The 56,069-nt window shown below is 55.4% G+C and carries 59 protein-coding genes and 2 tRNA genes (2 of these 61 cut by a window edge); 38 read left to right on the forward strand and 23 right to left on the reverse strand.

Annotation, left to right across the window (positions count from 1 at the left end):
- Positions 1–1,695: the start of a glutamate synthase large subunit gene (gltB, locus tag HCK03_RS02425; protein ID WP_071844990.1), read on the reverse strand. Its footprint begins 2,766 nt before the window's first position; the window shows 1,695 of its 4,461 coding nt (coding positions 1–1,695); the start codon lies at positions 1,693–1,695; the stop codon falls past the left edge of the window.
- Between the two features lie 672 nt (positions 1,696–2,367).
- On the opposite strand from gltB, the gene HCK03_RS02430 reads away from it, so the two are divergent.
- The 4 genes from HCK03_RS02430 (at position 2,368) to mtgA (ending at position 7,398) form a co-directional block, all read left to right on the forward strand.
- Positions 2,368–3,297, forward strand: coding sequence for a tRNA modification radical SAM protein MnmL/YtqA (locus HCK03_RS02430; protein ID WP_167691088.1), 930 nt, complete (start codon positions 2,368–2,370; stop codon positions 3,295–3,297).
- 151 nt (positions 3,298–3,448) lie between these two features.
- Entirely contained in the window at positions 3,449–5,788 is a 2,340-nt protein-coding gene (gene arcB / locus HCK03_RS02435) for an aerobic respiration two-component sensor histidine kinase ArcB (protein ID WP_041147426.1), read from the forward strand.
- A 234-nt stretch (positions 5,789–6,022) separates the two neighbouring features.
- The gene (gene elbB / locus HCK03_RS02440) at positions 6,023–6,676 is read left to right on the forward strand and encodes an isoprenoid biosynthesis glyoxalase ElbB (protein ID WP_167691089.1); all 654 of its coding nucleotides are present in this window, start codon (positions 6,023–6,025) and stop codon (positions 6,674–6,676) included.
- Complete coding sequence (gene mtgA / locus HCK03_RS02445; RefSeq protein ID WP_167691090.1) at positions 6,673–7,398, forward strand: monofunctional biosynthetic peptidoglycan transglycosylase; 726 nt, start codon at positions 6,673–6,675, stop codon at positions 7,396–7,398. The genes elbB and mtgA overlap by 4 nt, the downstream gene beginning before the upstream one ends.
- A gap of 60 nt (positions 7,399–7,458) precedes the next feature.
- Here mtgA and npr read toward each other — a convergent pair whose 3' ends face one another.
- The 11 genes from npr to HCK03_RS02500 all read right to left on the reverse strand — a co-directional run bounded on the left by npr (position 7,459) and on the right by HCK03_RS02500 (position 15,358).
- A complete protein-coding gene (gene npr / locus HCK03_RS02450) occupies positions 7,459–7,731 on the reverse strand; it encodes a PTS phosphocarrier protein NPr (RefSeq protein ID WP_041147423.1) in 273 nt (90 codons plus the stop codon).
- Positions 7,728–8,582 carry an RNase adapter RapZ gene (gene rapZ / locus HCK03_RS02455; protein WP_041147422.1) on the reverse strand — a complete coding sequence of 285 codons (855 nt, stop codon included), beginning with the start codon at positions 8,580–8,582 and terminating at the stop codon, positions 7,728–7,730. The genes npr and rapZ overlap by 4 nt, the downstream gene beginning before the upstream one ends.
- A gap of 45 nt (positions 8,583–8,627) precedes the next feature.
- Positions 8,628–9,116 (reverse strand): PTS IIA-like nitrogen regulatory protein PtsN, encoded by a 489-nt coding sequence (ptsN, locus tag HCK03_RS02460; protein WP_041147421.1) that lies wholly within the window; start codon positions 9,114–9,116, stop codon positions 8,628–8,630.
- 73 nt (positions 9,117–9,189) lie between these two features.
- The gene (hpf, locus tag HCK03_RS02465) at positions 9,190–9,477 is read right to left on the reverse strand and encodes a ribosome hibernation promoting factor (protein WP_004868168.1); all 288 of its coding nucleotides are present in this window, start codon (positions 9,475–9,477) and stop codon (positions 9,190–9,192) included.
- 22 nt (positions 9,478–9,499) lie between these two features.
- Complete coding sequence (gene rpoN / locus HCK03_RS02470; protein ID WP_041147420.1) at positions 9,500–10,933, reverse strand: RNA polymerase factor sigma-54; 1,434 nt, start codon at positions 10,931–10,933, stop codon at positions 9,500–9,502.
- 47 nt (positions 10,934–10,980) lie between these two features.
- Complete coding sequence (gene lptB / locus HCK03_RS02475; RefSeq protein WP_004206203.1) at positions 10,981–11,706, reverse strand: LPS export ABC transporter ATP-binding protein; 726 nt, start codon at positions 11,704–11,706, stop codon at positions 10,981–10,983.
- 6 nt (positions 11,707–11,712) lie between these two features.
- Positions 11,713–12,258 carry a lipopolysaccharide ABC transporter substrate-binding protein LptA gene (gene lptA / locus HCK03_RS02480; RefSeq protein ID WP_134527893.1) on the reverse strand — a complete coding sequence of 182 codons (546 nt, stop codon included), beginning with the start codon at positions 12,256–12,258 and terminating at the stop codon, positions 11,713–11,715.
- Positions 12,227–12,802 carry an LPS export ABC transporter periplasmic protein LptC gene (lptC, locus tag HCK03_RS02485; RefSeq protein ID WP_041147418.1) on the reverse strand — a complete coding sequence of 192 codons (576 nt, stop codon included), beginning with the start codon at positions 12,800–12,802 and terminating at the stop codon, positions 12,227–12,229. The genes lptA and lptC overlap by 32 nt, the downstream gene beginning before the upstream one ends.
- Positions 12,799–13,365, reverse strand: a complete 567-nt coding sequence (gene kdsC, locus HCK03_RS02490) for a 3-deoxy-manno-octulosonate-8-phosphatase KdsC (protein WP_041147417.1) — start codon at positions 13,363–13,365, stop codon at positions 12,799–12,801. The genes lptC and kdsC overlap by 4 nt, the downstream gene beginning before the upstream one ends.
- Positions 13,366–13,379: 14 nt before the next feature.
- Complete coding sequence (kdsD, locus tag HCK03_RS02495) at positions 13,380–14,384, reverse strand: arabinose-5-phosphate isomerase KdsD (RefSeq protein WP_166793758.1); 1,005 nt, start codon at positions 14,382–14,384, stop codon at positions 13,380–13,382.
- Positions 14,381–15,358 carry a calcium/sodium antiporter gene (locus HCK03_RS02500; protein WP_041147416.1) on the reverse strand — a complete coding sequence of 326 codons (978 nt, stop codon included), beginning with the start codon at positions 15,356–15,358 and terminating at the stop codon, positions 14,381–14,383. Before HCK03_RS02500 ends, kdsD begins: the two co-directional genes overlap by 4 nt.
- 209 nt (positions 15,359–15,567) lie before the next feature.
- Here HCK03_RS02500 and mlaF point away from each other — a divergent pair, with 209 nt between their 5' ends.
- The 7 genes from mlaF to murA all read left to right on the forward strand — a co-directional run bounded on the left by mlaF (position 15,568) and on the right by murA (position 20,374).
- Complete coding sequence (gene mlaF, locus HCK03_RS02505; protein WP_041147415.1) at positions 15,568–16,380, forward strand: phospholipid ABC transporter ATP-binding protein MlaF; 813 nt, start codon at positions 15,568–15,570, stop codon at positions 16,378–16,380.
- 7 nt (positions 16,381–16,387) lie between these two features.
- Positions 16,388–17,170, forward strand: coding sequence for a lipid asymmetry maintenance ABC transporter permease subunit MlaE (mlaE, locus tag HCK03_RS02510; protein WP_041147414.1), 783 nt, complete (start codon positions 16,388–16,390; stop codon positions 17,168–17,170).
- A 4-nt stretch (positions 17,171–17,174) separates the two neighbouring features.
- The gene (gene mlaD / locus HCK03_RS02515; protein ID WP_041147758.1) at positions 17,175–17,726 is read left to right on the forward strand and encodes an outer membrane lipid asymmetry maintenance protein MlaD; all 552 of its coding nucleotides are present in this window, start codon (positions 17,175–17,177) and stop codon (positions 17,724–17,726) included.
- A gap of 17 nt (positions 17,727–17,743) precedes the next feature.
- On the forward strand, positions 17,744–18,379 hold the full coding sequence (gene mlaC / locus HCK03_RS02520; RefSeq protein ID WP_041147413.1) for a phospholipid-binding protein MlaC: 636 nt from the start codon (positions 17,744–17,746) through the stop codon (positions 18,377–18,379).
- Positions 18,379–18,669: a lipid asymmetry maintenance protein MlaB gene (gene mlaB, locus HCK03_RS02525; RefSeq protein ID WP_041147412.1), complete on the forward strand. Its 291-nt coding sequence runs from the start codon at positions 18,379–18,381 to the stop codon at positions 18,667–18,669. The genes mlaC and mlaB overlap by 1 nt, the downstream gene beginning before the upstream one ends.
- 136 nt (positions 18,670–18,805) lie before the next feature.
- A complete protein-coding gene (gene ibaG / locus HCK03_RS02530) occupies positions 18,806–19,060 on the forward strand; it encodes a BolA family iron metabolism protein IbaG (RefSeq protein WP_041147411.1) in 255 nt (84 codons plus the stop codon).
- Positions 19,061–19,114: 54 nt separating this feature from the next.
- Positions 19,115–20,374, forward strand: a complete 1,260-nt coding sequence (gene murA, locus HCK03_RS02535; RefSeq protein WP_041147410.1) for a UDP-N-acetylglucosamine 1-carboxyvinyltransferase — start codon at positions 19,115–19,117, stop codon at positions 20,372–20,374.
- A gap of 58 nt (positions 20,375–20,432) precedes the next feature.
- On the opposite strand, the gene sfsB is transcribed toward murA, so the two are convergent.
- Together sfsB and ispB are read right to left on the reverse strand one after the other, a co-directional pair.
- On the reverse strand, positions 20,433–20,705 hold the full coding sequence (gene sfsB, locus HCK03_RS02540; protein WP_041147409.1) for a DNA-binding transcriptional regulator SfsB: 273 nt from the start codon (positions 20,703–20,705) through the stop codon (positions 20,433–20,435).
- A 198-nt stretch (positions 20,706–20,903) separates the two neighbouring features.
- Entirely contained in the window at positions 20,904–21,875 is a 972-nt protein-coding gene (ispB, locus tag HCK03_RS02545; RefSeq protein ID WP_041147408.1) for an octaprenyl diphosphate synthase, read from the reverse strand.
- Positions 21,876–22,135: 260 nt separating this feature from the next.
- On the opposite strand from ispB, the gene rplU reads away from it, so the two are divergent.
- The 4 genes from rplU (at position 22,136) to cgtA (ending at position 24,979) form a co-directional block, all read left to right on the forward strand.
- On the forward strand, positions 22,136–22,447 hold the full coding sequence (gene rplU / locus HCK03_RS02550) for a 50S ribosomal protein L21 (protein WP_041147407.1): 312 nt from the start codon (positions 22,136–22,138) through the stop codon (positions 22,445–22,447).
- 19 nt (positions 22,448–22,466) lie between these two features.
- Complete coding sequence (rpmA, locus tag HCK03_RS02555) at positions 22,467–22,724, forward strand: 50S ribosomal protein L27 (protein ID WP_041147406.1); 258 nt, start codon at positions 22,467–22,469, stop codon at positions 22,722–22,724.
- A gap of 95 nt (positions 22,725–22,819) precedes the next feature.
- A complete protein-coding gene (locus HCK03_RS02560; protein ID WP_041147405.1) occupies positions 22,820–23,785 on the forward strand; it encodes a DMT family transporter in 966 nt (321 codons plus the stop codon).
- Between the two features lie 15 nt (positions 23,786–23,800).
- Complete coding sequence (cgtA, locus tag HCK03_RS02565; RefSeq protein ID WP_041147404.1) at positions 23,801–24,979, forward strand: Obg family GTPase CgtA; 1,179 nt, start codon at positions 23,801–23,803, stop codon at positions 24,977–24,979.
- Between the two features lie 94 nt (positions 24,980–25,073).
- Here the strand turns inward: cgtA and dacB are convergent, their stop codons facing one another.
- A complete protein-coding gene (gene dacB / locus HCK03_RS02570; protein ID WP_041147403.1) occupies positions 25,074–26,507 on the reverse strand; it encodes a serine-type D-Ala-D-Ala carboxypeptidase in 1,434 nt (477 codons plus the stop codon).
- A gap of 234 nt (positions 26,508–26,741) precedes the next feature.
- Here dacB and greA point away from each other — a divergent pair, with 234 nt between their 5' ends.
- Positions 26,742–27,218, forward strand: a complete 477-nt coding sequence (greA, locus tag HCK03_RS02575) for a transcription elongation factor GreA (RefSeq protein WP_041147402.1) — start codon at positions 26,742–26,744, stop codon at positions 27,216–27,218.
- A gap of 152 nt (positions 27,219–27,370) precedes the next feature.
- Here the strand turns inward: greA and yhbY are convergent, their stop codons facing one another.
- On the reverse strand, positions 27,371–27,664 hold the full coding sequence (yhbY, locus tag HCK03_RS02580) for a ribosome assembly RNA-binding protein YhbY (RefSeq protein WP_041147757.1): 294 nt from the start codon (positions 27,662–27,664) through the stop codon (positions 27,371–27,373).
- Positions 27,665–27,788: 124 nt separating this feature from the next.
- Here yhbY and rlmE point away from each other — a divergent pair, with 124 nt between their 5' ends.
- From rlmE to HCK03_RS02615, 7 genes are all read left to right on the forward strand, one after another.
- Complete coding sequence (gene rlmE, locus HCK03_RS02585) at positions 27,789–28,418, forward strand: 23S rRNA (uridine(2552)-2'-O)-methyltransferase RlmE (RefSeq protein ID WP_041147401.1); 630 nt, start codon at positions 27,789–27,791, stop codon at positions 28,416–28,418.
- A gap of 99 nt (positions 28,419–28,517) precedes the next feature.
- The gene (gene ftsH / locus HCK03_RS02590; protein ID WP_041147400.1) at positions 28,518–30,449 is read left to right on the forward strand and encodes an ATP-dependent zinc metalloprotease FtsH; all 1,932 of its coding nucleotides are present in this window, start codon (positions 28,518–28,520) and stop codon (positions 30,447–30,449) included.
- A 98-nt stretch (positions 30,450–30,547) separates the two neighbouring features.
- Positions 30,548–31,396, forward strand: coding sequence for a dihydropteroate synthase (gene folP / locus HCK03_RS02595; protein ID WP_076946556.1), 849 nt, complete (start codon positions 30,548–30,550; stop codon positions 31,394–31,396).
- Complete coding sequence (glmM, locus tag HCK03_RS02600; protein WP_041147398.1) at positions 31,389–32,726, forward strand: phosphoglucosamine mutase; 1,338 nt, start codon at positions 31,389–31,391, stop codon at positions 32,724–32,726. The genes folP and glmM overlap by 8 nt, the downstream gene beginning before the upstream one ends.
- A 229-nt stretch (positions 32,727–32,955) precedes the next feature.
- Complete coding sequence (gene secG / locus HCK03_RS02605; RefSeq protein ID WP_041147397.1) at positions 32,956–33,285, forward strand: preprotein translocase subunit SecG; 330 nt, start codon at positions 32,956–32,958, stop codon at positions 33,283–33,285.
- 14 nt (positions 33,286–33,299) lie between these two features.
- Positions 33,300–33,386: transfer RNA gene (locus tag HCK03_RS02610), tRNA-Leu, on the forward strand.
- A gap of 144 nt (positions 33,387–33,530) precedes the next feature.
- Entirely contained in the window at positions 33,531–33,932 is a 402-nt protein-coding gene (locus HCK03_RS02615) for a hypothetical protein (protein WP_041147396.1), read from the forward strand.
- Between the two features lie 38 nt (positions 33,933–33,970).
- Here HCK03_RS02615 and HCK03_RS02620 read toward each other — a convergent pair whose 3' ends face one another.
- The 3 genes from HCK03_RS02620 to argG form a co-directional block, all read right to left on the reverse strand.
- Positions 33,971–34,522 carry a YfaZ family outer membrane protein gene (locus HCK03_RS02620; protein ID WP_041147395.1) on the reverse strand — a complete coding sequence of 184 codons (552 nt, stop codon included), beginning with the start codon at positions 34,520–34,522 and terminating at the stop codon, positions 33,971–33,973.
- 451 nt (positions 34,523–34,973) lie between these two features.
- A complete protein-coding gene (locus HCK03_RS02625) occupies positions 34,974–35,603 on the reverse strand; it encodes a winged helix-turn-helix transcriptional regulator (protein ID WP_041147394.1) in 630 nt (209 codons plus the stop codon).
- 166 nt (positions 35,604–35,769) lie between these two features.
- Complete coding sequence (argG, locus tag HCK03_RS02630; RefSeq protein ID WP_041147393.1) at positions 35,770–37,113, reverse strand: argininosuccinate synthase; 1,344 nt, start codon at positions 37,111–37,113, stop codon at positions 35,770–35,772.
- A gap of 451 nt (positions 37,114–37,564) precedes the next feature.
- Here argG and HCK03_RS02635 point away from each other — a divergent pair.
- The 12 genes from HCK03_RS02635 to mtr all read left to right on the forward strand — a co-directional run bounded on the left by HCK03_RS02635 (position 37,565) and on the right by mtr (position 51,400).
- Positions 37,565–37,641, forward strand: a tRNA-Met gene (locus HCK03_RS02635).
- Between the two features lie 205 nt (positions 37,642–37,846).
- Positions 37,847–38,299 (forward strand): ribosome maturation factor RimP, encoded by a 453-nt coding sequence (gene rimP, locus HCK03_RS02640; RefSeq protein WP_071844987.1) that lies wholly within the window; start codon positions 37,847–37,849, stop codon positions 38,297–38,299.
- Between the two features lie 27 nt (positions 38,300–38,326).
- A complete protein-coding gene (gene nusA / locus HCK03_RS02645) occupies positions 38,327–39,814 on the forward strand; it encodes a transcription termination factor NusA (protein ID WP_041147391.1) in 1,488 nt (495 codons plus the stop codon).
- A gap of 24 nt (positions 39,815–39,838) precedes the next feature.
- Complete coding sequence (gene infB, locus HCK03_RS02650; protein WP_041147390.1) at positions 39,839–42,529, forward strand: translation initiation factor IF-2; 2,691 nt, start codon at positions 39,839–39,841, stop codon at positions 42,527–42,529.
- A 154-nt stretch (positions 42,530–42,683) separates the two neighbouring features.
- Positions 42,684–43,085 (forward strand): 30S ribosome-binding factor RbfA, encoded by a 402-nt coding sequence (gene rbfA / locus HCK03_RS02655; protein ID WP_041147389.1) that lies wholly within the window; start codon positions 42,684–42,686, stop codon positions 43,083–43,085.
- Positions 43,085–44,029, forward strand: a complete 945-nt coding sequence (gene truB, locus HCK03_RS02660; protein WP_167691091.1) for a tRNA pseudouridine(55) synthase TruB — start codon at positions 43,085–43,087, stop codon at positions 44,027–44,029. Before rbfA ends, truB begins: the two co-directional genes overlap by 1 nt.
- Positions 44,030–44,176: 147 nt before the next feature.
- Positions 44,177–44,446: a 30S ribosomal protein S15 gene (gene rpsO, locus HCK03_RS02665; protein ID WP_004868066.1), complete on the forward strand. Its 270-nt coding sequence runs from the start codon at positions 44,177–44,179 to the stop codon at positions 44,444–44,446.
- Between the two features lie 241 nt (positions 44,447–44,687).
- Positions 44,688–46,823 carry a polyribonucleotide nucleotidyltransferase gene (gene pnp, locus HCK03_RS02670; RefSeq protein ID WP_041147387.1) on the forward strand — a complete coding sequence of 712 codons (2,136 nt, stop codon included), beginning with the start codon at positions 44,688–44,690 and terminating at the stop codon, positions 46,821–46,823.
- A 108-nt stretch (positions 46,824–46,931) separates the two neighbouring features.
- Complete coding sequence (gene nlpI / locus HCK03_RS02675) at positions 46,932–47,816, forward strand: lipoprotein NlpI (protein ID WP_167691092.1); 885 nt, start codon at positions 46,932–46,934, stop codon at positions 47,814–47,816.
- Between the two features lie 103 nt (positions 47,817–47,919).
- Positions 47,920–48,000, forward strand: coding sequence for a protein YrbN (gene yrbN / locus HCK03_RS02680; protein WP_115191791.1), 81 nt, complete (start codon positions 47,920–47,922; stop codon positions 47,998–48,000).
- Positions 47,993–50,014, forward strand: a complete 2,022-nt coding sequence (locus HCK03_RS02685) for a DEAD/DEAH family ATP-dependent RNA helicase (protein ID WP_041147385.1) — start codon at positions 47,993–47,995, stop codon at positions 50,012–50,014. Before yrbN ends, HCK03_RS02685 begins: the two co-directional genes overlap by 8 nt.
- 141 nt (positions 50,015–50,155) lie before the next feature.
- Positions 50,156–51,400: a tryptophan permease gene (mtr, locus tag HCK03_RS02690; RefSeq protein ID WP_041147384.1), complete on the forward strand. Its 1,245-nt coding sequence runs from the start codon at positions 50,156–50,158 to the stop codon at positions 51,398–51,400.
- Between the two features lie 51 nt (positions 51,401–51,451).
- Here the strand turns inward: mtr and HCK03_RS02695 are convergent, their stop codons facing one another.
- The 3 genes from HCK03_RS02695 to ubiU form a co-directional block, all read right to left on the reverse strand.
- Entirely contained in the window at positions 51,452–52,459 is a 1,008-nt protein-coding gene (locus HCK03_RS02695; RefSeq protein WP_041147383.1) for a luciferase-like monooxygenase, read from the reverse strand.
- A gap of 143 nt (positions 52,460–52,602) precedes the next feature.
- Positions 52,603–53,481, reverse strand: coding sequence for a U32 family peptidase (locus HCK03_RS02700; protein WP_167691093.1), 879 nt, complete (start codon positions 53,479–53,481; stop codon positions 52,603–52,605).
- Positions 53,482–53,489: 8 nt separating this feature from the next.
- Entirely contained in the window at positions 53,490–54,485 is a 996-nt protein-coding gene (gene ubiU, locus HCK03_RS02705; protein WP_041147381.1) for a ubiquinone anaerobic biosynthesis protein UbiU, read from the reverse strand.
- 221 nt (positions 54,486–54,706) lie between these two features.
- On the opposite strand from ubiU, the gene ubiT reads away from it, so the two are divergent.
- On the forward strand, positions 54,707–55,231 hold the full coding sequence (gene ubiT / locus HCK03_RS02710) for a ubiquinone anaerobic biosynthesis accessory factor UbiT (protein ID WP_041147380.1): 525 nt from the start codon (positions 54,707–54,709) through the stop codon (positions 55,229–55,231).
- Positions 55,225–55,728 (forward strand): GNAT family N-acetyltransferase, encoded by a 504-nt coding sequence (locus tag HCK03_RS02715; RefSeq protein WP_041147379.1) that lies wholly within the window; start codon positions 55,225–55,227, stop codon positions 55,726–55,728. Before ubiT ends, HCK03_RS02715 begins: the two co-directional genes overlap by 7 nt.
- Here the strand turns inward: HCK03_RS02715 and HCK03_RS02720 are convergent.
- Positions 55,715–55,999, reverse strand: a complete 285-nt coding sequence (locus HCK03_RS02720) for a GIY-YIG nuclease family protein (protein ID WP_115191794.1) — start codon at positions 55,997–55,999, stop codon at positions 55,715–55,717. The genes HCK03_RS02715 and HCK03_RS02720 overlap by 14 nt on opposite strands.
- A gap of 55 nt (positions 56,000–56,054) precedes the next feature.
- Here HCK03_RS02720 and HCK03_RS02725 point away from each other — a divergent pair, with 55 nt between their 5' ends.
- Positions 56,055–56,069 carry the 5' end (the start) of a YhbP family protein gene (locus HCK03_RS02725; protein WP_041147377.1) on the forward strand. 423 nt of this gene lie beyond the right edge of the window, so only the first 15 of its 438 coding nucleotides appear in the window; its start codon is at positions 56,055–56,057; the stop codon falls past the right edge of the window.

Here is a 56,069-nt window from a genome sequence, read left to right on the forward strand (position 1 = left end):
CAGCTGTTTGAAATCAGAGTACAGCAGGATTGGCGATTTGAAGCTCAGGCGGTGCGCCTGGCCTTCCGCTTCGCAGAAGACGTTCATTTCGCGGCCAATGCTGGTGGCCAGAGACATCACATGCGCTTCACGCAGCGGGTCGATCGGCGGGTTGGTCACCTGCGCGAACTGCTGGCGGAAGTAATCGTAAATAATACGCGGCTGGCTGGAGAGCACGGCAAACGGCGTGTCATCGCCCATGGAGCCGACGGCTTCCTGGCCGTTCTCGCCCAGCACGCGCAGCACGGAATCCAGCTCTTCAGCGCTGTAGTTAAACTGTTTCTGATAGCTGGCGAGCGTATCGTCATCCAGCTGGCGGCTGCCAACGTCTTCGTCAGGCAGGTCTTCGAACGGCACCAGGCGACGAACGTTTTTCTCCATCCACTCTTTGTAAGGGTGGCGGCTTTTCAGGTCGTCGTCGGTCTCTGCTGAGTGCAGAATGCGGCCACCGCGGGTATCGATAACCATCAGTTCGCCTGGACCGACGCGGCCTTTTTCAACCACTTCGTCAGGCTGATAATCCCAGATGCCGACTTCGGAGGCGCAGGTGATCAGCTTGTCTTTGGTGATGACGTAGCGTGCCGGACGCAGACCGTTACGGTCGAGGTTACAGGCAGCGTAGCGCCCATCGGACATGACGATGCCCGCCGGGCCGTCCCACGGCTCCATATGCATGGAGTTAAAGTCGAAGAATGCGCGCAGCTCCGGATCCATATCCGGGTTGTTCTGCCAGGCCGGCGGAACGAGCAGGCGCATGGCGCGAACGATATCCATCCCGCCTGCCAGCAGCAGTTCCAGCATGTTATCCATAGAGCTGGAGTCCGAGCCCGTTTCGTTGACGAACGGTGCGGCATCGTGCAGATCGGGGATCAGCGGGGTCTGGAACTTATAGGTACGCGCGCGCGCCCACTGGCGGTTGCCGGTGATGGTGTTGATTTCACCGTTGTGCGCCAGGTAGCGGAACGGCTGGGCCAGCGGCCAGCGCGGCACGGTATTGGTGGAGAAGCGCTGGTGGAACAGGCAGATTGCCGACTCCAGACGCAGGTCCGCAAGGTCCAGGTAGAAGCGCGGCAAATCCGCCGGCATACACAGACCTTTATAGATATTCACCAGGTTCGACAGGCTGCAAACGTAAAAATCTTTATCATCCTGCAGGCGTTTTTCAAGGCGACGACGCGCGATGAACAGGCGACGCTCCATATCACGCGGGCGCCAGCCTGCCGGTGCGTTAACAAAAATTTGTTCAATACGGGGCAGCGAGGAGAGGGCGATTTCACCGAGAACCCCTTCGTTAGTTGGCACTTCGCGCCAGCCGACGATAGACAGGGTTTCACGTTGCAGTTCTTCTTCAACGATGCGGCGTGAGGCAGCAGCCAGTTCAGGATCTTTATTAAGGAACAGCATCCCAACGGCGTAATTTTTGGCTAAACGCCAGCCGCGTTCTTCCGCAACGATACGGAAGAAACGATCGGGTTTTTGCAGCAGCAAGCCACAACCGTCGCCGGTTTTACCATCGGCAAGGATCGCGCCGCGGTGCTGCATTCGGGCCAGTGCGTGTATAGCGGTACGCACTACCTTGTGGCTAGGTTCGCCTTCTATGTGGGCGATCAGGCCGAAACCACAGTTATCCCTCTCAAGGGATTTATCGTACAACATATCAGTGAACCTCCCCAGGCTCTACGGGACACCCTCCGATACCGATTGCGCACGGGCACAGAAAGAGCATGGCGACGGGGTTTGCACCTCGCATTCGCCCTCTTTAAATCCTTTTCGCATCGGTACGCAAGTTTGAGGACTTGCTGTAAGAGGGAATCTCAATTACTGCATAAATATGATGAGCAGAGAGCTCATCCAGAAAGCTTCCAGCGGATTCCCAACTTATCGGGAATCCACACTTACGTCAAATGGCAATCTTATTTATACAAAAATGTGCTATGAGGTGTTTAATGTTATGATTATTAAAGATATTAACGGCTTTTTAACGCTATTGAAACGTGCCGGAAAGCGTAATCTAGTGTGATCTGTCTCACTATATCGATAGCGTAACATTATCGATCTGTGCTGAAGTGTCTTTTTATTGCAGAATATTTAGCTGCTTATTGTCTCTGAAGCCAGAAATAACACTGTTTTTAACCCTGGCGAAGATAATGGCAAACCAGAGGTTAAGTATAAGGAAAAGTCATCATAGAAATCGTGAATGAAATTGCAGTTATATTGAGTGGTTATGCAATGAGCTGAGCGGTCACTCTGACGATTGATCCAGGTCATCGCCGTAGGTGACTAAAAATGGCAGGCTTGGCCCCTTTCTTCAGGCCGGTCTATCAGATTATGCAGTTACAAAAATTAGTCAATATGTTTGGTGGGGATCTTATGCGTCGCTATGGCGAAAAGGTTCATAAACTGACGCTGCATGGTGGATTTAGCTGCCCGAATCGTGATGGCACCATTGGCCGGGGTGGGTGCACGTTCTGCAACGTAGCCTCTTTTGCTGACGAAGAGCAGCAGCACCGCTCGATTGCCGAGCAGCTGGCGCTTCAGGCGCAGCGGGTGAACCGCGCGAAGCGCTATCTGGCCTATTTTCAGGCCTACACCAGCACCTTTGCTGAAGTGCAGGTGCTGCGCGCGATGTACCAGCAGGCGGTGAACCAGGCCAATATTGTCGGGCTCTGCGTCGGCACCCGACCGGACTGTGTCCCCGAAGCGGTGCTGGACCTGCTGACGGAGTATCGGGAGCAGGGCTACGAAGTCTGGCTGGAGCTGGGGCTGCAAACGGCGCACGATAAAACGCTGCATCGCATTAACCGCGGCCATGACTTTGCCTGCTATCAGCGTACGACCCGGCTGGCGAGAGCGCGCGGGCTGAAGGTGTGCGCGCATTTGATTGTCGGGCTGCCGGGTGAAGGGCCGGGCCACTGCCTGCAAACGCTGGAGCAGGTCGTCGGGACCGGCGTGGACGGCATCAAGCTGCATCCGCTACATATCGTCACCGGCAGCACGATGGCGAAAGCCTGGCAGGCCGGGCGCCTTAACGGCATTGAGCTGGATGACTATACCGTCACCGCCGGAGAGATGATTCGACATACGCCGCCGGAGGTGATTTATCACCGAATCTCGGCCAGCGCCCGCCGTCCCACCCTGCTGGCGCCGCTGTGGTGCGAAAATCGCTGGACCGGGATGGTTGAACTGGACCGCTATCTGAACCAGCACGGCGTGCAGGGTTCGGCCCTGGGACGCGCGTGGAGCCCGACCGCCGCATAGTCCGTGAATAACGCGGCGTTGCGGATAGTTCAGCAGCGGCCTGCGCTGCGGCGGCCTGAAGTATGAAGAGGATCGGCATTTTTCGCACAACTTACGGCGCCTCGCTCAGAATTGGGTATTATTGTGCACAGTTGTGGCGAAGGAATCCCTTATGAAGCAAATCCGTATGCTGGCGCAGTACTATGTTGACCTGATGATGAAGCTGGGTCTGGTGCGTTTTTCAATGCTGTTAGCCCTGGCCCTGGTGGTGCTGGCGATTGTGGTGCAGATGGCCGTTACGATGGTGCTGCACGGCCAGGTCGAAAGCATCGATGTGATCCGCTCTATCTTCTTTGGCCTGCTGATTACCCCGTGGGCGGTCTACTTTCTGTCGGTGGTGGTTGAGCAGCTTGAGGAGTCGCGACAGCGCCTCTCGAGGCTGGTGGAGAAGCTGGAGGAGATGCGCGAGCGGGATCTGAAGCTCAACGTGCAGCTCAAAGACAACATCGCCCAGCTCAATCAGGAGATTGGCGAGCGCGAGAAGGCGGAAGCCGAACGCGAAACCACGCTGGAACAGCTGAAGATTGAGATGAAAGAGCGTGAAGAGGCGCAGATTCAGCTCGAACAGCAGTCCTCCTTCCTGCGCTCATTCCTCGACGCCTCGCCGGACCTTGTTTTCTATCGCAATGAAGATAAAGAGTTTTCCGGCTGTAACCGGGCGATGGAGCTGCTGACGGGTAAAAGCGAGAAGCAGCTTATCCACCTCAAGCCGCAGGATGTCTATAACGAAGAAGCGGCGGAGAAGGTGCTGGAAACGGATGAGAAAGTCTTCCGGCATAACGTCTCTCTGACCTATGAACAGTGGCTGGATTACCCGGACGGGCGCAAAGCCTGCTTTGAAATCCGCAAGGTTCCTTACTACGATCGCGTCGGCAAACGCCGTGGCCTGATGGGCTTCGGCCGCGATATTACCGAACGTAAGCGCTATCAGGACGCTCTGGAGCGCGCCAGCCGCGATAAGACGACCTTTATCTCAACTATCAGCCACGAGCTGCGTACGCCGCTTAACGGCATCGTGGGGCTCAGCCGCATCCTGCTGGATACCGAACTCACCGGCGAGCAGGAAAAATACCTGAAAACGATCCACGTATCGGCGGTGACGCTGGGCAATATCTTCAACGATATTATCGATATGGATAAGATGGAGCGGCGTAAGGTCCAGCTCGATAATCAGCCGGTAGACTTCACCAGCTTCCTTGCCGACCTCGAAAACCTCTCCGGCCTGCAGGCGCAGCAGAAAGGGCTGCGCTTCGTGATGGATCCGACGCTGCCGCTGCCGCATAAGGTCGTCACCGACGGTACGCGCCTGCGGCAGATCCTGTGGAACCTCATTAGCAACGCGGTCAAATTTACCCCTCAGGGCGGCAACGTGACCGTCCGTATTCGCTACGATGAGGGCAATATTCTGCACTTTGAGGTCGAGGATTCCGGTATCGGTATTCCGCAGGCGGAGCAGGATAAAATCTTCGCCATGTACTATCAGGTTAAGGATAGCCACGGCGGGAAACCTGCCACCGGCACTGGAATTGGCCTGGCGGTATCGCGCCGGCTGGCACGTAATATGGGCGGCGATATCAACGTCGCCAGCCAGCCGGGCCAGGGCGCAACCTTTACCTTAACCGTGCATGCGCCGGCGGTAGCGGAGGAGGTTGAAGACACTCTGGCGGAAGATGAAATGCCGCTCCCGGCGCTGAACGTGCTGCTGGTAGAGGATATTGAGCTTAACGTGATTGTCGCCCGCTCGGTGCTGGAAAAACTGGGCAATAGCGTTGATGTGGCGATGACCGGTAAAGCCGCGCTGGAGATGTTCGAACCCGGTGAATATGACCTGGTGCTGCTGGATATTCAGCTACCGGATATGACCGGTCTCGATATCTCACGCCACCTCAAGCAACGCTTTGCCGCCGACGAGCTGCCGCCGCTGGTGGCGCTCACGGCCAACGTTCTGAAGGACAAAAAAGAGTACCTGAATGCCGGTATGGATGATGTGCTGAGTAAGCCGCTGTCGGTCCCGGCGCTCACCGCCATTATTAAAAAGTTCTGGGATTCGCCGGAAGATGACCAGGACGAGGCGCCGGCCGTGGATGCGGCTAAATCGGCCTCGGTGCTGGATATTCCGATGCTGGAACAGTACATCGAGCTGGTGGGGCCGAAGCTCATCAGCGACGGTCTGGCGGTTTTCGAGAAGATGATGCCGGGCTATCTGGCGGTGCTGGAGTCCAACCTTACCGCTCGCGACCAGAAAGGGATTGTCGATGAAGGCCATAAGATTAAGGGCGCCGCGGGCTCTATCGGCCTGCGCCATATTCAGCAGCTTGGACAGCAGATTCAGACGCCGGACCTGCCCGCGTGGTCAGATAACGTTGGTGAATGGGTTGAAGAGATGAAATCGGAGTGGCAGAACGATGTGGCGGTACTGAAGGCGTGGGTTGCGGCGGCACATAAAAAATGACCCCGGATAAACCGGGGTGCGCGAACACTGCGCCAACACCAGGGAACTGGTCGTTGCGCCACAATTTTTAGAGATATTTTTTACACGGCGCAACCTGAGGATTTGGTTTGCTCGCTGATTAAGATAGCAAACCTTAAATTATTTGTTACATGAATCAGTCAAATATGTGAAGCAATGCGGGTAAATCAAAATTTTTGACTGGTTTCAGCAAGTTTGCACTAAGGAGCTGGGGTGATGAAAAAGATTGGTGTCGTATTAAGCGGCTGCGGTGTCTATGACGGCACTGAGATTCATGAGGCGGTTATTACCCTGCTGGCGATTGCTCGCGGCGGTGCCCAGGCGGTGTGCTTTGCCCCTGATAAGGCGCAAACGGACGTCATCAACCATCTGACCGGCGAGCTTCTGCCGGAAAGCCGCAACGTGCTGATTGAAGCCGCGCGCATCGCCCGCGGTGAGATCCAGCCGCTGTCCGACGCCCGGGCCGATGATCTCGATGCGCTGATTGTCCCCGGTGGATTTGGCGCCGCGAAAAACCTCAGCAGCTTCGCCTCCTGGGGCAGCGAATGTACCGTCGACGACGAGCTGAAGGCGCTGACGCAGACCATGCATCTGGCCGGTAAGCCGCTGGGCTTTATCTGTATCGCGCCGGCGCTGCTGCCAAAAATCTTACCCGCCCCGCTGCGGGTCACCATTGGCACCGATCTGGACACCGCCGAAGCGCTGGAGGATATGGGGGCCGAGCATGTGCCCTGTCCGGTGGATGACATTGTGGTGGATGAAGAGAATAAAGTCGTGACCACCCCGGCCTATATGCTGGCGCAGAATATCGCCGAAGCGGCGAGCGGGATTGAGAAGCTGGTGGCGCGCGTGCTGGTTCTCACGGCATGAAGGCCCGCTTTTCGCCGCTGCGGATGGTAAAGCGTGGGCTGCTGCGCGTGCTGCTGGTGGCCGCCGCCTTCTGGGGCGGCGGCATTGCGCTGTTTAGCGTGCTGCCGGTGCCCTTCTCGGCGGTGATGCTTGAGCGGCAGGTCGGCGCCTGGCTGAGCGGCAATTTTCATTATGTCGCCCACTCTGATTGGGTGGGGATGGATGAGATATCGCCGTGGATGGGGCTGGCGGTGATGGCGGCTGAGGACCAAAAGTTCCCCGACCATTGGGGCTTTGACGTTCCGGCGATAGAAAAAGCGCTGGCGCACAATGAGCGTAACGAAAACCGCGTTCGCGGGGCCTCGACCCTGTCGCAGCAGACGGCCAAAAACCTGTTTTTATGGGATGGCCGCAGCTGGCTGCGTAAGGGGCTGGAGGCCGGTCTGACCGTAGGAATCGAGACGGTATGGAGTAAAAAACGCATCCTCACCGTTTATCTGAATATCGCCGAGTTTGGTGAGGGGACGTTTGGCGTTGAAGCCGCGTCGCAGCGCTACTTCCACAAGTCGGCGAGCAGGTTAACGCCTGCGGAAGCGGCCCTGCTGGCCGCCGTATTGCCTAATCCGATCCGCTTTCGCGCGGACGCGCCGTCGGGCTATGTCCGCAGTCGACAGGCGTGGATTTTACGCCAGATGCGTCAGCTTGGCGGGGAAGGGTTTATGCGGGAGAACAGGCTGTATTAATACGGTTGGCGGGTGTGTTACCCCGGTAAGCATCGCGCGACCGGGGGAATGACGCCGGCGTTAGTCTTCGTCAAAACCGGCGTTAAACAGCGCAATAACCGCGGCCAGCGCTTCGACTTCCTGCGGACCGCTGGCCTCAATCTCAATTTGCCGACCCTTTGCGGAGTCGAGCATCAGCAGAGCAATCACGCTATTGGCTTCCGCCTCCGTGCCCTCATCGTTGCGCAGCAGCACTTCGGCATCGAAATTTTGCATCAGCTCGAACAGCTTCATCGCCGGGCGCGCGTGCATGCCCAGCTTGTTAGTGATCTCAACGCTCTGCTTTACGGTCATGATTTGCGTTTTTCCAGCGTCCGGTGACGCGACTGCACGTTCTTACCGCGCGAGCGGAAGTAGTCAGCCAGTTGTTCGGCAATATAGACCGAACGATGTTTACCGCCGGTACAACCGATAGCGACCGTCAGATAACTGCGGTTATTGGTCTCCAGCATGGGTAACCATAGCTCAAGATAGCTGCGGGTCTGATAAATAAAGTTGTGAACCTCGGTGTGCCGATCGAGGAAGGCGGCAACGGGTTTATCGAGGCCGGTCATCGGGCGCAGCTTGGGATCCCAGTGCGGGTTAGGCAGGAAGCGCACGTCGAAGACGTAATCGGCATCAATCGGAATACCGTGCTTAAAGCCAAAGGATTCAAAGACCATGGTGAGCTCACGCTCGCGTTTGCCCAACAGGCGCGTACGCAGCATTTCTGCCAGCTCGTGTACCGACATTTCGGAGGTGTCGACGATCAGGTCGGCGCGGGAGCGCAGCGGCTCCAGCAGCGCGCTCTCTTCGTCGATGGCGCTCTCAAGCGACAGGTTTTTGCTTGAAAGCGGATGCAGGCGACGCGTGTCGCTGTAGCGACGAATCAGCGTATTGCGATCGGCATCAAGGAACAGCAGCTGAGGAGAAAACGCCTCAGGCAGGCTCTTCATCGCCTGTTCAAAGATTTCTGGCGACTCCGGCATGTTGCGCACGTCAATGCTGACGGCGGCGGAAATGTTTCTGTCGGCCAGCGATCTCGCCAGCTCGGGCAGCAGCACTACCGGCAGGTTATCTACGCAGTAGAAGCCCATATCTTCCAGCGCCCGCAGGGCGACGGATTTCCCCGATCCTGAGCGGCCGCTGACGATCATCAGTACCATGTACCGTTTCTCCTCAGTACGATAAAGGGGAGGCTATCGCTCCCGTTATGCGTCATCGCTGCTTCCTGCCTCGGTGATAATTTCATACAGCTCTTCGTCGCTTTGCGCGGCGCGCAGGCGACGGCAAATCGTTTTATCCGCCAGCCGTTTTGCCACCAGCGACAGCGTATGCAGATGGGTTTTTGTCTGATCGGCCGGCACTAAAAGCGCAAACAGCAGATCGACGGGCTGATTGTCGATCGCATCAAAAGCGATCGGCGTTTCCAGCTGCACAAAAACGCCAACGGCGCGCAGCGTATCCTCTTCAAGCTTACCGTGCGGAATGGCGATGCCGTTGCCAATTCCGGTACTGCCCATTTTCTCACGGGTGAGGATCGCTTCGAATACCACCTGGGACGGCAGACCTAGCTGCTTTGCTGCCAGCTCGCTGATGATCTCCAGCGCGCGCTTTTTGCTCTGGCAGTGAACCTGGCTACGGGTACATTCCTGATTAAGGACATTGCTCAGTTGTAGAGCTGAATCGTTGTTCATCATAATTTCACCTGAGCTCGCTCTCTGCCAGCTGCCGACAATAGCCGACGGCTGGCAGGGACGATCGCCCGGACAATTAGTGTTGTTTTAGTTTATCTTTATGTTTTGTTAACTGTCGTGCCAGCTTATCGATGAGACCATCGATAGCAGCATACATATCCTGCCCTTCCGCACTGGCATGGATTTCGCCACCGTTGACATGCAGATTGGCGTCCGCAATTTGCGTCACCTTCTCTACTTTTAACACAATGTAGACCTGATTGATCCTGTCGAAAAACTGCTCCAGTTTGCTGAACTTCGCGTTGACGAACTCGCGCAGGGCCGGGGTGATTTCGACGTTGTGTCCTGTAATGTTGAGCTGCATAGTGTCTTCCTTATCGGTTGGGTCACACCAGCTGTTTACGCTGGTTAGACGGCGGAATGGATAAAGACTCTCGGTACTTAGCGACGGTGCGGCGCGCCACCATGATACCCTGTTCAGACAGGATGGTGGTGAGCTTACTGTCACTCAACGGCTTCGCGGGGTTCTCCGCGGCGATTAACTTCTTCACCAGCGCGCGAATGGCGGTCGACGATGCCTCGCCTCCGCCTTCGGTATTCACGTGGCTGGAGAAGAAATACTTCAGTTCAAAAATACCGCGCGGGCTGTGCAGGTACTTTTGCGTGGTCACGCGTGAAATCGTCGATTCATGCATTTCGACGGCCTGAGCGATATCCGCCAGCACCATCGGTTTCATAAACTCTTCGCCCTGTTCAAAGAAGGCCTGCTGCTGTTCGACGATGCAGCGGCTGACGCGCAGCAGCGTATCGTTGCGGCTTTCCAGGCTTTTGATCAGCCAGCGGGCTTCCTGCAGGTTGCTGCGGATAAACTGGCTATCGGCGTCGTTACGCGTGCTGTTGCCCATTGCGGCGTAGTGCTGGTTGATCTTCAGGCGCGGGATGCTGTCGGAATTCAGCTCTACGACCCAGCGTTCGCTCACCTTACGCACCAGCACATCCGGGATCACGTATTCCGGTTCGCTGGTTTGGATCGACTGGCCCGGGCGCGGATCTAACGACTGGATCAGATTAACCGCTTCTTTCAGAACGTCCTCTTTCAGCCGCGTAACGCGCATCAGGGAGCGAAAGTCGTGGTTGGCGAGCAGATCGAGATGATCGCTGATGATAAGCCGGGCCTCTTCCAGCCACGGCGTCTCTTTGGCAAACTGCGAGAGCTGAACCAGCAGGCAGTCGCGCAGATCTTTTGCCGCGACGCCAACCGGGTCAAAACGCTGGATGCGCTTCAGTACCGCTTCAACTTCTTCGAGGCCGATTTCGTCATCGTCAATGCTCTCAACGATATCCTCCACCCGCAGGGTGAGGTAGCCGGTATCATCAACGGCATCGACGATAGAGGTGGCGATAGCGCGGTCGGTATCGGTGAACGGCGTCAGCTGGACCTGCCACATCAGGTAATCCTGCAGGCTCTGAGTCGTTTCACCTTGATAGATAGGCAGCTCGTCATCCTGGTAATCGACGCCGTTGCCAGAAGGCGTGCCGGCGGTGTAGATCTCATCCCAGCTGGCGTCGAGCGGCAGCTCCTCGGGCATATCTTTTTGCTCAAGGGCGTCCACGGTATCCAGAGACTCGCGGTCCTCAACTTCTTTCGTTTCTACCTCTTCATGAAGATCGGTTTGCTCAAGCAACGGATTACTCTCCAGCGCCTGCTGGAGTTCCTGCTGGAGTTCTAACGTGGACAGCTGCAGCAAACGAATGGCCTGCTGCAGTTGTGGCGTCATGGCAAGCTGTTGGCTTAGCCTTAATTGCAAACCTTGCTTCATATTCAGGGCTAATATCTCCGGCTAAAACGTCTGTAACCTCTACCCTATCAGAGTCTGAAGTCTTCCCCAAGATACACGCGCTTAACCTGCTCGTCTTCCAGGATTTGCTGTGGGGTGCCGTGAGCAATCAGATGCCCCTGGCTGACGATATAAGCACGTTCGCAGACCGCCAGAGTTTCCCTGACGTTATGGTCGGTGATTAGGACGCCAAGGCCGCTGTCGCGCAGGTGCTCGATGATGCGTTTGATATCGATAACGGAGATGGGGTCAACGCCAGCAAACGGTTCATCCAGAAGGATAAATTTAGGGTTGGCGGCCAGCGCGCGGGCAATTTCAACGCGGCGACGTTCGCCGCCGGAAAGCGCCTGACCGAGGCTATCGCGCAGATGCTCGATATGAAACTCTTCCATCAGCTCTTTCGCGCGATCTTCACGCTGTTCGCTGCTCAGATCGTCACGAATCTGCAGTACCGCCATCAGGTTATCGTAGACGCTCAGGCGACGGAAAATCGAGGCCTCCTGCGGCAGATAGCCAATGCCACGGCGCGCGCGCGCGTGAAGCGGCAGCAGGCTGATATCTTCATCGTCGATGATAATATTGCCGGCGTCGCGCGGCACGATCCCGACCACCATGTAGAAGGTGGTGGTTTTGCCGGCGCCGTTCGGGCCGAGCAGGCCGACAATCTCACCGGAGTTGACGGTCAGACTGACATCTTCCACCACGCGGCGGCCTTTATAAGCTTTGGCGAGATTCTTTGCAGTTAATGTTGCCATAACGAATTACTTACCTTTCTTTGGCTGATCGGTGCCTTTGTCCTGCAGCTGCGAAGGAACCAGAACCGTAGTCACGCGCCCGCCTTTGTTGCTGAACGCCTGCATTTTCTGCTCTTTCACCAGATAGGTGATCTTGTCACCCTGGATATTGCTATCGATCTGTTCCAGATGCGCATTACCGGTCAGTACGACGAAATCATTTTGCAGCTCATAGCGCATTTTCGACGCGCGGCCTTTCACCGGCTTGCCGTTATCCTGCATCTGGAAGAAGGTTGCCGGATTGCCGTATCCGTCGATCACCTCTTTGCCCCTCTCGCCGCCTGGACGAGTGACCACGACCTTATCGGCATTGATCTTGATGGTGCCCTGGGTCACGACGACATTACCGGTAAAGGTGACAACATTGCCCTGCATATCCAGCGACTGCTGATCGGATTCGATATGAATCGGCTGATCGGTGTCGCCAGTCTTTGCCAGTGCCGGCAGGCTGACGGCCAGTATGGCGCTGGCGAGCGCAATCTTAAGGCTGAGTTTGTTTGTTCTGAATTTCATAAGAGGTTCTAACCTTTTCAATCAGCTCGGCATTTTTGCTGCGCAGGTTACCGCGCATTCTTAGGCCACTGGAAGTAAATGTTGTCCCGTACAACGTCACCATGTCATCGGAGGTAACATCCTGCGTCACCAGATTTATCCGGGCGTTATCCGTCGTAATTTTGCGCAGTTGAGAGTCGGGGCTTAGCGCGTTCACCTCAACGTGCCCATAAAGATACAGCATACGATCGTTGGTCAGCTTGGCTTTATCCGCTTTGATTGACCAGGTTGGGGCTTTGTTGGTATCAAAGGTGGTCATCACCGGCTGAGTGAACCACGACAACTCTTGCGCAGAAAAATACGCCACGTGCTCGGCGATAAGGCGATAGTTAAGCGCCCCTTCCGGACTGTAAACGACGGTATCGGTATGCTCGCTGGTATAGGTTGGGTCATCAGGATTGACCTCCGGCTGAGCGCTATCGTCCGTACCCGCCAGGTTAAGGCCGATCAGGATCAGCGCGACCAGCGACAGTAAAATGATAACCCAACGTCTGGTTTTACTCATATTGATTGCCCTTTGGCCTCATCCAGCTTGCCCTGCGCCAATAGTAACAAATCGCAGACTTCGCGTACCGCTCCGCGACCGCCGTTGATGCGGGTAACATAGTCTGCGCGTGGAAGCAGCAGCGGGTGCGCATCCGCCACGGCAACGCTTAAGCCTGTTTCTGCCATTACCGGCCAGTCGATCAGGTCATCGCCAATATAGGCCACTTCGTCCGCACGGACGGCCAGCTTGCTTAATAAGTCACGGAAGGCCAGCAGCTTATCGGACTGCCCTTGATAGAGATGCGTAATGCCTAACGTCTGACAGCGATCTTCTACTAGTTTAGCGTTTCGCCCGGTAATAATCGCCACTTCAATACCTGAAGTCAGCGCGCAGCGGATCCCGTAGCCATCGCGTACGTTGAACGCCTTCAGCTCTTCGCCGTTGTTGCCCATATAGATAAGACCGTCGGACAGCACGCCGTCGACGTCGAGGATCAGTAAACGGATCTTCGCCGCGCGTTCGAGAAATTCAGGGCTTACCGGTCCGTAGCAGGTCGCTAGCAGAGCATCAGCATTATTCATTATTTTATCCTTACTTACACTACGCCTGCGCGCAGGAGATCGTGCATATGTACCACACCCAACAGACGGTCGCCATCGGCAACTAATACGCAGGTGATATGACGGGCTTGCATCAGGTTTAGCGCATCGACGGCCAGAATGCCGGGACGGATGCGAATCCCACCCGGCGTCATGACCTCGGCAATGCCGGCATTACGCATATCGACCCCGGAATCGAACACCCGGCGCAGGTCGCCGTCGGTGAAAATACCGATGATGTTCATCTCATCGTCGCAGATAGCGGTCATGCCTAAATTTTTCCGCGTGATTTCCAGCAGCGCATCGCGCAGCGTGGCCTGCAGAGTTACGTGCGGGATTTCATCACCCGTGTGCATGATATCATTGACCCGCAGCAGCAGCTTGCGGCCCAGCGCGCCACCGGGGTGCGACAGCGCGAAATCTTCGGCGGTAAAGCCGCGAGCTTCCAGCAGCGCGACCGCCAGAGCATCGCCCATCACCAGCGCCGCGGTGGTGCTTGACGTCGGGGCAAGGCCAAGCGGACAGGCTTCTTTCAGCACCTTGACGCACAGGTGGATATCCGCCGCGCGCGCCATGCTGCTTTCCGGGCGGCTGGTCATGCAGATCAGCGGCACCCGCTGGCGCTTAAGCACCGGGATCAGCGCGAGCATTTCGTTCGACTCGCCGGAGTTCGACAGGGCGATAATAACGTCCTGCGGCGTGACCATGCCTAAATCGCCGTGGGCCGCCTCGCCGGGATGAACGAAGAACGACGGCGTACCGGTGCTGGCGAAGGTGGCTGCCATTTTGCGCCCGATATGGCCGGACTTACCCATCCCCATGACCACCACTTTGCCCGTGCAGCGGAAAATCGTTTCGCAGGCGCGCGTAAAATCTTCATTAATGTATTGATCGAGCTGCGCCAGACCTTCACGTTCAATTTCCAGGACCTCGCGGCCTGCCCGTTGAAAGTCAAAATCCGTTGGCAAATCTTTTTGCGACATAATGGTATCCCGATTCATTCACCAAAGAGCGGTGCTGCCCAGTACAGCATCGCCAACCAAACCACAAAACCGCCGACCAGCAGCGCCCCGGCAAGTCGGCTGGGCTGCCGTTTTCGGCGCCAGCACAGCAGGGCGAAAATTACGCTGACCAGCATCATGACGGCATAGTCGCGCGTAAACGCTTCGGGGGCGAAGGATCCCGGCGCGATCAGCGCCGGCAGCCCGAGAACCAGGACAATATTCAGGATATTGGCGCCAATGATATTCCCGATGGCGATATCATCTTCCCCTTTACGTGCGCCAGCAATCGCCGTTGCCAGTTCCGGCAGGCTGGTGCCGATGGCGACCACCGTGAGGCCGACGGTCAGTTCGCTGATGGCGAAGTAGTTCGCCAGCACGGTGGCATTATCCACCACCATGCGGGTCGCCATAGGCATGATAATCATCGCTACCCCCAGCCACAGCAGGGCGACGGGAAGAGAACCTTCTCGCGGCAGCTCCGCTATCTGCTCCCGGGTCAGGCTGTCGTTACCCTGACGCTCGGCGATGCGCGCAATTTTTACCGTGAACAGTAGCCATAGTATGGCTAACGCCAGTAAAAAAAGGCCGTCCATGCGCGAGAGCTGGCCGTCATAGAGGACAAAGCTCGCGAGCAGGCTGACCAGCAACATTAGCGGCAGTTCGCGGCGCAGGATATCAGAATGTACGGTAAATGGATGAAGTAAGGCGGCGAGGCCAAGAATTAATAGGATATTGGTGATGTTGGATCCGATCGCCGTCCCGATGGCCAGATCGGTCTGCCCGTGCAGGGAGGCGGCCGCAGAGACGATGATCTCGGGCAGGCTGGTGCCGATACTCACCACCGTCATGCCAATAATAAGTGGCGGGATCCCTATCATGCGGCACAGTATTGAAGCGGCGTAGACCAGACGATCGGCGCTGTAGACCACCAGCAGTAAACCAATTATTAACAGAGCCGTCGCTAAGAGCATCTAAAGTCCTTTCTTCAGGTATAATCGTCGCCTCGCTGATCGTCCGTACGCAGCGTAACGAATTCTTAATTTTGACTTTATGTTTGTCAAAAGTAAAACAAATGCCAGCTTTCGCTAACCCAGGCGGGTAAGATTCTGTAAAAATGTTGGGTTTATGGTGGAAGAAAGCACCATGCTTAGCCTGAGGGATGTTTTGTAAGGATGATTTTATGAGCCAAACTCTGGCGAATTTAGTCGAAGTACGCGGTATCAGCTTCTCTCGAGGCGATCGCGCAATCTTTGATGATATCTCGCTGTCGGTGCCGCGCGGTAAGATCACGGCGATCATGGGGCCATCGGGAATCGGTAAAACGACCCTGCTGCGTCTGATCGGCGGCCAGATCCCACCGGACAGCGGCGAGATCCTGTTTGATGGCGAAAACGTGCCGCAGATGTCGCGTTCGCGCCTGTATACCGTACGTAAGCGCATGAGCATGCTGTTTCAGTCGGGCGCGCTGTTCACCGATATGAACGTCTTTAATAACGTGGCCTATCCGCTGCGTGAGCACACTCAGCTGCCCGAAGCGCTGCTGCATACTACGGTGATGATGAAGCTTGAGGCCGTTGGCCTGCGCGGAGCGGCAATGCTGATGCCTTCTGAGCTATCCGGCGGCATGGCGCGCCGTGCCGCGCTGGCAAGAGCTATCGCGCTCGAACCGGATCTCATCATGTTCGACGAACCGTTCGTCGGCCAGGATCCCATCACCATGGGCGTGCTGGTTAAGCTGATTTCTGAACTTAACAGCACCCTGGGCGTCACCTGTATTGTGGTATCGCACGACGTACCGGAAGTGCTCAGTATTGCGGATTACGCCTATATTGTGGCCGATAAGAAAATCGTCGCCCACGGCAGCGCCCGGTCGCTGCGGGAAAATGCCGACCCTCGGGTTCGCCAGTTTATTGATGGTATCGCCGACGGCCCGGTGCCGTTCCGCTATCCGGCAGGCGACTATCAGCATGATTTATTAGGCATAGGGAGTTAAACGACTGATGCTGCTAAATATGCTGGCATCGCTCGGCCATCGGGGGATTAAAACCACCGCGGCTTTTGGGCGTGCCGGATTAATGCTTTTCAACGCCGTAGTGGGCAAGCCGGAGTTTCGCAAGCACGCGCCGCTGCTGGTGCGCCAGCTGTACAACGTTGGCGTGCTGTCGATGCTGATCATCATCGTGTCGGGGCTGTTCATCGGCATGGTGCTCGGCCTGCAGGGGTATCTGGTGTTAACCACCTACAGCGCAGAAACCAGTCTTGGTATGCTGGTGGCGCTGTCTCTGCTGCGCGAGCTGGGACCGGTGGTTGCCGCGCTGCTGTTTGCCGGGCGTGCCGGTTCGGCGCTGACCGCCGAAATAGGGCTGATGCGTGCGACCGAACAGCTCTCGAGCATGGAGATGATGGCCGTTGATCCGCTGCGTCGCGTAATATCACCACGCTTCTGGGCCGGCGTCATCTCACTGCCGCTGCTGACGGTTATTTTTGTCGCGGTGGGGATCTGGGGCGGTTCGCTGGTTGGCGTTAACTGGAAAGGTATCGACAGCGGCTTCTTCTGGACCGCGATGCAAAACGCCGTCGACTGGCGAATGGATCTGGTTAACTGCCTGATTAAGAGTCTGGTTTTCGCCATTACGGTGACATGGGTAGCGTTATTTAACGGTTATGACGCTATCCCCACTTCCGCAGGGATTAGCCGGGCAACGACGCGCACCGTGGTGCATTCGTCGCTGGCGGTTCTGGGGCTGGATTTTGTGCTGACTGCGCTGATGTTTGGGAATTGAGTTCATGCAAACGAAAAAAAGTGAAATCTGGGTAGGCGTATTTTTACTGGTGGCGCTGCTGGCGGCGCTGTTTGTATGCCTGAAGGCCGCGAACGTGACCTCTCTGCGGACCGAGCCGACGTATCGTCTTTACGCGACGTTTGACAATATCGGTGGCCTGAAGGCGCGGTCGCCGGTGCGCATTGGCGGCGTGGTCGTTGGCCGGGTGGCAGATATTACGCTCGATCCAAAAACCTACCTGCCGCGGGTGGCGCTCGATATCGATGAGAGCTACAACCATATTCCTGACTCCAGCTCGCTGGCCATTCGTACTTCCGGCCTGCTGGGCGAGCAGTACCTGGCTCTGAACATCGGTTTTGAAGACCCGGAGCTGGGGACATCTATCCTTAAAGATGGTGGGACGATTCAGGACACCAAATCTGCCATGGTTCTGGAAGATCTGATTGGCCAGTTCCTTTACAGCAGTAAAGGCAGCGACAATAAGAATTCTGGCGATGATCCAACAGCCCAGGAAAGTCATACTGACGCAGCGCAGCCTGCCGCCACGACGCACTAACTCAGGAGAGACCCGATATGTTTAAACGCTTACTGATGATCGCCATGCTGGCGATTGCGCCATTGACTGCTGCGACCGCAGCGGATCAGTCCAATCCGTACAAGCTGATGGACGAAGCCGCGCAGAAAACCTTCGACCGCCTGAAAAATGAGCAGCCGAAGATTCAGGCTAACCCGAACTATCTGCGTGAAATCGTCGACCAGGAGCTGATGCCGTACGTGCAGGTGAAGTATGCCGGCGCGCTGGTGCTGGGCCGTTATTACAAAGAGGCGACCCCGGCGCAGCGTGAGGCCTACTTTACCGCCTTCCGCGAATATCTGAAGCAGGCGTACGGCCAGGCGCTGGCGATGTATCACGGTCAGACCTATCAAATCGCGGCTGAACAGCCGCTGGGCGATGCGACTATCGTTCCTATCCGCGTGACGATCCTCGATCCTAACGGTCGTCCGCCGGTGCGCCTGGACTTCCAGTGGCGTAAAAACACCCAGACCGGCCACTGGCAGGCTTACGATATGATTGCTGAAGGGGTGAGCATGATCACCACCAAGCAGAACGAGTGGAGCGATCTGCTGCGAACTAAAGGCGTTGATGGCCTGACCGCGCAGCTGAAAGCGATCTCCGCCCAGCCGATTACTCTGGAACAGAAAAAATAATGAGCGGTCAGCTGAGCTGGACCCGCAGCGGCGAGCGCCTGGCACTGCAGGGTGAGCTGGACCAGGATCTGCTGGTCCCGCTCTGGGACGACCGCCTGCAGGTGACTGAAGGCGTATCGACTATCGACCTGAACGCAGTAACCCGGGTCGATACCGCGGGCCTGGCGCTACTGGTGCATTTCGTGGCGCTGATTCGTCGCCAGGGCAGGGAGGCGCAGCTGATCGGCAAGAGCGATAATTTGCAAACGCTGATCGCTCTTTACAACCTTCCTGCCGATATGATCCCATAACTTTTCAGGGTGTTACTGCTGACGCTATCCGCAAAGCCCCATCAATATTTTCGATGGGGCTTTTTGCTTGTTTAAGACCGCGCCACTTTCCTCTAAGATGTTGGGCTATTTTCACTACCAGATAAAATTTGAACCCATGGAAAATCATGAAATTCAGACCGTGCTGATGAACGCACTCTCCCTCCAGGAAGTCCACGTCTCTGGCGATGGCAGTCACTTTCAGGTTATTGCTGTGGGCGAGCTGTTCGACGGCATGAGCCGCGTGAAGAAGCAGCAGACTATCTACGCCCCGCTGATGGAATATATTGCCGACAACCGCATCCATGCTCTGTCGATCAAGGCGTATACCCCGCAAGAGTGGGCTCGCGATCGCAAGCTAAATGGCTTTTAAGCTGTAGGGATGCTCCCTGCAGCGTATATGAATTCTTAACAGAGAACAGAATCAATGGATAAATTCCGTGTTCAGGGTCCGACTCGTCTCCAGGGCGAAGTCACCATCTCCGGTGCGAAAAACGCAGCCCTGCCGATCCTCTTTGCCGCACTGCTGGCAGACGAGCCGATTGAGATCCAGAATGTACCGAAGCTGAAAGACATCGATACCACGATGAAACTGCTGAGCCAGCTCGGCGCCAAAGTTGAGCGTAATGGTTCGGTATGGATTGATGCGGGCCCGGTTGACGTCTTCTGTGCTCCGTACGATTTAGTCAAAACCATGCGTGCCTCTATCTGGGCGCTGGGGCCGCTGGTGGCGCGTTTTGGCCAGGGCCAGGTTTCACTGCCGGGCGGCTGTGCGATCGGCGCCCGTCCGGTTGACCTGCATATTACCGGCCTGGAGCAGCTGGGTGCCGAGATCAAGCTGGAAGAGGGCTACGTCAAGGCATCGGTCAATGGACGCCTCAAAGGCGCGCATATCGTTATGGATAAGGTCAGCGTTGGCGCGACCGTTACCATCATGAGCGCCGCGACGCTGGCAGAAGGCACCACCGTTATCGAAAACGCCGCGCGTGAGCCGGAAATCGTCGATACGGCCAACTTCCTCGTTGCGCTGGGCGCGAAAATTAAAGGCCAGGGCTCTGACCGCATTACCATTGAAGGCGTAGAGCGTCTGGGCGGCGGCGTCTATCGCGTTCTGCCGGACCGCATCGAAACCGGGACCTTCCTGGTCGCGGCGGCAATCTCCGGCGGTAAAATCGTCTGCCGCAATGCGCAGCCTGATACCCTCGACGCCGTGCTGGCGAAGCTGCGTGACGCGGGTGCCGATATTGAGACCGGTGAAGACTGGATTAGCCTTGATATGCACGGCAATCGCCCTAAAGCCGTCAACGTACGTACCGCACCGCACCCGGGATTCCCGACCGACATGCAGGCGCAGTTTACGCTGCTAAACCTGGTGGCTGAAGGCACCGGCGTGATTACCGAGACCATTTTCGAAAACCGCTTTATGCACATTCCGGAACTGATCCGTATGGGCGCACACGCGGAAATCGAAAGCAATACGGCGATCTGCCACGGCGTGGCCCAGCTGTCCGGTGCTCAGGTAATGGCAACCGACCTGCGCGCATCGGCAAGCCTGGTACTGGCGGGCTGTATTGCGGAAGGCACCACGATTGTCGATCGTATCTATCACATCGACCGCGGATACGAGCGGATTGAAGATAAGCTGCAGGCGCTGGGCGCGAATATCGAACGCGTCAAAGGCGAGTAAAGCTGCTATCGCAGCCCTCTGACGTTGGTCCGGGGGCTGCATCCTGAATTACCTCGACTCACTTCTCACTTTTCTTCTGGCGTATCATCTGCGTTCTGTCGATAAACCGATGGGTAATCGGGTCATGGTAGCGTGACGGCCAAATAGCCCAGGGTGTGGTTTCCAGCGCGTTCGCAATAATCAGCTCGCCTTTGGGCCACGGCCGGGTTAGGGCATTGGCCAGGGTTGAGGAACTCAGACCGTTGCGTCGTGATTCCGCTGCCAGCGACGTGCCCTTTTTGCGTAATCCGGCGATAATATCGGCCGGGTGCCAATCGATGAACTTATCCATAAATTCTCCTGGTGATAAGGTTCCAGATCGCCCCAAGCGGACGACAGAGTCACTATACCCCTGGTTTATTAAAGTTCTAACAAGTTCCAGTAAATCGATTGAATATTCAGAATTCATCAAGGTTCAGGGCAGGGGGGTACGACGGAGGATTTTTTTGGAACTTTCCCGCGCGATGCGCGGGAAGGGTCGAAAGGGCGATTAGCGATCGCGCTGAACGGCGATGTGCGCCAGGCCGATGAGCGCTTCGCGCCACGGCGAGTCGGGTAAAACCTGAAGCGCGACAATCGCCTTATCGGCTTCTTCTTCCGCGCGCTTTTGGGTCCACTCCAGCGAGCCGCAGGCGGCCATGGCTTCCAGAACGGCTGCCAGCAGGTGACGTCCGTTACCCTGTTCGATTGCGCCGCGGATCATGGCGGACTGCTCCGGAGTGCCGTGGCGCATCGCATGCAGCAGCGGCAGAGTAGGTTTACCCTCGTTCAGGTCATCGCCCACGTTTTTACCCAGACGCTCGCCGTCTGAGCTGTAGTCCAGCAAATCATCGATCAGCTGGAAAGCGGTGCCCAAATAGCGGCCGTAGTCCTGTAATGCCCGCTCCTGTTCCTCGGTGCAGCCAGCCAGAATCCCGGAACATTGCGCGGCGGCCTCGAATAGCCGGGCCGTTTTGCTGTAAATCACCCGCATGTAGTTTTCTTCGGTGATGTCCGGGTCGTTAACGTTCATTAGCTGCAGGACTTCGCCTTCGGCAATCACGTTAACGGCTTTCGACATGACCTCCAGCACCTTCAGCGAGCCGAGGCTGGTCATCATCTGGAAAGAGCGGGTATAGATAAAATCACCAACCAGCACGCTGGCTGCATTGCCGAAGGCCGCATTGGCCGTGGCTTTGCCACGACGCATATCCGACTCGTCAACGACATCATCATGAAGCAGGGTCGCGGTATGAATAAATTCGATCAGCGCGGCAATGGTGACGTGCGCATTCCCTTGATAACCGACGGCACGCGCCGCGAGGACCGCAATCATCGGACGAATACGTTTACCGCCTCCGCTGACGATGTAATAGCCTAACTGATTGATAAGCTGAACATCTGAGTCGAGTTGCTCAAGGATTGTCGCATTGACACCCGCCATATCTTGCGCGGTTAACTCATTGATTTTTTCTAAATTCATCGCAAAAGCCGGGCCACATGTCCTGTTACCGCGAATCCAGGTGGGTTCACAGCAGGATTAAGATAGAATTAAAAGAAGATATGATTGTACTGAAAAAATGGCATAGATAAACGTTAGCGTGAAAGTTGTGTTTTTTTTCTGCGTTGAGCGACGATCGCTCTTGTCAAAGGCTCGCCTTTTGCGTAATATTCGCGCCCTATTGTGAATATTTATAGCGCACTCTAAATCACATTAAGAGGTGCGCGGAAGCGGAGTTTTATATGTACGCGGTTTTCCAAAGTGGTGGTAAACAACACCGAGTAAGCGAAGGTCAGACCATTCGCCTGGAAAAGCTGGACATCGCAACTGGCGAAGCTGTTGAGTTCGCTGAAGTGCTGATGGTCGCAAACGGTGAAGAAATCAAGATCGGCGTTCCTTTCGTTGAGGGCGGCGTAATCAAAGCTGAAGTTGTTGCTCACGGTCGTGGCGAGAAAGTTAAAATCGTTAAGTTTCGTCGTCGTAAACACTACCGTAAGCAGCAGGGCCATCGTCAGTGGTTCACTGATGTGAAAATTACTGGCATCAGCGCCTAAGACCTGAGGAGAGATTTAAATGGCACATAAAAAGGCTGGCGGCTCAACTCGTAACGGTCGCGACTCAGAAGCTAAACGCCTGGGCGTTAAGCGTTTCGGTGGCGAAACCGTTCTGGCGGGGAGCATCATCGTTCGTCAGCGTGGCACCAAATTCCACGCTGGTAGCAACGTAGGTTGCGGTCGTGACCACACTCTGTTTGCTAAAGCAGACGGTAAAGTGAAATTTGAAGTTAAAGGCCCGAACAACCGTAAATATATCAGCATCGTTGCTGAGTAAGGTTTTCGAGGTCCGGTAACGGATTAAAGCCCCGCAACGTGTTGCGGGGCTTTTTACATTAGAAGTCCGGAAAATTTTCCGCAGGTAAAACGGGCATGAAGCAGCAGGCCGGCATAGGTATTGTTTTGGCGCTCACCACCGCAATGTGCTGGGGTGCGCTGCCCATCGCAATGAAGCAGGTTCTGGAAGTGATGGAACCGCCAACGGTGGTGTTCTATCGCTTTTTAATGGCGAGTATTGGCCTCGGGTCGATCCTGGCGATTAAAGGCAAGCTGCCGCCGCTGCATCTTTTCCGCAAGCCTCGCTGGCTAATTTTACTGGCTATCGCAACGGGCGGCCTGTTCGGTAACTTCATTCTGTTCAGCTCGTCCTTGCAATATTTAAGCCCGACGGCCTCGCAGGTGATTGGCCAGCTGTCCCCGGTTGGCATGATGGTCGCCAGCGTCTTTATCCTCAAAGAGAAGATGCGCGGGACCCAGGTTATCGGTGCGATAATGCTGCTCTGCGGGCTGGTGATGTTCTTCAACACCAGCCTGATAGAGATTTTTACCCGCCTGACGGATTACACCTGGGGTGTGATTTTTGGCGTGGCTGCGGCGACGGTGTGGGTAAGCTACGGCGTCGCGCAAAAGGTGTTATTGCGTCGTCTGGCGTCACAGCAAATCCTGTTTTTGCTGTACACTTTATGTACGATTGCACTATTGCCGCTGGCAAAGCCGGGTGTGATATCCCAGCTAAGCGACTGGCAGCTGGCGTGCCTGATCTTTTGTGGTTTGAACACGCTGGTAGGTTATGGCGCACTCGCGGAAGCGATGGCGCGTTGGCAGGCAGCACAGGTGAGCGCATTAATTACGCTAACCCCGCTGTTTACGCTGTTATTTTCAGATTTATTATCAATTGCCTGGCCCGATTTCTTCGTCAAACCGATGTTAAACCTGTTGGGTTATCTCGGTGCGTTTGTCGTGGTTGCGGGCGCGATGTTTTCCGCCATTGGTCATCGTCTTTGGGGACGCTGGCGTAAAAATGAAGCGGTTGTAGTAGTCCCCCGCTCAGGCGAATGATTTACGGAGAGTAAAATGAAGTTTGTTGATGAAGCAACGATCCTGGTCGTAGCAGGTGATGGCGGCAATGGTTGCGTGAGCTTCCGCCGTGAAAAATATATCCCAAGAGGCGGCCCTGACGGCGGCGACGGCGGTGATGGCGGCGACGTTTGGCTGGAAGCGGACGAGAACCTGAACACCCTGATTGACTACCGTTTTGAGAAAGCTTTCCGCGCTGAACGTGGACAGAACGGACAAAGCCGTGACTGTACCGGTAAGCGTGGTAAAGACGTGTCGGTGAAGGTGCCCGTAGGGACCCGTGTTATCGATCAGGGGACCGGCGAGACCATGGGCGATATGACCAAGCACGGTCAGCGTCTGATGGTCGCCAAAGGCGGCTGGCACGGCCTGGGTAACACCCGCTTCAAATCGTCCGTCAACCGTACCCCGCGTCAGAAAACGATGGGTACGCCGGGCGACAAGCGCGACCTGCAGCTTGAGCTGATGCTGCTGGCAGACGTTGGGATGCTGGGGATGCCGAACGCCGGTAAATCCACCTTCATTCGCGCCGTTTCTGCAGCGAAGCCGAAAGTTGCCGATTATCCGTTCACCACGCTGGTTCCTAGCCTCGGCGTTGTACGTATGGATAACGAGAAGAGCTTCGTCGTGGCGGATATTCCAGGGCTGATTGAAGGCGCCGCCGAAGGCGCAGGCCTCGGTATTCGCTTCCTCAAGCACCTTGAGCGCTGCCGCGTGCTGCTGCACCTCATCGATATTGAGCCAATCGACGGTTCCGATCCGGTCGAGAATGCGCGCATTATCATCGGTGAGCTGGAAAAATACAGCGAGAATCTGGCGTCGAAACCACGCTGGCTGGTCTTCAACAAGATCGACCTGATGGATAAAGCGGAAGCCGAAGCGAAGGCGAAAACCATTGCCGAAGCGCTGGGCTGGGAAGATAAGTTCTACCTGATTTCTGCGGCAAGCCAGCAGGGCGTGAAAGACCTGTGCTGGGACGTGATGACCTTTATCATCGAAAACCCAATCGTGCATGCGCAGGAAGATAAGCCGGCTGAGAAAGTCGAGTTTATGTGGGATGACTACCACCGCGAGCAGCTTGAAAGCGCTGAGATCGAAGTGGAAGACGACGAAGACTGGGATGACGACTGGGACGAAGACGACGAAGAAGGCGTTGAGTTCATCTACAAGCGTTAATTCTGGTTTGCACCGGTCCCCGCTGCGTAATGCTAAGCGGGGAATATCACCGGGTAGCACGAAAAGGGCCGCATCTGATGCGGCCCTTTTGTATTTAGTTGTTCTGGTACAAATCCTTATACAGCCGGCTTTCGAAGCGCACCAGCGGAATTCGACGGTTGCGCTGATCGGCTGGCGGTACCGCATAGCCTGACAGATACTGCACGAAAGCGATTTTCTGCCCGCTGGCGCCCGTGATAAAGCCCGCCAGATTATAGACCCCCTGTAGGGAGCCGGTTTTCGCGGAAACCTTACCATCCACGCCCGCCTGATGCAGACCCGCACGGTACTGCAGCGACCCGTCATGACCGGCGAGCGGCAGCATCGAGATGAAGTTGAGCTCATTATCGTGCTGGGCAATATATTGCAGCACCTGCATCATCGTGGCGGGAGCGATCAGGTTGTGGCGCGACAGGCCGGAACCGTCGGCGATAATCGTATTGCCCAGGTCGACGCCAGCCTGCTGACGCAGGATTTGGCGCACCGCATCGGAACCCGCACGCCAGGTGCCCGGCACGCCGAGGCGCGCGTGACCAATGGTGCGGAATACGGTATCGGCAATCATGTTGTCTGATTTTTTCAGCATGATGCGCAGAAGATCGTGCAGCGGCGCGGACTGAGTGCTCGCCAGCACGGTCCCCGGATCGTTGGCCAGCGTCTGGCGCAGCAGAGTCCCACTGTAGGTGATGCCGGCCTGGGTCAATTCAGACTTCAGGATCACCCCGGCATAGCTGGCGCCGTCCTGAATGGCAAAGGCCAGCGGCAGCGGCTCGCTGCGCTGCGGCAGACAGCCGGTCAGGGTGTAGCGGTTAAGATCGCCCGGCACCACGTCGAGCTCGCAGTACTGAGCCTCCGCAGAGCCTCGGGCCAGCGTGCGGACCTGGCTGAACATGGTGACCGGGTAATACGAGGCGACGCGAATAAATGCCAGGTCTCCGGGCTTCTGCGCGCTGTACAGCGAGATCGAGAAACAGTTGCGATCGACGATCGCCGCCGCCGGCGGGGCGCTAAAGCACTGGGTCATATCGTTCCACGGCCAGCCCGGCGCTTTGTCATGGCTGGCGAAGACCGAGGTATCGATCAGGACGTTCCCCTCGATCCGCTGGACGCCGGCCTTTTTGAGCGTGGCCACCATATTGCGAATATCCTGCCGCCTGAGCGTAGGATCGCCGCCAAAACGGGCAATCAGGTCACCTTTCAGTACGCCACCGTCGAGGGTACCTTTGGTTTCCAGGGTGGTGGTGAAACGGAAGTCTGGCCCCAGCTGGAGCAGGGCAGCCAGCGCGGTGATCACCTTCTGAGTACTGGCCGGTAGCGCCATTTGCTGGCTGTGAAAGTCTATCTCCGGCGTAGGGGAGCCGACCTTTTGCGCCATAAAGGCGAGGTTAGCACCCGCAGGAAGCTGGTTGATGTACTCGTCAATGTTCGCCGCCTGAGCGCTAAACGCAATGCCGGCAGTCAATCCGATGATAAATCTGGAAAATCGCATAATCTCGCGCTAACAACCTGAAACCGAGCCGTCATACTACGGTGCAACACCCTGTAAAGTAAACGATGACCCATAGTGAACTTCAGGGTAAAATACGTATCAAATTGAAAATTGCTGCTGACCTGGGGAATGTTTCCCGGGTTGGTTTTCTTTTTGCTCCTGTCCTGCTTTTTGCCAGGCAGGTTGCGGAACGGGATATCCGTTCCATGAAGGAATGATAAAGAGGTATAACAAATGCAAGCTATTCCGATGACCTTACGTGGCGCTGAAAAACTACGCGAAGAGCTGGATTTTCTGAAATCCGTTCGTCGCCCTGAAATCATTGCAGCCATCGCCGACGCCCGTGAACATGGCGATCTCAAAGAGAACGCTGAGTACCATGCGGCCCGCGAACAGCAGGGTTTCTGTGAAGGTCGTATCAAAGATATTGAGGCCAAGCTGTCCAATGCGCAGGTTATCGATATCACCAAAATGCCGAATAACGGCCGCGTGATTTTTGGTTCGACGGTGAACGTTCTTAACGTTGATACCGACGAAGAGCAGATTTATCGCATCGTGGGCGACGACGAAGCGGATTTTAAGCAGAATCTTATCTCCGTGAACTCCCCGATCGCTCGCGGGCTGATCGGTAAAGAGCAGGATGATGTGGTGACAATCCGCACGCCGGGTGGCGAGGTCGAATACGAAATTATCAAGGTTGAGTACCTTTAATTCGTATTTCCCGCTACGCTGTTGATGGATTGTAAAGAAAGGAAAAAGGCCGCATAGCGGCCTTTTATCAACGTCCAGAGCATGGCATTTTGCTCGTCTACCCGCAGAAATCCCTCGTTTTACACAAAGTTGTGTCGAGATTCAGGATATTCTTAGCGTGGCAGCGAGATTTTACGCTCTTTAGATGGGCGGTACAGGACCAGCGTTTTACCGATGACCTGTACGTTACAGGCGCCGGTTTCGCGTACGATAGCTTCCACGATCAGGGTTTTAGTCTCGCGGTCTTCCGAGGCGATTTTCACCTTGATGAGCTCATGGTGCGCTAGCGCTTGTTCGATCTCGGCCAGTACCCCTTCGGTCAAACCATTATTGCCAAGCATAACTACCGGCTTGAGCGGATGTGCCAGACCTTTCAGGTGCTGTTTTTGTTTAGTACTCAGATTCATCGTATTTTTTTGCTTACGTTGGGATTGAAAACGGTTCATTCTACCGCCATCTCCCATATATCGCCAAACTACAGTGTCGATTTTTACGTCGCAAAGTATGATGAACCCGAAATGGGAATGTTAAATGACAGGTAAAAAGCGTTCTGCCAGTTCCAGCCGCTGGCTTCAGGAACACTTTAGCGATAAATATGTTCTCCAGGCACAGAAAAAGGGGTTACGTTCCCGAGCCTGGTTTAAACTTGATGAAATACAGCAAAGTGACAAAATTTTTAAGCCGGGGATGACGGTTGTTGACCTCGGTGCTGCACCCGGAGGCTGGTCGCAATATGCGGTCACGCAGATCGGAAACAGCGGCCGCATCATCGCTTGCGATCTTTTACCGATGGATCCAATCGTTGGTGTGGACTTCCTTCAGGGCGACTTTCGTGATGAATTAGTCCTGAAAGCGTTACTTGAGCGCGTAGGTGACAGTAAAGTACAAGTTGTCATGTCCGATATGGCGCCAAACATGTGCGGAACACCGGCGGTGGACATCCCCCGGGCCATGTATTTGGTGGAACTGGCGCTTGGAATGGCTCGTGATGTATTAGCGCCAGGTGGTAGTTTTGTAGTTAAGGTGTTCCAGGGCGAAGGCTTCGATGAGTATCTAAGAGAAATTCGCTCCCTGTTTACGAAGGTCAAAGTTCGTAAGCCGGACTCTTCCCGTGCTCGTTCGCGTGAAGTGTACATTGTAGCGACCGGGCGAAAACCATAACCGGTAGATTTCAAACGAAAGTTTGAAAGACACTGGATATAGAGTATCCTGACGCTGTTTTTAACACAGTTGTAATAAGAGGTTAATCCCTTGAGTGACATGGCGAAAAACCTAATACTCTGGCTGGTCATTGCCGTCGTGCTGATGTCAGTATTCCAGAGCTTTGGGCCCAGCGAGTCTAATGGCCGTAAGGTGGATTATTCAACCTTCCTGCAAGAGGTCAACCAGGACCAGGTTCGCGAAGCGCGTATCAACGGACGTGAGATCAACGTTACCAAGAAAGATAGTAACCGTTACACGACTTACATTCCGGTTAACGATCCGAAGCTGCTCGATAACCTGTTGACGAAAAACGTCAAAGTGGTTGGCGAACCGCCGGAAGAGCCGAGCCTGCTGGCTTCCATCTTCATTTCCTGGTTCCCGATGCTGTTGCTGATCGGCGTCTGGATCTTCTTTATGCGGCAAATGCAGGGCGGCGGCGGAAAGGGCGCGATGTCCTTCGGCAAAAGCAAAGCCCGTATGCTGACGGAAGACCAGATCAAAACCACTTTTGCTGATGTCGCGGGTTGCGATGAAGCGAAAGATGAAGTGGCCGAACTGGTGGAATATCTGCGTGAGCCGAGCCGTTTCCAGAAACTGGGCGGTAAAATCCCGAAAGGCGTCCTGATGGTCGGCCCTCCGGGTACCGGTAAAACGCTGCTGGCGAAAGCGATCGCTGGCGAAGCGAAAGTGCCGTTCTTCACAATTTCCGGTTCTGACTTCGTAGAAATGTTCGTGGGTGTCGGCGCATCTCGCGTGCGTGACATGTTCGAACAGGCTAAGAAAGCGGCTCCGTGCATTATCTTCATCGATGAAATCGACGCCGTCGGTCGCCAGCGTGGCGCTGGTCTGGGCGGTGGTCACGATGAGCGTGAGCAGACGCTGAACCAGATGCTGGTTGAGATGGATGGTTTCGAAGGTAACGAAGGTATTATCGTTATCGCCGCAACAAACCGTCCGGACGTTCTGGACCCCGCGCTGCTGCGTCCGGGCCGCTTCGACCGTCAGGTTGTCGTTGGTCTGCCGGATGTTCGCGGTCGTGAGCAGATCCTGAAAGTTCACATGCGTCGCGTTCCGCTGTCGCCTGATATCGACGCGGCAATCATCGCGCGCGGTACCCCGGGCTTCTCCGGTGCTGACCTGGCGAACCTGGTGAACGAAGCCGCTCTGTTTGCTGCCCGTGGCAACAAACGCGTGGTATCGATGGTTGAGTTCGAAAAGGCTAAAGACAAAATCATGATGGGTGCGGAACGTCGCTCCATGGTGATGACGGAAGCGCAGAAAGAGTCGACCGCTTATCACGAAGCAGGACATGCGATTATTGGTCGCCTGGTGCCGGAACACGATCCGGTGCATAAGGTGACGATTATTCCGCGCGGCCGCGCTCTGGGCGTCACGTTCTTCCTGCCGGAAGGCGATGCAATCAGCGCCAGCCGTCAGAAGCTGGAAAGCCAGATTTCGACCCTCTACGGCGGTCGTCTTGCAGAAGAGATTATCTACGGCGTAGAGCATGTTTCTACCGGCGCGTCGAACGACATTAAAGTCGCGACCAACCTGGCACGTAACATGGTGACTCAGTGGGGCTTCTCCGACAAACTCGGTCCGCTGCTGTATGCGGAAGAAGAGGGCGAAGTATTCCTCGGACGCAGCGTCGCGAAAGCGAAGCATATGTCCGATGAGACCGCACGTATCATTGACCAGGAAGTGAAATCACTGGTTGAGCGTAACTACAACCGCGCCCGTCAGATCCTTAACGACAATCTGGATATTCTGCACTCGATGAAAGATGCGCTCATGAAATATGAGACCATCGATGCACCGCAGATTGATGACCTGATGGCACGTCGTGACGTTCGCCCGCCGGCTGGCTGGGAAGACCCAGGCACCAACAATTCTGGCAACAACGGCACCCCGAGTGCGCCGCGTCCGGTCGATGAACCGCGTACGCCAAACCCGGGTAACACGATGTCAGAGCAGTTAGGCGACAAATAAGTTAGCCGCTGTTGATGTGGTTGTGCATATCTAAACCCTGGGGCATCCGCTCTGGGGTTTTTCTTTTTATTTATCTCTCCTGATTCAGGGATCTCGTGATGAAACTTGTAGCCCAGGGCTCAACCCTCGATCTCACCCACCCGCACGTGATGGGTATCCTTAACGTTACGCCGGACTCCTTCTCCGACGGCGGGGCGCACAATTCGCTGGTAGAGGCGGTTAAGCACGCCAATCTGATGATTAATGCCGGGGCGACGATCGTTGACATCGGCGGCGAATCGACGCGTCCTGGTGCGCTGGATGTTAGCGTTGAGGAAGAGCTGGCGCGCGTGATCCCGGTTGTGGAAGCCATTGCTCAGCGTTTTGAAGTGTGGATCTCGGTCGATACGTCAAAACCTGAAGTGATCCGTGAAGCCGCTCGGGTAGGGGCACATATCATCAACGATATCCGCTCGCTAACGGAGCCCGGCGCGCTGGAAGCGGCGGCAGAGACCGGTCTGCCGGTGTGTCTGATGCATATGCAGGGGCAGCCGAAAACCATGCAGGCTGCGCCGAAGTACGAAGACGTCTTCACCGATGTGACGCGCTTTTTCACAGAGCATATTGTGCGCTGCGAACGGGCTGGGATCGCAAAAGATAAATTGTTGCTCGACCCGGGATTCGGTTTCGGTAAAAATCTTTCCCATAATTATGAGCTGCTTGCTCGACTCGGCGAGTTCCACCATTTTGGTCTCCCGCTGTTGGTAGGTATGTCGCGTAAGTCGATGGTCGGTCAGTTGCTGAACGTTGGGCCGGCAGAGCGCCTCAGCGGTAGCCTGGCTTGCGCAGTAATTGCGGCGATGCAGGGCGCGCAGATAGTGCGCGTTCATGACGTCAAAGAAACGGTAGAAGCGCTGCGCGTGGTGGAAGCCACTCTGGCTACAAAGGAAAATAAACGTTATGAGTAACCGTAAATATTTTGGCACCGATGGTATCCGTGGCCGCGTTGGCGATGCGCCAATTACGCCGGAATTCGTGCTTAAGCTGGGCTGGGCTGCAGGAAAAGTTCTCGCGCGTCACGGTTCGCGTAAAATTATCATTGGTAAAGATACCCGCATCTCGGGCTATATGCTGGAGTCGGCCCTCGAAGCGGGTCTGGCGGCAGCCGGTCTCTCCGCCTCATTCACTGGCCCAATGCCTACGCCGGCGGTGGCTTATCTGACCCGCGCTTTCCGCGCAGAGGCCGGTATTGTCATTTCAGCGTCGCATAACCCTTTCTACGACAACGGAATCAAGTTCTTCTCTATTGAGGGAACCAAGCTGCCGGATAACGTCGAAGAGGCGATTGAAGCCGAGATGGAGAAAGAGCTGACCTGCGTCGACTCTGCGGAATTAGGCAAAGCCAGCCGGATTGTCGATGCGGCCGGGCGCTACATCGAGTTCTGCAAAGGCACCTTCCCGAATGAGCTAAGCCTGAACGAGCTGAAAGTGGTTGTTGACTGCGCTCACGGCGCGACCTACCACATCGCGCCTAGCGTCTTCCGCGAGCTCGGCGCGCAGGTTATTGCGATGGGCTGTGAGCCCAACGGCCTTAATATCAACGAAGAGGTCGGGGCCACCGACGTGCGTGCCTTACAGGCTCGCGTGCTGGCGGAAAAGGCCGATCTGGGCATTGCCTACGATGGCGATGGTGACCGCGTCATTATGGTCGACCATGAAGGCAATAAAGTTGATGGTGACCAGATCCTCTACATTATTGCCCGCGAAGGCCTGCGTCAGGGTCAGCTGCGCGGCGGTGCCGTGGGCACGCTAATGAGCAATATGGGACTCGAGCTGGCGCTCAAACAGCTGGGTATCCCATTTGCTCGCGCAAAAGTGGGCGACCGCTATGTGCTGGAGAAGATGCAGGAGAAAGGCTGGCGTATTGGCGCCGAAAACTCCGGTCACGTTATCCTGCTCGATAAGACGACCACCGGAGACGGCATTGTTGCAAGCCTGCAGGTCGTGGCCGCGATGGTACGTAACCATATGAGCCTGCACGATCTGTGCAGCGGCATGAAGATGTTCCCGCAGATTCTGGTCAACGTGCGCTTTACCGATAACAGCAGCAACCCGCTCGAGCATGAGAGCGTAAAAGCGGTTGCCGCCGAGGTTGAGGCCGCATTGGGTAAACGTGGCCGGGTGCTGTTACGTAAATCCGGCACCGAGCCGCTGATTCGCGTGATGGTTGAAGGCGAGCACGAAGAGCAGGTGCACGAATTCGCTCACCGCATTGCTGATGCGGTTAAAAACGCATAGCTTGTGGCGCTAAGTGATTAAAAAGGCGGCGCTTGCCGCTTTTTTAATTGCCAATAAACGGTTTTTTGCTGTTTTTTTCTGCAGTTGATACAATGCGTCGAAATTGCCCTTGCGAAGGACATTCGCTTTGGTTAGTATTCACACCCGCTTCAGTGGGAAACGTTAATGCGTCCCGCTTTATTGGTCGAAGCAATTGGTATGCGGCGAATCCGCAAGGAACAGGTTGATTATGCAAGAAGCTCTTTTAGTTGTTTTCCTTATTGTGGCGATTGGCCTTGTTGGTCTGATCATGCTGCAGCAAGGTAAAGGCGCTGATATGGGAGCCTCGTTCGGAGCAGGCGCTTCCGGCACGTTGTTCGGTTCCAGCGGTTCTGGTAACTTCATGACCCGCATGACCGGTATCCTGGCTGCGTTGTTCTTCATCATTAGTTTGGTGCTGGGCAATATCAACAGCAACAAGACCAGTAAAGGAAGTGAGTGGGATAATCTGAGCGCGCCGAAATCCGAGCAGACTCAGCCAGCAGCGCCGGCGCAGCCGAGCAGCGACATCCCGCACTGATAAGTAGTATCTGTACCGAGGTGGTGGAATTGGTAGACACGCTACCTTGAGGTGGTAGTGCCCTAACGGGCTTGTGGGTTCGAGTCCCATCCTCGGTACCAATATTCCGAAAAAAAGACGCTGAAAAGCGTCTTTTTTTTGCCTTAAATCGACGGCTGTTTATTTATAAATAACTCTCCGCTGGCCTTGATCCCATCCAGGTCGCTAAAGTCGCGCTCATCTATTTATCAGAGGTGAGTAACGCAATGAAGCATTTCAGGCTGTTTATCATTGCCGGCATTCTGTGCTTGTCCGGATGTAGTACCACGCCAGCGGCGGATCCGGTGGAGACTATTAATGCGCTGGCGGTACCGGTAATGCATAGCGACGTTCAGTCCGCAGGACAAAACTCTCAGTCAATTACCCGCTGCTTTCAGGATAACTCGGTGCTGATTGGCAGCCTTAGCCGGTCATTAAAAGACAACTATCTGCAGGATGTGGAGAGAAAGGATATCTTCGATAAGGATAGCGATGCCTATCACGTCTACAGCGCGCTCACCAAACTCGAACAGATGTCGGCGATGAATGAGGTCTACCGCAAAGAAAATAATATTGCCGGACTAGAAGAGATCAATAAGGTACTGAAGGCCGTTCCCCTGGCGGCGTAAGTGAGGGATCGCCGGACGGCAATCCCTGCTGATAACGATCAGAAGCGGAAGTTGAAGCCGGCGTAGGCGCCGTCGGCCAGCGTATTGTCACGATGGCTGTTTTTGCCCGCCATATCCATATAGCGATAACCCGCTTCAATACTCAGCGACTTAATGACGTTTATTCGCACACCCGCGTTAGCTTCAACGTAGTCGTCTACGCCGCTGGACATGGAGTCCGGAGAGTAATAGGCCTCCCCGAAGAGGGTGAAGAAATCGCCGAGCGGTAATTGTGCCCCGCCGCCAAGCGCGATGGCGTAACCCTCATCGCTATCCTGTGGATTGAGGTAGAGCGCTTTGCCCCCCATGGTCAGCAGAAACGGGCCGAGGTCAAAGTTATAGCCCATACCTAACCCTGCGATATCCCCGTCGTTATCGCTATGCGCCCAGCTGCCGTTGAAGGTCATGCCCGGATCGTCTGCGTTAAAGCTGGCGGAAAGATGAGTAAACTCTTCCCCCGCCTCGCCGTGGAGGTTAACCGATGCGCTAGCGGCGCCGCTGGCGCAGAGCGCCGCGACGAGCAGAACTGATTTTGACGTGAACATGCTCATTGTGAGTTCCTTCAGGTAAAAAAATACCCGACACGAGCGTTCGGGCAAATAAGTAGCGTGCTTTGGGTTCTAATCGCCGTTGACCGCAGAGCTAAACTGCAGCCGTTATCACGCCACGCAGAGCGACACGCGCGGCGTGAGCGCTGATGCAGGCAGCGATTTGTGTGAGCAACAGGGTTGGGTGCTGACGCGTTTGACCTTAGAGATCGCAGAGGCAAAAGCAGTCGGCACAGCGCGGGTATTTACTGCGAACGCTGGCGGAAGAGTTGTCTTCATTTCTGGGCCTGTTGTTTGGTTTTTAAAGCACATTTTTCAGTGCGATAAATACAGGCGCCCAGAATAAAATTATTTATCGCTTGCCGTTATCATTTGTTTGTTTAAATTTAAATTGCATCCAGCGCCCTGCTAGCTGGCCCCGCAATACAGCAGAGATAAGCACCAGCGCGGTTGCTTAGAATTTCTCAGGTAGCATGTTCACGCTTTGCAAATAACCACCGCGGGCGAACTCAATATATCCGCCTTTTTTTAACGCTGACAGCACGTTCAGAATACTGCTGCGCGAAAGATGGGTTCGGTCCTGAATATATTCCAGAATAGAAACGCGTAGCCGCGTTTCATCAGGCATAAGAAGCATCTCCATCAGATGATTGCGGATGACCGAGTAGGTTCGCTGCTGCAGGACCAAATCGTCCCGATAAACCAGGTACGAGGTATGGTATGCGAGTAGGCTGGTAACCTCTTCCCACAGGTCGTGCTCCCGGAACAGCTGGATGGCGCGATCGCTATCGATACGTAATACATCGGAGGGGATCTCCGCCCGTAGCCCGTGGCTCCGGCTCGGCTGGAGCATCTCCGCGACGCCAAAGAGATGCGGTTCATAGACGGTCACTATCAATAATTTGTCAGATGAACGGATAACTGACAGCTCGCCTTTTTTAAAAAGATAGAGCTGGGTTTTCCCTTTATAGTCACAGGCCAGCCTTTTTCGCGCAATCACATTCATTGGTGTGGCGTAAGGCTCAAGCGTCTCCAGCAGGCGATCGATCTCCCGCTGTGGTCTGACCGGGGGTTTTATATTCATTAGGGCCTCACATCGGAAAGGATAAATCTATGCGGAAGATTATAGACAATAATTATTAGATACCGCGACCGGTAAAATTATGAGCCCCAGATTTTAGGGCGTGCAATTCTGACGAAAGAAAAAAGCCGACGGATTAGCGTCGGCTGAAAGAGTAGATGAAAATAGATTATTTGTCTCTATTTTCCAAATTCTCAACCTGCGGCAGACCGGTGGTTGAAGACGCGGTGAGCAGGCCGGATTGTGCGTAACCGAACAGCTTATCGCGGGTATCGGTGATATCCAGATTGCGCATGGTCAACTGGCCAATACGGTCTTCTGCGGAGAACATTGAGTCGCCTTTCTCCATCGTCAGACGCTCTGCTTTATAGGTCAGGTTGTCGGAGACGGTGTTCAGAATGGAGTAATCATTGCCGCGACGCAGCTCCAGCGTCACCTCACCGGTAATCGCGCTCGCCACCCAACGCTGCAGCGCATCACGCAGCATCAGCGCCTGAGAGTCAAACCAGCGCCCCTGATACAGCAGGCGACCCAGCTGACGCCCGTGGGCGTGGTACTGCTCAATGGTATCTTCGTTATGGATGCCGGTCAGCAGACGCTCATAGGCAATGTGCAGCAGCGCCATACCCGGCGCTTCATAGATGCCGCGGCTTTTTGCTTCGATGATACGGTTTTCAATCTGGTCGCTCATGCCAAGCCCGTGACGGCCGCCGATGCGGTTTGCTTCCAGCATCAGCTCCACGTCATCGCTGAAGGTTTGGCTGTTGAGCGCGACCGGATGACCCTGCTCAAAGCGAATGGTCACTTCTTCCGCCGGGATCTTAACGCTCTCATCCCAGAACTTAACCCCCATGATCGGGGTGACGATTTTGACGCTGGAGTTCAGGAATTCCAGGTCCTTCGCTTCGTGGGTTGCGCCCAGCATGTTGGAGTCAGTGGAGTAGGCTTTCTCAACGGACATCTTGTAGTCAAAACCGCAGGCAATCATAAACTCGGACATTTCCTGACGTCCGCCGAGCTCATCGATAAAGTCGCTATCCAGCCACGGTTTGTAAATTTTCAGCTCAGCGTTGGTCAGCAGGCCGTAACGATAGAAGCGCTCAATATCGTTGCCTTTATAAGTGCTGCCGTCACCCCAGATGTTAACGCCATCTTCTTTCATCGCGGCAACCAGCATGGTGCCGGTCACGGCACGACCGAGCGGGGTGGTGTTAAAATAGGTCAGGCCGCCGGTGGTGTTATGGAATGCGCCGCACTGGATAGCGGCAATGCCTTCAGCAACCAGCTGTTTACGGCAGTCGATCAGACGAGCGCCCTCGGCACCGTACTCTTTGGCGCGGCGAGGAATAGCATCGTAATCCTCTTCGTCCGGCTGGCCCAGGTTAGCGGTGTAGGCGTAAGGTACCGCGCCTTTTTTACGCATCCACAGCAGGGCGGCACTGGTATCCAGTCCACCAGAGAAAGCGATACCAATACGTTGACCAATCGGGAGATGCTTAAGAATCGTCGTCATAAAATAAAACCCTGCTAGATAGACTGTTGTGAGTTCGGTTTACCAGGTCCAGAACCTGTCCCATTTGACTATTCCGTTTGCCATTGAGGTTCAGGGTCATGCTTAAAAACCTTTATGTATAACCATACACGCCGGTCTTCTCGCGCTGTCCATGCCAAGGTGGCGTAAAAATCACGTCAAATGGGATATGTCCCTATTGCATGTTTATGCACTAATAGTGAGTTTTCATTTAATCATCTTTTATGGATGACAGGAAGTGATTCATTGCTTTTTTGCTAAAAAAGGGCGAAATGCCAGCATAAACGGTAACCGGACAATGTGAAAAACATGTTGACAAAATATAGGGTTTATCAATACACTTTACCACGATTTTATGTCCCGTCCTCGGTACCAAATCCCAGCAGTATTTGCGTCTTTTACTCAATAAGAGTAAAATATGCCACGTTTCAGGCGCGGGGTGGAGCAGCCTGGTAGCTCGTCGGGCTCATAACCCGAAGGTCGTCGGTTCAAATCCGGCCCCCGCAACCACTTTCCCTTTGAGTACTTTTTCAAATATACTGTGAGGACCTGGTCCTTCGTAGCCGAATTTGAAAGAATTCTCCTGGAAGTGTTCCAGATCGCAGTTGCGATCGCAGGGTTCAGTTATCTAAAACCCCGATTTATCGGGGTTTTTTGTTATCTGACTTCAGAATAACTGGGCTATACGCCCTTTTTTTATGTCTTGGGGGTGGGTTTGTCCACATTAGAGCAAAAATTAACAGAGATGCTCACTGCGCCGGTTGAAGCGCTTGGCTTTGAGCTGGTCGGCATCGAATTCGTTCGTGGTCGCACTTCCACACTGCGCATCTATATTGATAGTGACAATGGCATCAATGTTGATGATTGTGCTGATGTGAGCCACCAGGTCAGTGCTGTCATGGACGTCGAAGATCCGATCACCGTTGCTTATAACCTGGAAGTGTCTTCACCTGGTCTCGATCGCCCGATGTTTACCGCCGAACACTATGCGCGTTTTTCCGGTGAAGAAGTTTCGCTGGTACTGCGTATGGCGGTTCAAAATCGCCGCAAATGGCAGGGCGTTATCAAAGCGGTAGACGGTGAAATGATCACGGTAACCGTCGAAGGCAAAGATGAAGTGTTCGCGCTGAGTAACATCCAGAAGGCGAACCTGGTTCCCCACTTTTAACAGTCTGGATTGAGGTGAAAGGCCCCGATGAACAAAGAAATTTTGGCTGTTGTTGAAGCCGTTTCCAACGAAAAATCGCTGCCGCGCGAAAAGATTTTCGAAGCGCTGGAAAGTGCTCTGGCAACGGCGACAAAGAAAAAATACGAGCAAGAGATCGACGTGCGCGTGAGCATCGATCGTCGTAGCGGTGATTTTGACACCTTCCGTCGCTGGTTGGTCGTTGAAGAAGTTACCCAGCCGACTCGCGAAATTACGCTTGAAGCGGCGCGTTACGAAGACGAAAGCATGAATCCTGGTGACTTTGTCGAAGACCAGATTGAATCCGTCACCTTCGACCGTATCACCACGCAAACCGCAAAACAGGTAATCGTACAGAAAGTACGTGAAGCCGAGCGCGCCATGGTTGTCGATCAGTTCCGCGAGCACGAAGGTGAAATCATCACCGGCGTGGTGAAAAAAGTGAACCGCGATAACATCACTCTGGATCTGGGCAGCAATGCTGAAGCCGTGATCCTGCGTGAAGATATGCTGCCGCGTGAAAACTTCCGTCCAGGCGACCGTATTCGCGGCGTTCTGTACGCGGTACGTCCGGAAGCGCGCGGCGCTCAGCTGTTCGTTACCCGTTCTAAGCCGGAAATGCTGATCGAACTGTTCCGCATTGAGGTGCCGGAAATCGGTGAAGAAGTTCTCGAGATTAAAGCTGCCGCTCGCGATCCGGGTTCTCGTGCGAAAATCGCGGTGAAAACCAACGATAAGCGTATCGATCCGGTTGGCGCCTGTGTCGGCATGCGCGGTGCGCGCGTTCAGGCGGTTTCTACCGAACTGGGCGGCGAGCGTATCGATATCGTCCTGTGGGATGATAACCCGGCGCAGTTCGTGATTAACGCGATGGCTCCGGCTGACGTTGCGTCTATCGTGGTGGATGAAGACAAGCACACCATGGATATCGCCGTTGAAGCGGGCAATCTGGCGCAGGCGATCGGCCGTAACGGTCAGAACGTGCGTCTGGCATCGCAGCTGAGCGGCTGGGAACTCAACGTAATGACCGTTGATGACCTGCAGGCTAAGCACCAGGCAGAAGCCCATGCGGCAATCGATACTTTTACTAAGTATCTTGATATTGATGAAGATTTCGCCACGATGCTGGTTGAAGAAGGTTTCGCCACTCTGGAAGAACTGGCCTATGTGCCGGTGAAAGAACTCCTGGAAATCGACGGTCTGGATGAATCCACCGTTGAAGCACTTCGTGAGCGTGCGAAAAATGCGCTGACCACGTTGGCGCTGGCTCAGGAAGAAAGCCTGGGAGACACCAAACCTGCCGATGATTTACTGAATCTGGAAGGTCTGGAACGTCTGATGGCTTTCAAACTGGCTGCCCGTGGCGTTTGTACGCTGGAAGATCTCGCCGAGCAGGGCATTGATGATCTGGCTGATATCGAAGGCTTGACCGACGAAAAAGCCGGAGAGCTCATCATGGCCGCCCGTAATATTTGTTGGTTCGGCGACGAAGCGTAATAAACTGTAGCAGGAAGGAACAGCATGACAGATGTGACCATTAAAGCGCTGGCCTCAGAGATTCAGACCTCTGTGGATCGCCTGATACAGCAATTTGCTGATGCAGGGATCCGCAAATCGGTCGATGACTCTGTGACCGCGCAAGAGAAGCAAACCTTGTTGACGCACCTGAACCGTGAACACGGCTCGGCGCCCGACAAGCTGACGCTGCAGCGCAAAACGCGCAGCACGTTAAATATTCCAGGTACCGGTGGAAAGAGCAAATCGGTACAAATCGAAGTCCGCAAGAAACGCACCTTTGTGAAACGCGATCCGCAAGAGGCAGAACGCCTTGCCGCGGAAGAGCAGGCGCAGCGTGAAGCGGAAGAGCAGGCCCATCGTGAAGCTGAAGAAACGGCTAAGCGAGAGGCGCAATTAAAAGCTGAACGTGAGGCCGCAGAACAAGCTAAACGTGAAGTCGCTGATAAAGCGAAACGTGAAGCCGCGGAAAAAGACAAAGTGAGCAATCAACAAACCGACGAAATGACAAAAACCGCCCAGGCTGAAAAGAGCCGCCGTGAAAACGAAGCTGCAGAGCTGAAGCGTAAATCGGAAGAAGAAGCACGTCGCAAGCTTGAAGAAGAAGCGCGCCGCGTGGCAGACGATGCACGCCGTATGGCCGCAGAAAACGAAAAGAACTGGACCGAAACCCCAGAAACGCCTGTTGAAGAAACCTCTGACTATCACGTGACCACGTCTCAGCATGCCCGTCAGGCAGAAGACGACAACGACCGTGAAGTTGAAGGCGGTCGTGGCCGTGGCCGTAACGCCAAAGCAGCACGCCCTCAGAAGAAAGGCAACAAGCACGCTGAATCCAAAGCCGATCGTGAAGAAGCCCGTGCGGCAGTACGCGGCGGTAAAGGCGGCAAGCGTAAAGGTTCTTCTCTGCAGCAGGGCTTCCAGAAGCCGGCTCAGGCCGTGAACCGTGACGTTATCATTGGCGAAACCATCACCGTTGGCGATCTGGCTAACAAGATGGCGGTCAAAGGCTCTCAGGTCATCAAAGCGATGATGAAACTGGGCGCAATGGCGACCATCAACCAGGTCATCGACCAGGAAACCGCACAGCTGGTTGCCGAAGAGATGGGCCACAAGGTTATCCTGCGTCGTGAGAACGAGCTGGAAGAAGCGGTAATGAGCGACCGTGATACCGGCGCTGCGGCAGAAGCCCGTGCACCGGTTGTGACCATCATGGGTCACGTTGACCACGGTAAAACCTCTCTGCTCGACTATATTCGTTCAACGAAAGTGGCGTCCGGCGAAGCGGGTGGTATCACCCAGCACATCGGTGCGTACCACGTTGAAACTGAAAACGGCATGATCACCTTCCTGGACACCCCGGGCCACGCCGCGTTCACCTCAATGCGTGCTCGTGGTGCTCAGGCAACGGATATCGTTGTTCTGGTTGTTGCCGCGGACGATGGCGTGATGCCGCAGACTATCGAAGCTATCCAGCATGCGAAAGCAGCGCAGGTGCCGGTGGTTGTTGCGGTCAACAAAATCGATAAGCCAGAAGCGGATATGGATCGCGTTAAAACCGAACTGTCTCAGTACGGCGTAATGCCGGAAGAGTGGGGCGGCGAGTCTCAGTTCATCCCTGTTTCTGCGAAAGCCGGTACCGGTATCGACGACCTGCTGAACGCCATCCTGCTGCAGGCTGAAGTTCTGGAGCTGAAGGCCGTTCGTAACGGTATGGCAAGCGGTGCGGTTATCGAATCCTTCCTGGATAAAGGTCGTGGTCCGGTTGCAACTGTTCTGGTACGTGAAGGTACTCTGAACAAGGGCGATATCGTTCTGTGTGGCTTCGAATACGGCCGCGTTCGTGCAATGCGTAACGAACTGGGTCAGGAAGTGCTGGAAGCAGGTCCGTCCATTCCGGTTGAGATCCTCGGCCTGTCCGGCGTTCCGGCTGCGGGTGACGAAGTGACCGTTGTTCGTGACGAGAAAAAAGCGCGTGAAGTTGCGCTCTATCGTCAGGGCAAATTCCGCGAAGTCAAACTGGCGCGTCAGCAGAAGTCTAAGCTTGAGAACATGTTCGCTAACATGACCGAAGGCGAAGTTCACGAAGTGAACGTAGTACTGAAAGCGGACGTTCAGGGCTCTGTGGAAGCAATTTCTGACTCTTTACTGAAGCTGTCTACCGACGAAGTCAAAGTGAAGATCATTGGTTCTGGCGTAGGTGGTATCACCGAAACCGACGCGACCCTGGCTGCGGCATCCAACGCTATCCTGGTTGGCTTCAACGTGCGTGCTGATGCCTCTGCTCGTAAAGTGATTGAAGCTGAAAGCCTGGATCTGCGCTACTACTCCGTCATCTATAACCTGATCGACGAAGTTAAAGCTGCAATGAGCGGCATGCTGTCTCCGGAACTGAAACAGCAGATCATTGGTCTGGCTGAAGTGCGTGATGTGTTCAAATCGCCGAAATTTGGCGCCATCGCGGGCTGTATGGTTACCGAAGGTACGATTAAGCGTCACAACCCAATCCGCGTACTGCGTGACAACGTGGTTATCTACGAAGGCGAGCTGGAATCCCTGCGCCGCTTCAAAGATGACGTTAACGAAGTCCGTAACGGCATGGAATGTGGTATCGGCGTTAAGAACTACAACGACGTTCGCGTTGGCGACATGATCGAAGTGTTCGAAATCATCGAGATCCAACGTACCATCGCGTAATCTTCGTCGACTGCTGGGCCGCTGCGCCTGTTGCTGCAGCCCAACATTGACAGAAGATCGCTGAAGGTAAGCCGGGTTAGCGAAGCGCCACCCGGCAATAATTCTAAAAAGGGGCTTATAGCCCCTTTTTTGTCTTTATTCTGGAGAATTTATTATGGCGAAAGAATTTGGTCGCCCGCAGCGCGTAGCTCAGGAGATGCAAAAAGAGATTGCTATCATCCTGCAGCGCGAAATTAAAGATCCGCGCCTGGGCATGATGACTACCGTCTCTGGCGTAGAAATGTCCCGCGATCTGGCCTATGCCAAAGTGTTCGTGACGTTCCTGAACGACAAAGATGAAGCCGCTGTTAAGGCGGGTATTAAAGCGCTGCAGGAAGCATCCGGATTTATCCGCTCTCTGCTGGGTAAAGCGATGCGTCTGCGTATCGTGCCGGAACTGACCTTCTTCTACGACAACTCGCTGGTCGAAGGGATGCGCATGTCTAACCTGGTGACCAGCGTGGTGAAGCATGACGATGAGCGTCGTGTGAATCCGGACGACGTCAAGGAGGACTAATGAGTCGTCCTCGTCGTCGCGGCCGCGATGTGCACGGCGTGCTGTTGCTGGATAAAACCCAGGGGGCTTCCAGCAATGACGTACTGCAAAAAGTAAAACGTATTTATAACGCTAACCGGGCAGGGCACACCGGCGCGCTGGATCCGCTGGCAACCGGCATGCTGCCGATTTGCCTCGGAGAAGCGACCAAGTTTTCCCAGTACCTGCTCGATTCTGACAAGCGTTACCGCGTCATTGCCAAACTGGGTCAACGCACTGACACCTCTGATGCCGATGGCCAGGTAGTGGAAGAGCGCCCGCTGGCCTTTAGCGATGCTCAGCTGGCCTCCGCGCTGGACGATTTTCGTGGCGAGACTCAGCAGGTGCCGTCCATATATTCGGCGCTGAAGTACCAGGGTAAAAAGCTGTATGAATATGCCCGTCAGGGGATTGACGTCCCGCGCGAAGCCCGGCCGATTACCGTCTACGAGCTGCTGTTTATTCGCCATGAAGGCGATGAGCTCGAGCTGGAAATCCACTGTTCAAAAGGGACCTATATTCGGACGATTATCGACGATTTAGGCGAAAAGCTTGGCTGCGGCGCGCACGTGATTTTCCTGCGCCGCCTGGCCGTCAGCAAGTATCCTGTTGAACGTATGGTGACGCTCGAACAGCTGCAGGCGCTGGTTGAACAGGCGCAAGAGCAGGATATTCCTGCTGCGCAGCTGCTCGATCCGCTGCTGATGCCGATGGACAGCCCGGCGTCGGATTATCCGTTGGTTAATATTCCCGAAACGTCGGCGGTATACTTTAAAAACGGTAATCCGGTCCGCACTTCTGGCGCGCCGAAGCAGGGTCTGGTTCGCGTAACGGAAGGTGAAGACGAGAAGTTTCTCGGCATGGGCGAGATTGATGACGAAGGCCGCGTGGCGCCGCGTCGTCTGGTCGTTGAATACCCTGTCTGAGGGCTGTTCTTGCGATAAAAGCTGGCTGCGAGTAGAATATCGCCGCCTGACGTCCGCAAAAATGTTTTAACATTTTCGGGCGTCGCATCAGGGGTTGCTGAATTAGAGATCGGCACCCTTTCTTTCTTTTAATTTTTGGAGTTCAAAATGTCTCTAAGCGTTGAAGCTAAAGCAAAAATCGTTTCTGAGTTTGGTCGTGGCGAAAACGACAGCGGTTCTACCGAAGTTCAGGTTGCACTGCTGACTGCCCAGATTAACCATCTGCAGGGTCACTTCTCCGAGCATAAAAAAGATCACCACAGCCGTCGTGGTCTGCTGCGCATGGTTTCCCAGCGTCGTAAACTGCTCGACTACCTGAAACGTAAAGATGTTGCACGTTACTCTTCGCTGATCGAGCGTCTGGGTCTGCGTCGCTAGTTCTGCGAGTTTCAGAAAAAGGGGCCTCAGGGCCCCTTTTTTCGACCAGGCGGCAGCAATTAGCTAAAAACTCATGTATTGTTGCTATTAATGATCTTCGTGCAGAGGTTCGCGCGGCTAATGAGAGGCTTCATCCGCAGGGGCGGGTAAAGGTTGTCATTAGTCGCGAGGATGCAGAAGATCGGGTCATCTGACGCTATATCCTCGATATAGCGTCACTTTTTGATAAAAGGATAGAATTTTGCTAAATCCGATCGTTCGTAAATTCCAGTACGGCCAACACACCGTTACCCTGGAAACCGGCATGATGGCCCGCCAGGCCACTGCTGCTGTCATGGTAAGCATGGATGACACCGCGGTATTCGTTACCGTTGTTGGCCAGAAGAAAGCGAAGCCAGGCCAGGACTTCTTCCCGCTGACCGTAAACTATCAAGAACGTACCTATGCAGCAGGTAAAATCCCGGGTGGTTTCTTCCGTCGTGAAGGCCGTCCAAGCGAAGGCGAAACCCTGATTGCGCGTCTGATTGACCGCCCGGTTCGTCCGCTGTTCCCGGAAGGTTTTGTTAACGAAGTTCAGGTTATTGCTACCGTTGTTTCCGTTAACCCGCAGGTTAACCCGGACATCGTTGCCATGATCGGTGCTTCCGCTGCGCTGTCCCTGTCCGGTATTCCGTTTAACGGTCCTATCGGCTCCGCGCGCGTTGGCTACATCAACGACCAGTACGTACTGAACCCGACTCAGGATGAGCTGAAAGAGAGTAAGCTGGACCTGGTTGTTGCCGGTACCGAAGCTGCGGTCCTGATGGTTGAATCTGAAGCAGAACTGCTGAGCGAAGACCAGATGCTGGGCGCGGTGGTGTTCGGCCACGAGCAGCAGCAGATTGTTATTCAGACCATCAACGATCTGGTGAAAGAAGCGGGTAAACCGCGCTGGGAATGGCAGCCGGAAGTCGTAGACGCCGCGCTGAATGCCCGCGTTGCAGCCCTGGCTGAAACTCGCCTGAGCGATGCTTACCGCATCACTGATAAACAAGAGCGCTATGCTCAGATTGGCGTGATCAAAGCTGAAACTATCGCCACGCTGACCGCTGAAGATGAAACCCTGGACGCTAACGAGCTGGGTGAAATTCTGCACGCTATCGAGAAAAATGCCGTTCGTAGCCGCGTACTGGCAGGCGAGCCGCGTATCGATGGCCGTGAAAAAGATATGATTCGTGGTCTGGACGTTCGTACCGGCGTACTGCCGCGTACCCACGGTTCCGCACTGTTCACCCGTGGCGAAACTCAGGCGCTGGTTACCGCGACCCTGGGCACCGCGCGTGACGCACAGAACATCGATGAGCTGATGGGCGACCGTACCGACTCCTTCCTGTTCCACTACAACTTCCCTCCGTACTCCGTAGGCGAGACCGGAATGGTAGGTTCACCGAAGCGTCGTGAAATTGGTCACGGTCGTCTGGCTAAGCGCGGCGTGCTGGCCGTGATGCCGACCACCGAAGAGTTCCCGTATACCGTTCGCGTGGTTTCTGAAATCACCGAATCTAACGGCTCTTCTTCCATGGCTTCCGTTTGCGGTGCATCTCTGGCACTGATGGACGCCGGCGTGCCGATTAAAGCCTCCGTTGCGGGTATCGCGATGGGTCTGGTGAAAGAAGGCGACAACTATGTCGTTCTGTCCGATATTCTGGGCGACGAAGATCACCTGGGCGATATGGACTTCAAAGTTGCGGGTTCCCGCGACGGTATCTCTGCTCTGCAGATGGATATCAAAATTGAAGGTATCACCAAAGAGATCATGCAGGTTGCGCTGAACCAGGCTAAAGGTGCGCGTCTGCACATCCTGGGCGTAATGGAGCAGGCGATTAACGCGCCGCGCGGCGACATCTCCGAATTCGCACCGCGTATCCACACCATCAAGATCAGCCCGGACAAGATCAAAGACGTTATCGGTAAGGGCGGCTCCGTCATCCGTGCGCTGACTGAAGAGACCGGCACCACCATCGAAATCGAAGATGACGGTACCGTGAAAATCGCAGCGACCGACGGTGACAAAGCGCTGCACGCGATTCGTCGTATCGAAGAGATTACCGCTGAGATCGAAGTTGGCCGTATCTACAATGGTAAAGTGACCCGTATCGTTGACTTTGGCGCATTCGTTGCCATCGGCGGCGGTAAAGAAGGTCTGGTGCATATTTCTCAGATCGCCGACAAGCGCGTAGAGAAAGTCACCGATTACCTGCAGATGGGTCAGGAAGTGCCGGTTAAGGTTCTGGAAGTTGACCGTCAGGGCCGCGTCCGTCTGAGCATCAAAGAAGCAACTGAGCAGACTCAGCCTGTAAGCGCACCGGAAGCTCCGGTCGTAGAGCAGGGCGAGTAAGGTTGCCGTTTGCCCTCCGCGTTTGCGGAGGGCGTATTACGGGCAGGACGCCTTGTTTGCAGCCGGGGAACTGGACGTTCATCCAATCGTTGTCTTCGGGAGTGGGAAATGAAGCCTTTTTTGCGCTGGTGTTTCGTGGCGACAGCTCTCACGCTGGCAGGATGCAGCAACTCTGCCTGGCGTAAGGACGCAGTCCTCGCGGTGCCATTGCAACCGACTTTGCAGCAAGAAGTGATTCTGGCGCGCATGGAACAAATTCTTGCCAGTCGGGCTTTAACCGATGATGAACGCGCACAGCTTTTATATGAGCGCGGAGTGTTGTATGATAGTCTCGGTCTGAGGGCACTAGCGCGAAACGATTTTTCACAAGCGCTGGCAATCCGACCTGATATGCCCGAAGTATTCAACTACTTAGGCATATATTTAACGCAGGCAGGCAATTTTGATGCTGCCTATGAAGCGTTTGATTCTGTACTTGAGCTTGATCCAACTTATAACTACGCGCACTTAAATCGAGGCATCGCCCTGTATTACGGGGGTCGTGCTAAGTTAGCGCAAGATGATCTGCTGGCGTTTTATCAAGACGATCCCAATGATCCTTTCCGTAGCCTGTGGCTTTATCTCGCTGAGCGCAAACTCGACGAGAAGCAGGCGCTTGAAGCACTGAAACAGCGCTTCGACAAATCGGATAAAGAGCAATGGGGATGGAACATTGTCGAGTTCTACCTTAACGGTATTAGCGAAAAAACGCTGATGGATCGTTTGAAGGCAGACGCAACGGATAACACCTCGCTCGCTGAGCATCTCAGTGAAACCAACTTCTATTTAGGTAAGTACTACCTAAGTCTGGGGGACAAGGACAGCGCTACGGCACTGTTCAAACTGGCGGTCGCAAACAACGTTCACAACTACGTTGAGCACCGATACGCATTGTTGGAATTATCGCTCTTGGGCCAGGAGCAAGATGACCTGGCAGAATCGGACCAGCAATAGCTGACGAACAAACATCAGCCCAAATTTTTATTGCCATCACCTTCGCGGGTGAGGGCGTTGTTGTTCGTTAATACACCTACTTTGAGCCGGTTCACACTTTTCAATGAAAATTACTGTAAATTTTCACGTTGAGTTATGTAGACTGGCCGCCATTAATTTTGAGGCACACGTACTACATGGCTGAATTCGAAACCACTTTTGCAGATCTGGGCCTGAAGGCTCCTATCCTTGAAGCCCTTAACGATCTGGGTTACGAAAAACCATCTCCGATCCAGGCTGAATGCATTCCGCATCTGCTGGGCGGCCGCGATGTTCTGGGTATGGCCCAGACCGGTAGCGGTAAAACTGCAGCGTTCTCTTTACCGCTGCTGAACAATCTTGATCCTGAGCTCAAAGCACCGCAAATCCTGGTGCTGGCGCCGACCCGCGAACTGGCGGTACAGGTTGCTGAAGCGATGACGGACTTCTCTAAACATATGCGCGGCGTAAACGTGGTAGCCCTTTACGGCGGCCAGCGTTATGACGTGCAGCTGCGTGCTCTGCGCCAGGGACCACAAATTGTTGTCGGTACCCCGGGTCGTCTGCTTGACCACCTGAAGCGCGGTACTCTGGATCTCTCTAAGCTGAGCGGTCTGGTGCTGGATGAAGCTGACGAAATGCTGCGCATGGGCTTCATCGAAGACGTAGAAACTATCATGGCTCAGATCCCGGAAGGTCATCAGACCGCTCTGTTCTCTGCCACTATGCCGGAAGCGATCCGTCGTATTACCCGCCGCTTTATGAAAGAGCCGCAGGAAGTGCGCATCCAGTCCAGCGTTACTACTCGCCCGGACATCAGCCAGAGCTACTGGACTGCTTACGGCATGCGTAAAAACGAAGCGCTGGTGCGTTTCCTGGAAGCGGAAGATTTTGATGCGGCGATTATCTTCGTTCGTACCAAAAACGCGACCCTGGAAGTGGCCGAAGCGCTGGAGCGTAGCGGCTATAACAGCGCCGCGCTGAACGGTGACATGAACCAGTCCCTGCGTGAGCAGACTCTGGAGCGTCTGAAAGATGGTCGTCTGGACATCCTGATTGCGACCGACGTTGCGGCCCGTGGCCTTGACGTTGAACGTATCAGCCTGGTTGTTAACTACGACATCCCGATGGACTCCGAATCTTACGTTCACCGTATCGGCCGTACCGGTCGTGCAGGTCGTGCAGGCCGTGCGCTGCTGTTCGTTGAGAACCGCGAACGCCGTCTGCTGCGTAACATCGAACGCACCATGAAGCTGACCATTCCGGAAGTAGAGCTGCCGAACGCAGAGCTGCTGGGCAAACGCCGTCTGGAAAAATTCGCCGCTAAAGTTCAGCAGCAGCTGGAAAGCAGCGATCTGGATCAGTACCGTGCGCTGCTGACGAACATCAAGCCGTCCGCTGAAGGCGAAGAGCTGGATATCGAAACTCTGGCCGCAGCACTGCTGAAAATGGCTCAGGGCGAACGTCCTCTGATCCTGCCGCCGGATGCGCCGATGCGTGCTAAACGCGAATTCCGCGATCGCGACGATCGTTTCGAACGTCGTAATGACCGTAACGATCGCAATGACCGTGGCCCGCGTGGCGACCGTCCTGAGCGTACTGAGCGTAGCGGTGAAGATCGTCCTAAACGCGAGCGTCGTGACGTTGGCGATATGGAACTGTATCGCATTGAAGTGGGCCGCGACGATGGTGTTGAAGTTCGTCACATTGTTGGCGCTATCGCTAACGAAGGCGACATCAGCAGCCGTTACATCGGTAACATCAAGCTGTTCGGTACCCACTCAACGATCGAGCTGCCGAAAGGCATGCCGGGCGAAGTGCTGCAGCACTTTACTCGTACCCGTATCCTGAACAAGCCGATGAACATGCAGCTGATGGGCGATGCCCAGCCGCGCCCTGAGCGTAGCGGTGGCGAGCGTCGTGGCGGCGGTGAACGTCGTGAAGGCGGCCGTGCTTTCGGTGGTGGCGAACGTCGTGAAGGCGGTCGTAGTTTCGGCGGTGAACGTCGCGAAGGCGGTCGTGGTGATGGTCGTCGTTTCAGCGGCGAACGTCGTGAAGGCCAGGCACCGCGTCGTGAAGGTCATGCTCCGCGCCGTGATGATTCAGCGCCGCGTCGCGAAGATTCAGCCCCGCGTCGGGATGACTCTTCAAGCCGTCGTCGTTTCGGTGGCGATGCGTAATTAGCATCCGCTAGCGTAAAGAAAATGATACAGCCCCGATCTTAACGATTGGGGCTTTTTTTATTTCAATTGTACTCGTGTACTGGTACAGTGCTGCACGCTAACGATGAGCAAAGTATTATTGACTGGAGATTACGCTAAATGGCGACACTAACCACTACGGCATCGCGCCCGTCCTTAATTGGCGGCGTGGTGATTATCGGCGGAACCATTATTGGCGCGGGCATGTTTTCTCTGCCGGTGGTCATGTCCGGCGCGTGGTTCTTCTGGTCGCTGGCGGCTCTGGTTTTCACCTGGTTCTGCATGCTGCATTCCGGGCTGATGATTCTGGAAGCCAACCTGAATTACCGCATTGGCTCCAGCTTCGATACCATCACCAAAGATCTGCTCGGCAGAGGCTGGAACCTGATTAACGGCGTTTCGATTGCCTTCGTGCTCTATATCCTCACCTACGCCTACATCTCGGCCAGCGGCTCAATATTGCACCATACCTTTTCCGAGATGTCGCTCAACGTTCCGGCGCGGGCGGCAGGATTGGGCTTTGCCCTGCTGGTGGCGTTTGTCGTCTGGCTGAGCACCAGGGCGGTAAGCCGCATGACGGCGATTGTGCTGGGAGCGAAGGTCATTACGTTTTTCCTGACCTTCGGCAGCCTGCTGGGACACGTACAGCCGACGACGTTGTTCAACGTGGCCGAGCAAAACGCATCCTATATGCCGTACCTGCTGATGACGCTGCCGTTTTGCCTGGCATCCTTCGGCTATCACGGCAACGTCCCCAGCCTGATGAAGTACTACGGCAAAGATCCGCGCACCATTACGCGCTGCCTGGTTTACGGCACGCTGCTGGCGCTGGGGCTGTACGTTATCTGGCTGCTGGTGACGATGGGCAATATCCCGCGCGCGGAGTTTGTCGGCATCGCACAGAAGGGCGGTAACATCGATGTACTGGTGCAGGCGCTGAGCGGCGTGCTGAACAGCCGCAGCCTGGATCTGCTGCTGGTGGTATTCTCAAACTTTGCGGTAGCGAGCTCGTTCCTCGGCGTCACGCTGGGGCTGTTTGACTATCTGGCGGACCTGTTCGGTTTCGATGACTCCGCGCTGGGGCGCTTTAAGACCGCGCTCCTGACCTTCGTACCGCCGGTTATCGGTGGCCTGCTGTGGCCGAACGGCTTCCTGTATGCCATCGGCTATGCGGGACTGGCGGCAACCATCTGGGCGGCAATCGTCCCGGCTCTGCTGGCGCGCGCATCGCGTAAGCGCTTCGGTAGCCCACAATTCCGCGTTTGGGGTGGAAAGCCGATGATTGCGCTGATTCTGCTGTTCGGTGTCGGCAACGTTATCGTCCACTTCTTATCGAGCTTTAACGTTCTGCCGGTTTATCAATAGCGAGTTCGCTTCCCGGCCGGCATTACGCGCGGCCGGGAAGCGGGGTGGACGTTAACCCAACAGCTCCTCTTTCACCTGCATCGCCAGCTCAAACGAGTGCAGGCGCGCCTGATGATCGAAAATCTGGCCGTTAACCATCAGCTCGTCGGCCTGGGTTTCGCGCAATATCGACTCCAGACCGTGACGTACCTTCGCCTTATCCCCGACCAGAGACATGCTCAACGCCTGCTGTACGCCGTATTGCTCGGAGGCAGACCACAGTTGATGCATATTCTCCACCGGCGGCGGCAGCTGGCCGGTTTCACCCCGGCGTAGCTTAGCGAAAGCCTGCTGCATTGAGGTAAACAGGAACTCCGCATCGCGGTTACTGTCGGCGGCAACAATATTGATGCACACCATCGCATAGGGTTTCTCCAGCCGCGCCGAGGGTTTGAAATGCGTGCGGTAGAGGTGCAGGGCCTGGAACAGCATGTCTGGCGCAAAGTGCGAAGCGAAGGCAAACGGCAGGCCGAGCTGCGCCGCCAGCTGGGCGCTGTAGAGGCTGGATCCAAGCAGCCATACCGGGATCTGCTCGCCGTAGCCGGGCACCGGGCGCACGTGCGGATTCGGGTCACGGGCATCGAACCAGTCAACCAGCTCCGCAACATCGCGCGGGAAGTTATCGACGTCACCGCTCATGTGGCGGCGCAGCGCGCGCATGGTGGGCTGATCGCTGCCCGGGGCGCGGCCAAGACCGAGATCGATGCGGCCAGGATAGAGGGTATTCAGCGTGCCAAACTGCTCGGCAATCACCAGCGGCGAGTGGTTGGGCAGCATCACGCCGCCGGAACCGAGGTGCAGAGTGCGGGTGTTGGCCGCCAGATAGCCGATAAGCACCGACGTCGCGGCGCTGGCAATACCGACCATATTATGGTGCTCCGCCAGCCAGTAGCGGTGATAGCCGCGTTTTTCAGCCAGCTGCGCCAGGTCTAACGAATGGGAGAAGGCTTCTTTCGCCGAAGAACCTTGCGGGATCGGTGCCAGATCGAGCACCGAGAACGGAATAGATTTGTCAGTCATAAAGGCTCACTTTGCTACAGCATAGTCATCAGATTGAAGGTCTTCTTCCAGCCTGGCGCATTCGGGGCGCGCCGGCCAGAAAAGCTGCGGCTTCAATAGTGCATTAAAAAGTGACGATAGCTATTAACAAAGTGAGCGGTTTATCAGCTCTGTAGCTCCAGCCCGGCCAGCCGTTTCCAGTAGCCGTTGCACTCGCTGTTGGCAGTGAGCGGCAGCGGCGAGGCGCCGTTTTCGTTTGCCCGGAAGGCATCGAGCGTGGCAAAGACCTTGTCATCCAGCGGCGACAGGCGAACCATATCGACCAGGCCGCGCATCGACGCCAGCTCGTTGCCGAGGTTATAGACGTATCCGCTCATGGTCTGAATACCGTTGAGCACAAAGACCTGCTGGTTTTCCTGCGACAGCACGTCGCGGCCGTTGGGGTACTTGATGCAGCAGGTTTCGCACTCATCCTTCGGTTTGTCTTCAGAGCGGGCGGTAAAGCAGCGCGCGGAGTAGGCCAGCGGCAGGTGGCCATAGCTCAGCACTTCAACCTCGAACCGCTCGCGGATCCCCAGCTCTTCACACTGCGTCAGCAGGTTCATCAGCCAGTCGCGGGAAAGCTCGACCGGCATGCACCAGCGCACCATTCCCTGCTTGAGCAGCAGGCGCAGGGTTACGGCGTTATAGCAGTTGAGCGCATGACCGGCGACGAACGGCAGCCCGCGTTCAGCGCACATATTGACGACCCCCAGATCGCTGGCCTCAATCAAAAACTCGCCGTTGTCGACGTAGCGTTTCAGCTCCCCCAGCTCAGAGGAGGCCTGAACCAGGGCGAGGGTCGAGAGGACCACCTGCTTGCCGCTGCTCGCCAGCATTCTTGCCATATCGATCCAGTCGCCGACTTTGGTCGCGCGGCGCTTGCTGCATACCGCTTCACCGAGATAAATCGTCTCGGCGCTACAGCCTGCCGCATGCTGGTAAAAATCTTCCAGCGTCTCTTTTGGCCAGTAGTACAGCACCGGCCCTAATGAATATTTCATCACGTTTCTCACTGCCATTTACGGTGATAGGCGCCAAGGGTGGTTTGCGTTCCCTCGGACATTGCGCCGAGAGTCTCCATCCATGCGGATTGTGGGACAAAATCCTGCGGGGAGGCTTTACAGCGATCGATAGCCTGACGCCAGACCTTCGCCACCTGGGTAACGTAGGCCGGGCTGCGCTGGCGGCCCTCAATTTTCACCGAGGCAATATTTGCCGCCATCAGCTCCGGCAGCAGCTCAAGGGTATTCAGGCTGGTGGGCTCTTCCAGCGCGTGATAGCGCTCGCCGTCGACCAGGTAGCGGCCTTTGCACAGGGTGGGGTAGCCGGCGTTCTCGCCGTCCTGATAGCGGTCAATCAGGACTTCATTAAGCCGCGACTCCAGGCCCTGCGGAGTCTGCTGCCAACGAACGAAGCGCGCGGGCGAACAGGCACCGACGGTATTCGGTGATTCACCGGTCAGGTACGAGGAGAGATAGCAGCGGCCCTCCGCCATAATGCACAGGCTGCCGAAGGCGAAGACCTCCAGCGGAACCGGGGTAGCGCGCGCCAGCTGTTTGACCTGGTGGATGGAGAGCACGCGCGGCAGCACCACGCGGGCGACGTCGAAATTGCGGTGGTAGAAGCGCACCGCCTCTTCGTTGGTCGCAGACGCCTGAACCGACACGTGACGTTCAATATGCGGATAGCGCTCGGCGGCATATTCCAGCATGGCGATATCGGCGAGGATCAGGGCATCGGCCCCCAGCTGGGCGGCCATATCCACCGCGCGCTGCCAGCGGGCGTAGCCGTCCGGGTGGGCGAAGGTGTTGATCGCAATATGCAGCTTGCGGCGATGCTGATGGACGAAGCTGACGGCTTCCTGCAGCTTCTTTTCGGTGAAATTAAGACCGGCAAAGTGGCGGGCGTTGGTGTCATCTTTCAGCCCGATATACACGGCATCGGCACCGTTTTCGATGGCCGCCTTAAGCGCCGGGAGGTTACCGGCTGGGCAGAGCAGCTCCATAATTTTTCCTGAAAAACGCGGCCTGTCGGCGACGCTGAATGGTTAGCGAGCAGGGATTTTAGTTAACCTTCTGGTGACAATTTTTGATTTGAGGCAGTTAAAAGCGGATTGGTTGCGCCAATAATAGGTACCCGTCATGGTGATTTTGTTGATTTACGCCGCTATGTTGTTTATTTGATATGGCACAATAGCGGAACTGTCGCTTTCATGGAGTTAAGCTTGTGTTGGATAAATTGCGTTCCCGGCTGGTCCACTTTGGCCCGTCTTTGATGAGCGTGCCGGTTAAGCTGGCGCCTTTTGCCCTCAAGCGCCAGGTGCTGGAGCAGGTGCTCAGCTGGCAGTTTCGTCAGGCGCTGGCGGATGGAGAACTGGATTTTCTCGAAGGCCGCTGGTTAAGTATTAATGTGCGCGATATTGGCCTGCTGTGGTATACCTCAGTGAGCGAGGGTCGGCTGGTGGTTAGCCCGACGGCAGAAGCGGACGTCAGCTTTAGCGCTGATGCCAGCGATCTGCTGATGATCGCGGCGCGTAAGCAGGATCCGGATACGCTATTCTTCCAGCGTCGGCTGGTTATCGAAGGCGATACCGAGCTGGGGCTGTACGTCAAAAACCTGATGGATGCCATTGAGCTGGAGCAGATGCCGAAAGCGCTGCGCATCATGCTGCTGCAACTGGCGGATTTTGTTGAAGCTGGCCTAAGCAGCCCGCGGAAACCTGAACAGACATCGGTAGGTGAGGCATGCTGATTCGAGTTGAAATTGGAATTGATGCACCGGGAATCGACGCGTTGCTGCGCCGAACCTTCGGCGGCGATGCCGAAGCGCAGCTGGTGCACGATTTGCGGGAAGATGGCCTGATCACGCTAGGCGTGGTGGCAACGGACGATGAAGGTCAGGTGGTTGGCTATGTTGCCTTCAGCCCGGTCTCCGTTGAAGGCGAAGAGCTGCAGTGGGTTGGCATGGCGCCGCTGGCGGTAGATGAAAGCTACCGCGGTCAGGGCATTGGCCGCCAGCTGGTCTATGAAGGGCTGGATTCGCTGAATGAATTTAGCTACGCCGCGGTCGTTACCCTCGGCGAGCCGGCGCTGTACGGCCGCCTGGGCTTTGAACCGGCCGCGCGCTTCGATCTGCGCTGCCGCTGGCCGGACACCTCTGAGGCGTTTCAGATACGCCCTCTGGCCGATGACGCGCTGCAAGGGGTCCACGGACTGGTCGAGTACAGCGACCACTTCAATCGCTTCTAAGGCTCTCCAGCAGGGTTTCAAAGGTACCATCTCCGGCAACGAGGCGCTCCTTCTGGCGCTTCGTTAGCTGCTTGATGCGATACTCCAGCCTCAGTGCTAGTGAGTGTTCACCAACTTCCTGACTAAAGGCCAGCTGCAGCGCGCCTTTCCCACGTAAAGCTTTCGCTCCTTTGCCCTCCTGATGCTGACAAAAGCGGCGAGAGACGTCGGTGGTAATCCCGGTATAGAGGCGATTATCGGCGGTACGAATCAGATAGAGAAACCAGCGCACGGTCCAAAGGTCGGTATGTTAAGGTGTGTGCACCATAGCATACTGGAGAAAAAAGATGGATACGCTTGCC

The sequence above is a fragment of the Klebsiella terrigena genome, assembly GCF_012029655.1.
Lineage (GTDB): Bacteria > Pseudomonadota > Gammaproteobacteria > Enterobacterales > Enterobacteriaceae > Klebsiella > Klebsiella terrigena.

Coding starts and splice junctions, on each gene's coding strand:
- mlaE (WP_041147414.1), top strand. CDS start 16,388: ATGCTGCTAAATATGCTGGCATCGCTCGGCCATCGGGGGATTAAAACC.
- HCK03_RS02715 (WP_041147379.1), top strand. CDS start 55,225: ATGCTGATTCGAGTTGAAATTGGAATTGATGCACCGGGAATCGACGCG.
- cgtA (WP_041147404.1), top strand. CDS start 23,801: ATGAAGTTTGTTGATGAAGCAACGATCCTGGTCGTAGCAGGTGATGGC.
- nlpI (WP_167691092.1), top strand. CDS start 46,932: ATGAAGCCTTTTTTGCGCTGGTGTTTCGTGGCGACAGCTCTCACGCTG.
- elbB (WP_167691089.1), top strand. CDS start 6,023: ATGAAAAAGATTGGTGTCGTATTAAGCGGCTGCGGTGTCTATGACGGC.
- rlmE (WP_041147401.1), top strand. CDS start 27,789: ATGACAGGTAAAAAGCGTTCTGCCAGTTCCAGCCGCTGGCTTCAGGAA.
- HCK03_RS02700 (WP_167691093.1), bottom strand. CDS start 53,481: ATGAAATATTCATTAGGGCCGGTGCTGTACTACTGGCCAAAAGAGACG.
- rapZ (WP_041147422.1), bottom strand. CDS start 8,582: ATGGTACTGATGATCGTCAGCGGCCGCTCAGGATCGGGGAAATCCGTC.
- kdsD (WP_166793758.1), bottom strand. CDS start 14,384: ATGAATCGGGATACCATTATGTCGCAAAAAGATTTGCCAACGGATTTT.
- hpf (WP_004868168.1), bottom strand. CDS start 9,477: ATGCAGCTCAACATTACAGGACACAACGTCGAAATCACCCCGGCCCTG.
- mlaD (WP_041147758.1), top strand. CDS start 17,175: ATGCAAACGAAAAAAAGTGAAATCTGGGTAGGCGTATTTTTACTGGTG.
- ftsH (WP_041147400.1), top strand. CDS start 28,518: ATGGCGAAAAACCTAATACTCTGGCTGGTCATTGCCGTCGTGCTGATG.
- sfsB (WP_041147409.1), bottom strand. CDS start 20,705: ATGGATAAGTTCATCGATTGGCACCCGGCCGATATTATCGCCGGATTA.
- dacB (WP_041147403.1), bottom strand. CDS start 26,507: ATGCGATTTTCCAGATTTATCATCGGATTGACTGCCGGCATTGCGTTT.
- mlaB (WP_041147412.1), top strand. CDS start 18,379: ATGAGCGGTCAGCTGAGCTGGACCCGCAGCGGCGAGCGCCTGGCACTG.
- mlaC (WP_041147413.1), top strand. CDS start 17,744: ATGTTTAAACGCTTACTGATGATCGCCATGCTGGCGATTGCGCCATTG.
- nusA (WP_041147391.1), top strand. CDS start 38,327: ATGAACAAAGAAATTTTGGCTGTTGTTGAAGCCGTTTCCAACGAAAAA.
- HCK03_RS02430 (WP_167691088.1), top strand. CDS start 2,368: ATGCAGTTACAAAAATTAGTCAATATGTTTGGTGGGGATCTTATGCGT.
- yhbY (WP_041147757.1), bottom strand. CDS start 27,664: ATGAATCTGAGTACTAAACAAAAACAGCACCTGAAAGGTCTGGCACAT.
- mtr (WP_041147384.1), top strand. CDS start 50,156: ATGGCGACACTAACCACTACGGCATCGCGCCCGTCCTTAATTGGCGGC.
- HCK03_RS02500 (WP_041147416.1), bottom strand. CDS start 15,358: ATGCTCTTAGCGACGGCTCTGTTAATAATTGGTTTACTGCTGGTGGTC.
- murA (WP_041147410.1), top strand. CDS start 19,115: ATGGATAAATTCCGTGTTCAGGGTCCGACTCGTCTCCAGGGCGAAGTC.
- HCK03_RS02560 (WP_041147405.1), top strand. CDS start 22,820: ATGAAGCAGCAGGCCGGCATAGGTATTGTTTTGGCGCTCACCACCGCA.
- mlaF (WP_041147415.1), top strand. CDS start 15,568: ATGAGCCAAACTCTGGCGAATTTAGTCGAAGTACGCGGTATCAGCTTC.
- rpoN (WP_041147420.1), bottom strand. CDS start 10,933: ATGAAGCAAGGTTTGCAATTAAGGCTAAGCCAACAGCTTGCCATGACG.
- arcB (WP_041147426.1), top strand. CDS start 3,449: ATGAAGCAAATCCGTATGCTGGCGCAGTACTATGTTGACCTGATGATG.
- HCK03_RS02695 (WP_041147383.1), bottom strand. CDS start 52,459: ATGACTGACAAATCTATTCCGTTCTCGGTGCTCGATCTGGCACCGATC.
- truB (WP_167691091.1), top strand. CDS start 43,085: ATGAGTCGTCCTCGTCGTCGCGGCCGCGATGTGCACGGCGTGCTGTTG.
- secG (WP_041147397.1), top strand. CDS start 32,956: ATGCAAGAAGCTCTTTTAGTTGTTTTCCTTATTGTGGCGATTGGCCTT.
- HCK03_RS02685 (WP_041147385.1), top strand. CDS start 47,993: ATGGCTGAATTCGAAACCACTTTTGCAGATCTGGGCCTGAAGGCTCCT.
- rpsO (WP_004868066.1), top strand. CDS start 44,177: ATGTCTCTAAGCGTTGAAGCTAAAGCAAAAATCGTTTCTGAGTTTGGT.
- ispB (WP_041147408.1), bottom strand. CDS start 21,875: ATGAATTTAGAAAAAATCAATGAGTTAACCGCGCAAGATATGGCGGGT.
- mtgA (WP_167691090.1), top strand. CDS start 6,673: ATGAAGGCCCGCTTTTCGCCGCTGCGGATGGTAAAGCGTGGGCTGCTG.
- folP (WP_076946556.1), top strand. CDS start 30,548: ATGAAACTTGTAGCCCAGGGCTCAACCCTCGATCTCACCCACCCGCAC.
- rpmA (WP_041147406.1), top strand. CDS start 22,467: ATGGCACATAAAAAGGCTGGCGGCTCAACTCGTAACGGTCGCGACTCA.
- rbfA (WP_041147389.1), top strand. CDS start 42,684: ATGGCGAAAGAATTTGGTCGCCCGCAGCGCGTAGCTCAGGAGATGCAA.
- lptB (WP_004206203.1), bottom strand. CDS start 11,706: ATGGCAACATTAACTGCAAAGAATCTCGCCAAAGCTTATAAAGGCCGC.
- yrbN (WP_115191791.1), top strand. CDS start 47,920: ATGAAAATTACTGTAAATTTTCACGTTGAGTTATGTAGACTGGCCGCC.
- ptsN (WP_041147421.1), bottom strand. CDS start 9,116: ATGATGAACAACGATTCAGCTCTACAACTGAGCAATGTCCTTAATCAG.
- HCK03_RS02620 (WP_041147395.1), bottom strand. CDS start 34,522: ATGAGCATGTTCACGTCAAAATCAGTTCTGCTCGTCGCGGCGCTCTGC.
- lptA (WP_134527893.1), bottom strand. CDS start 12,258: ATGAAATTCAGAACAAACAAACTCAGCCTTAAGATTGCGCTCGCCAGC.
- HCK03_RS02615 (WP_041147396.1), top strand. CDS start 33,531: ATGAAGCATTTCAGGCTGTTTATCATTGCCGGCATTCTGTGCTTGTCC.
- greA (WP_041147402.1), top strand. CDS start 26,742: ATGCAAGCTATTCCGATGACCTTACGTGGCGCTGAAAAACTACGCGAA.
- npr (WP_041147423.1), bottom strand. CDS start 7,731: ATGACCGTAAAGCAGAGCGTTGAGATCACTAACAAGCTGGGCATGCAC.
- rplU (WP_041147407.1), top strand. CDS start 22,136: ATGTACGCGGTTTTCCAAAGTGGTGGTAAACAACACCGAGTAAGCGAA.
- argG (WP_041147393.1), bottom strand. CDS start 37,113: ATGACGACGATTCTTAAGCATCTCCCGATTGGTCAACGTATTGGTATC.
- glmM (WP_041147398.1), top strand. CDS start 31,389: ATGAGTAACCGTAAATATTTTGGCACCGATGGTATCCGTGGCCGCGTT.
- HCK03_RS02625 (WP_041147394.1), bottom strand. CDS start 35,603: ATGAATATAAAACCCCCGGTCAGACCACAGCGGGAGATCGATCGCCTG.
- ubiU (WP_041147381.1), bottom strand. CDS start 54,485: ATGGAGCTGCTCTGCCCAGCCGGTAACCTCCCGGCGCTTAAGGCGGCC.
- lptC (WP_041147418.1), bottom strand. CDS start 12,802: ATGAGTAAAACCAGACGTTGGGTTATCATTTTACTGTCGCTGGTCGCG.
- ibaG (WP_041147411.1), top strand. CDS start 18,806: ATGGAAAATCATGAAATTCAGACCGTGCTGATGAACGCACTCTCCCTC.
- kdsC (WP_041147417.1), bottom strand. CDS start 13,365: ATGAATAATGCTGATGCTCTGCTAGCGACCTGCTACGGACCGGTAAGC.
- infB (WP_041147390.1), top strand. CDS start 39,839: ATGACAGATGTGACCATTAAAGCGCTGGCCTCAGAGATTCAGACCTCT.